Source organism: Agrobacterium vitis (assembly GCF_013337045.2).
Lineage (GTDB): Bacteria > Pseudomonadota > Alphaproteobacteria > Rhizobiales > Rhizobiaceae > Allorhizobium > Allorhizobium vitis_B.
In genome coordinates this window covers 229,996-287,666 of the sequence record NZ_CP118260.1, presented here as the reverse complement: position 1 = coordinate 287,666, position 57,671 = coordinate 229,996, and the positions used below count along the sequence as shown (strand labels likewise).

The following is a 57,671-nucleotide window of genomic DNA, read 5'->3' as shown; positions in this document are numbered from 1 at the left end:
TCCTCTTGTTGACCGTCGACGGGCCGCCTCCACAGCCCGCCTACAGCTCAAATCCGTCGCGGGCTAAGCAGCGCGATCAGGCAATCCACCTGCAAACATCGAGAATGGAGCAAGGCCCATCATCCGCCGACCGAAAATCTCGGCCGTTGGCTCCAGCCTGACCGCCCCATGCAGCATTGCCACCCGGATATCGCGCACGAACCGTTGGAATGGATTGCTCTCATGAGCGGTTGCCGAGCCGATATTGAGCTGCAGGATGCTGACGGCATTGTCCAAGGTGTGCGCGGCGTAGACGTTTTCCATCATCGTCGCCTGTTCCAGCTCCTCTGAGACCTCGCGCCCTTCCGTTGCGTGGCGATCCAGAAGATCAGCAGCGCAAAGAGCGGTGGTTTCCGCCATCTTGATCATCGCATAGGCTTTTGCAGCACAGACCTGCGTCGATGCCATTTCGGCCACCCGGGGATAAGGCAGATTGAAGGGTTGCTGCTTTCTCGCCATATCGATGTAGGATTCCAGCGCACCACGAGCCATCCCCAGCACAATCGCCATATGGGTGAGATTGGTCATGATCATCAGACCACGGCCATCGAACTTGCTGGCAAAGCCCTGGAACCGCTTGCGTGTCCCATCCATGCGAACGGGGAAATCGGCCATGTCCATAAAACGGTGATCGGGAACGAACTGCTCTTCGGTCACTGTCAGGCTGTTGGAGGACGTGGCCTTCATGCCCATGACATGCCAGTTGTCGATGATTTTGACCTGCTCGGCCTTCAAAACCGCCATAGCACGGCCCATATGGCCTGGAGCAACCTCATAATCGACACCAACGGCAATCCATTTGGCATGTTTGCAGCCGCTGCCGAAATGCCAGGAACCGCTGACCATCCAGCCGCCCTCGGCCCGGCGCGCCGAACCAACCTTGGTGGCAAAAATCGACGCTCCGGCGGCCAGTGGGCCAACCCAGTCACGCCCATCCGCAAAGATTTCATTCACAGCCTGATCGGGAAACGCCAGGATATTGCGAAGGCCACCGGCGACAAATGCCATCCAGCCCGCCGCACCATCGCCTCTACCAAATTCCGTGACGATTTCAACCACGTCGCGCGCTCCGAGCGCATGTCCGCCAAAATCCGTTGGCAATGTAAGCTTGAACGCACCGATATCGCTGAGGGCTTTCAAGCTTTCAGGCGCCAGGGCACCCAATTCCTCGCCTTCCTGGGCGTGTTTGCGCAAGAGTGGCACCAATGCCGCAGCCTTGGCACGGATCTCGCGACCAACCTCGGTGCTATAAGGAGAGATGGGGGGATTGGGCAGTACATAGTCAAACTGCTTTGCGTTCATTTCCATGGGATTTCCTCACTTTAAAACTGGAATTTTCGAGTGCGCACGACCATGGCGCTGACGCAAGCACGCCATCCATACCATCGTGTACCTGATGTTTTTGAGCGAATGTCTCCAAGCACGGCGACGGCCGGGTTCGGATTGATGCACTAAAGTCTGTTGTTTTCGTTTGTCTTTTCAAGAAAAAGTAGCTGCACTTTTCCTGAAGAAAATCTGGGCGACAAATTTAGGCGCCAAAACTAAGCAACTGGCCGTGGCTCGCAGATGTGAAAACGCCGATTAAACCAGGCGACGGGCGTTGTGTCCCGCTCTACTGTCGATACATCGACAATTCGGCCGATCAGCAATTGATGATCCCCTTCCGACTGGGCCCGCTCAAGGGCACAGTGAAAACACGTGTCGAATTCACTCAGAATCGGCACGCCGGAGGGTGATAATTTAAAATCGATATCGCTGAACTTGTCTGCACGGCTGGACGCAAAGCGCATAGCAATATCCTGCTGCGGCTCGGCGACGACATGGACCGCGAAATGCCCATGGTCCAGGATGGCGGACAGCGTTGTGGAACTTTGCGCCAAACCAAGCATGACGAGAGGGGGCGTGAATGACAAAGAGGTGAAACTGCTCACAGTTGCACCGACCATTTCACCGCCACAACCCTGGCTCGTCACAATGACAACGCCTGATGGAAGCTGGCCAAACGCGGTCTTCAAATTATCAATATCAGGAAAATTTGCTGCTGATCCCTCCTCCAGATCATGCAGCTTCGCCGAACTCGAAACCATCGAATATCTCCTCCATATTCCTTAGAAGTATCTTAGCACTAAGATAACTTTCGTCAATTGAAAATGTTTGGAGGGGTCGCGTTCTTATGGCGCATTGCGTGAAGCGCCCGAAAACATTAAGAAGTTTAGGACGTCAGAAAATGACGTGTTTTCGTCATGAGATAAAAGTGAAGCGCAATGCCACAAGCCGAAGGATTGTTTTCGGACCTCATCAGCCAATGGGAAAAGGACTTCCCGGGAGAAGACAGCAGTCCCATCGCGATTGCCATGAGGCTTCGGCATCTCTACCTCCTGGACCAGGCCTCCCTGGAAGAGGTGCTGGTGGCATTCGATATCGGCATAGGGGAAGTCGATGTTCTCACCCATCTTCGGCATCAGTCCCCACCCTACCGTTTGCGGCCAAGCGATCTTGCCGAGCTTTGCATGGTCACAACAGGGGCTATAACAGGCCGCATCACCAGATTGGAAGACAAAGGGTTCGTCGAGCGCGTCCCGTCTCTGTCAGATAAACGGACGGTCTATGTGCAAATGACCGAAAGCGGTGAAAAGCTGTTGCGAGAGACCCGGGTTCAGGTGGCCAGGTCCTCGCATTTTCTGGACGGCATTCGCAGCCTTTCTGCGCCTGAACGCGTCCGCTTGGACCGGCTTCTTGCCAAATTGATCCAGGTTCTGTGACGCCCATCCTGTAAGAATGGACATCAGTGCAGACGGAAATCCGATCAGGATGGCAGGATCCTGAAGTCGGCTCCTTCCGGCAAAAGTTGCCCCCCATCGACAACGATGGTCGTGCCGGTCACGTAGCTCGCGTCATCAGAGGCGAGGAACAGAAATGCATTGGCAACATCCCGAGGTGACCCAAGACGCGCGAGCGGGATTGCATCCTCCATATTCTTGATGAAGGCGGCGCTTCGATGCAGTTGAATAGCCTCTGTCATGATGTTGCCCGGTTCGACACCGTTGACATTGATGCCATAGGACGAGAACTCAAGTGCGGCCGAGCGAATGAACCCGTTGATACCAGCCTTGCTTGCCGCATAATGGCCATGGCCGGGACTTGTGACATGCGGACCGGTGATCGATGAGGTAAAGAGGATGCGCCCTGACCCTTGCGCCTTCATCGGCGTGAGCGCCGCCCGCGCGGCATTGAAACAGCCCCGCAGGTTGACGGCCATGACCTGATCCCAATCATCCGGACTGGTATGTTCGATCAATTGCCAGGGATAGATGCCAGCATTCTGCACGATGATATCGATCCGCCCATGGCGTTCAACGGTGAACTCCACGGCGGCAATTGCGTCTTCCATCCTGGCGATATCGGTGCGGATAAAATCGATGCCGAGTTCGTCAGCTGCGGCCTTGCCTTCCTCCCCGTTGAAATCGGCCAGCACGAGTTTCGCGCCCTCCTCTTTGAAACGCACGGCAATCGCCTTGCCGATACCACGTGATGCACCAATCACCAGTGCAACCTTGTCTTTCAATCTGTCTGTCATGCGAGCCTCTGGCGGAGCCTTTGTTTGAACGTATCGAGAAGAACGGCTGCCAGCACCAGGAAACCATGAATGACCTGGGTGTAATTCGCTGGCAGCCCCATCAGGTTGATGGCTGTATTGATGGAAGAGAGTAGCAGTACCCCGGCATAGACGCCCGGCAAAGCGCCAACCCCGCCCTTGAGGCTGACACCGCCGATCACCACCGCTGCAAAGGCATTGAACAGCAGGCCGACACCGAGATTGGCCGTGGCGCCCGATGTGCGAACCGCCAGCAGCCAGCCGGCAAGACCGGCAATGGCGCCTGCCATGACGAAGGCGATGATCAGATTGCGGGTGACACGAATGCCAGCCCGAAAGGTAGCCGTCTCATTGCCGCCGATCATCACCAGATGGCGGCCAAACGGCGTCTTTGCCATCATCACCGAAAAGATCAGAAAGCAGGCGATAGCGATCCAGGCTGTCATGGGGATGCCGAGAAAGCGCTCGATGGCGAACCAGCGGATGGCTGGGGCGAGATCCTGGGCCGAACGTCCGCCGGAAACGGCCAGCACGATGCCGCGCACCCAGATGAAGGAGGCGAGCGTGATGATGAAAGCGCTCATCTTCAGTTTGACGACGAGAACGCCGTTGATAAGCCCGATCAATCCGCCGATGGCGCAGGCCACCAGCAGCGAGACAGGCACCATCAACCACTCGGGCGAAAGCTTGATGCCAAGCCCGATGCCTGCCGAGCAGAACAGAATGCCGACCGCCATGGCCGACAGTGCTGCGACCGACTCGACGGACAGATCCATATGGCCGGTGATGATCACCAGGGCGAGACCAATCGACATCACACCCAATACGCTCGATGCTTCAATGATATTGGTGAAGATACCGATCTGGAAATAGTTCGGGATCAGCGCCGAGAACATGGCCAGCACGAGGATGAGCATGAACCAGACGAGATTGTCGAGGACGAATTCGAGAGTTTTTCGTGTATGAGGCGTCATGCGGCAAATCCGGATTGGAGAAGGGGAATCCGGGGCCATCAGGCCCCGGAATGAAGGCCGTTCACTCGACGGATTTGATCGCAGCTGTCGGCGGCTTCAGATTTCCCCAGAAGGATGGGTTATCGACATTCTCCTTGGTGATGGCAGAGCCAGGGATCTTGATGTTCGGTCCCCAGGTTTCCATGGTCACGACGCTCTTCAGCCCAAGCACATCATAGTCTCCAGCCTTGATCGGCTTTTTGCCGACGACCTTGTCCATGAACATCGCAATCGCCGCTGCCTGTGCATAGAGCGGTTGCTCGACTTCGACATTCAGCCAGCCCTTACGGATCAGGTCGAGGCCAACGGGCGCACCATTGGAACTCATCAACATCACGTCGCCCGGCTTCTTGCCGGCAGCCTCAAGCGAGGCAACGGCAGCGACCGAGAGATGGGCGGCATGCAGGAAGATCAGATCGATGTCAGGATTGGCAAGCATCTGGTCGGAAACGATTGTTCCGGCGGCACTGGCTTCCCACTGCACGGCGGGTACCGAGATGATTTTGACGCCGGGGAAGGCCTTCATTTTTTCCTCGAAACCCTTCTGGATATCGAGCGTGTAGGGATCGCCGGGATCACCGAGAACCTGAAGGATCTTCCCCTTCACATCGCCATTTTTGCCCTTGAGCAAAGTGATCGCGTGGTCACCGGCGATATGGCCAATCTCGACCGTCCCCGCAACCGAGGTGAAATCCGAGGGTGTCGATGTGATCTGCCGGTCGAATTCAACGACGGGAATGCCTGCTGCGCGCGCAGCCTCAATCGACGGCTTGAGCGCATTGAAGTCTACCGCGGCAAGGATGATGGCTGCGGGTTTCAGCGCAATCACGTCATTCATCTGCGATTGCTGGGCATCTGTCTTGTTGTCAGCATTGAGTGTTTTCATCTCATAGCCGACCTGCCCCAGGAACATGCTCAGCGCGTTCACCGAGCCTGTCTGGAATTCATCCAGCAAGGTCGGAACGAGGTAATAAACCATCCCTTTCGTTTGGGCGGCAGCCGATGTCCACGCCGCAAGACTGAGCATCAGAATGCCCAGCAAGACTGTCAATAGTCGTTTCATTGGTTTCTCTCCAGTTCACCGGACCCCTTTTCATTTTTATTTGCTCACCGGTCCGGCTCCGGCGAGGGTTTGCCCTGTGATCATTTCGATCACTGCATCCGGGCTTGTCTGGCTTCGCTCCACATCTCCGGCAACAACACCGTGGCGGATAACGACAATGCGATCTGCGACCTGAAAGGCCTGCTGCATGATATGGGTGATGATGACGACACCGATGCCCTGGCTGGCGACATGACGGATCATGTCCAGCCCACGCCGGGTCTGTTCAACACCAAGCGCTGCAAAAGGTTCATCGAGCAAGACCAGCTTGCCACCCCAATGCACGAAGCGGTTGAGCTCGATGGCCTGGCGTTGGCCGCCGGACAGATGTTCGACCTTGGTGCGCATGGAGGGAATACGGGTGCCGGCGCTGGCCAGCGCCTTGGCAGTAATGTCCTCCATGGCGCGTTCATCCAGAAAGGGAATGCCCGCCACCTTGCGGGTCAGCTCGCGGCCCATGAAGAAATTGCCGACCACATCGACATTGGTGCAGAGCGACAGGTCCTGGTAGACGGTTTCGATACCGGCACCCTTGGCCTCGGCGGGCGTCTTTGCCTGAAAAGGCTCGCCTTCAAACAGCATGCGTCCCGAGGTCGGCTGCAAGCCGCCCGAAATGATTTTCACCAGTGTCGATTTTCCCGCACCATTATCCCCGAGCAGGGCCACGACTTCGCCCTTGCCGATGGAGAAACTGATGCCCTTCAGGGCTTCGATTGCGCCGAAATTCATGCGGATATCGTCGAGGACGAGGAGTTTTTCGGTCATACGGCAATCCCTTTCTCTGAGGTTTCAAACATCTGACCGAAGCGCGGCGACAGAACACCGAAGACCGCGAGGGCCGCAGCCCCTCGCAGCGCCGAGCGCTGACAGTCGCTGGCGACAACAACCCGTGGAACGGTGCGATTGGTGCGGGCGGAAATCGAGTTGGTGAGACCGTCGCTCAGCGTTGCCAGCCGTTCAATCAAGGACTGCGGCGCAAGTCCGCCCAGCACGATGGTTTCCGGGTCGAACAGGTTCTCGATCGTGCGGACAGCGCTGCGGAAAATCGGCGCAATCGCATCGACCCAAGCTTCCTCAGACAAACCACTTCTCTTGTATGCATCGAGCGACAGATAGCGCTCCAGGCAGCCACGATTGCCGCAATGACACAGTTCACCATCGGGAATGGCGGCGATATGGCCGATTTCACCGGCATTGCCCCAGGCTCCCCGCATGACGATACCGTCATGCATCATGGCACCACCCAGACCGACGCTGAAGAACAGATAGAAATAATCCGAGAACTGTTGCCCGAGACCATAAAGCTGCTCGCCCAAAGCAGCCGCTGCCATGTCGTTTTCCATGAAGGCTGGCAGACCCGTCGCATCGGCAAGCCGCTGACGGATATCGACATTCTTCCAGCCCGCCATGGTGGTCGGCCCAACGAAGCTCATGGAGTCCACATCGAACGGGCCAGGCAGAGCCAGACCTGCACCCAGCAACCGGCCCTGGCGCGGGCTTGCCTTCAGGTCTGCGACCATCTCGCCGATCAAGGCAAAAGCCTTGTCCGGCATGGCATTCGGCGCCGGGCGCTGGCGGCTTTCGACCACTTCGCCACGAAGATTGACAAGTGCCGCTTCAATGCCGAGCGGTGTCAGGTGAATGCCGACAGCATGGCCGCCTTCCGGGTTGATGGTCAGTGCCGATGGAGGAATGCCACGTCCCTTCGGTTTTTCCCGTACCGAAAGGAGAAGCCCCTGATCCTCAAGTTCGCGCACAATGGTGGACACGGTCTGGACCGTCAGGCCCACCCGTTCGGCCACATCGCCGCGTGTTGTCGGCCCATGCAGCCGGATCGATTCCAAAACGATCCGCCGATTATACGGCCTTCCTGATTCTTGATTGGTGCCACGCAAAGCCATGTCAAAAGCCCCCTGGATGACAGAAGAGTGACACCGCTTTTTTATTTAGTCAAATGGTTTTCAAAAAAGAATCGCGCTCACTCGGTGTCGCTGCGCGCGTCGAGCGCATCGCGCAAGCCATCGCCAATGAAGTTGAAACTGGTGACCGCAAGCGTGATGGCGACACCCGGCACGATGGCAAGCCAGGGCGCGCTACCCAGATATTGCTGCGCGCTGTTGAGCATATTGCCCCAACTCGGCAAGGGCGGCTGGATGCCATAGCCGAGGAAGCTGACATAGGCTTCGAGCAGGATGGCGCGGGCCACCGTCAGCGTGGCGGCAACGATGATTGGACCGACCGCATTGGGCAAAAGCTCGTGGATCATGATATGGGTATTGCGCAGCCCCAGCATTCGGGCAGCCAGCACGAAATCGCGCTCACGCAGCGAACGCACCTCCGCTTCCACAATCCGGGCGACTTCCATCCAGCATGTCACCGCGATGATAACAGTGATCATCAATGGGCTTGGCCTGATAAAGGCGGCAAGTGCCAGCAGCAGAAAGATCGACGGAAACGACAGAAAGGCATCGACGAAGCGCATCAGCACCGTGCCAATCAATCCACCACGATACCCCGCGACCACACCGACGACGGCACCGATAGCGGTGGACATCAGCATGGCGAAGAAGCCGATCAGCAGCGAAATACGCCCGGCATTAAACAGCCGCGCGGCAATGTCACGCCCCAGCGGATCGGTGCCGAAAATGTGGGCGCCGGTCAGGGGCGGCGCAAAGCGGGCGCGCAGATCGATAAACAACTCGTCATAGGGCAAAAGAGAGGGACCGACTGCGCAGGCAAAGATCAACAGCGTGATCATCACTATGCCAACAAGGGCGAGTTTGTGACGAAAGAACCGGCGCGCGACGCGGCTTCGCCACCAGCGCGAAGGCCGCGCGGGCGGGACCGGAGACGGAATAGCAATGGACATGGGCTTCTCCTTCGGTTCGCGACAGGGTTTCGTCAACCGAGCCGGATGCGGGGATCGACGAATGCGACAAGAAGATCGGCGGCAAGGCTGCCGATCAGTGCGAAGACGGCTGTAAACATCAGCAGGCCCATCACGACCGGATAGTCATGATAGCCAAGGCTGTCGAGAAACAGCCGTCCCATACCCGGCCAGGTAAACACCGTCTCGGTGACGAGCGCACCGCCGAGCACGATGGGAAGCTGCATGCCGGCAAGCGTAATCATCGGCAGCAACGCATTGCCCACGACATGTTTCATCAGCACGCGGCGAGGAGACACGCCTTTTGCTCTGGCGGTCCGCACGAAATCCTGGTTGATCACCTCCAGCGTAGCAGACCGCATATAGCGGCTCCACACAGCGATATCGACCAGCGCCAGAACAAGGCTTGGCATGACCAGATGGATGGCATAATCGGACAGGGAGCCATTGCCGATCGTATACATGTTGCCAGCGGGCAACCATTTCAGCTTCAAGGCGAACACATAGATCGCCACAAGACCGAACCAGAACGTCGGGATCGAGAGCGCGACCATGGCGCCGACAGTCGCCGCATAATCAAACATGGAATAGCGACGGGTGGCGCCCTTGATGCCGATCCACACCCCGAGAATGACGGCAATGACGGTCGATGTACCCATCAAAAGCAGGGTGGCGAAGAAATGGCTTGATATGATCGATAGCACCGGCTGCTGATCGCGGTAGGATTTCCCCCAGTCGCCTTGCAGCAACCGCCAGACCCAGTCGAGATACTGGATGGGCAAGGGCCGGTCGAGACCCATCTGATGGGCGATCCGGTCCATCGCCTCACGCGTCATGCCCGGCGTCAGCGCATATTGCGACAGCGGGCCACCGGGCGCGAGATTGAGGATGGCAAAGCCGATGATCGAGACGAGCAGCAGCAGAACGAGGCTCTGCATCAGCCGGTTGAAAAGATAGGAGAGCATAGGCAGGCTCCGCTTCATGGGTGAACGGGCTCAGGCATGCCGGACGCCGAGGCGTCCGGCGCACTACAGCGCCGTGCGCCCTATATGGCGCACAAAGGTTCGCTGTAGCTGCTTATATTCGTTGCATAATTCTCTCTTTAAACCGATTCCGGATAAAGAATTATGCAACATGTCGTCAGGCCCAGCGCCAGGTGGCGACGTTCCAGGTGTCGATGCGCACATTCACATTAGGCGTCACGTTTTCGACGCCCTGCTTGTGGCCGCGCACGGTCGCATACTGGAACATCGGCAGGAGCGGCAGTTCCTTGCGCATGATCTCCTGGATCTTCAGGTAAACGGCCTTGCGCTCCTCCGGAACGAACAATTCGCCACCCTTGGTGAGCAACTCGTCTACTTGCTGGTTGGAAAACTGCCAGGTGTTCTGGCCGGAACCGCCCTTGGCCGGGATTGCCGTAGACCGGAAGAAATTGGAGGTGTCAGGATCGGACCCCGTCAGGAAATCCAGGCCAACGATAACGGCGTCGAACTTCGACAGCGTCCAATAATCGCCCCACATCACCGCTGGCGGCAAGTTGGAAATGGTCATTTCCACGCCGATATCCTTGAAGGATTGTTGCAGGAATTGCTGCACCTGTTCGCGAATATGATTGCCTGCCGTCGTTGAGCAGGTGAAGGACAATTTAACCCCGCCTTTGGCGCGAATGCCGTCGCTGCCGGCCACCCAGCCGGCATCATCCAGCAGCTTCTTGGCTTTGGCGATGTCATATTCATGCTTCGGCAGGTCTGGATTGAAGTAGAAGGACTGCTGCGGAACGTAGCTTTCAGTGGGGGTCGGCAGGCCGTAATAGAGCGCTTCGATAATCGACTGCTTGTCGATAGCAGCATACAGCGCCTCGCGCACCGCCGCTTCCTTGAACTGCGGGCGCTCCATATTGAAGGTGAAGGATTCAACCGTCGAACCCGGCACCACATTGACCACCTTGCCATCCAGCCCCTTGGCTTCCTCGTAGTGATCGGGCGTGATCCATTGCAGGCCGACCACATCGATGTCGCCTGTCTTGAACTGGGTGTACATGACATTCAGGTCGGGAACGTATTTGTAAATCAGCTTTTCGACATAGGGGCCATCGCCAAAATAGTCCGGGTTGGCAGCCAGCAGGATATGATCTCCGGCGACCCGCTCAGCCCATTTGAACGGACCAGTGCCAACCGGCGCGGTGTTGAACAGCGCATTGTTCGGATCGGCGCTGGCCGACAGAAGATGTTTCGGCGTGATGAAGGTCGAGGCCAGAATGGAAGGATAGGGCGCGAAGGGCTTGTCCATCCGCCAGGTGATTTCCGTGGGTGAAACAACGGTCAGGTCGCGGACGAATTCATGGCCGGTCTTACGCCAGCTGCGGAAATTGGCATCGACCAGCAGCTCGAGCGTTGCCTTGACGTCTTCAGCAGTGAACGGCTTGCCGTCATGCCATGTCACGCCATCGCGCAGCTTGACCTTCCACTTCAGGCCATCGGTTGAGATGCCGCCGTTTTCGACGCTCGGCACTTCCACGGCCAGCCCCGGCACGAATTTGCCAGCAGCATCAACGCTGAACAGCGTATCGAATATGCTGAAATGAATGCCTTCATCCACTTCGATATGAGGCATATGCGGATTGAAAACCGTCGGCTCCTGCGAAAAGCCGACAGTCAGCTGTCCCTTGATAGATTTGGTCGCGGCACTGGCCGCGCGAATGCCTGACGGTCCCGAGAAAAGCACGCTGGACGCTCCAAGCGCCATGAGGCCAAGCGTCTGGCGACGCGTGGGATGCGGTATCGAATTGCGTTCCTTATCGGACATTGCATGTTCCCTTTTTTCTGGTGGTTATCGACCTTCATCCTGCTCGCTCTCTGCCGGAGCGATTTAATATGGCAAACCATTGAAAATGGTGCGCCGTATTGCATTTTCGAATATCTCAAGCCTCTGGTGCATTTGAGATATTCGAACTATGAAGGCGAAGACGCCTGAGCATCTTCGAAGCCTTCGCATAAGCCATGCCGCATTCAAAAGCCGCTGATCAGTTCGATTTTCGAGCCATCGCTGAAGCGGCTGAACCGGAAGTCCTTGCGGTCTACGATCGGATTGCGTCCCGTGACGATATCGGCCATCAGCCGACCGGCAGCCGGTCCAATGCCGAAACCATGGCCGGAAAAGCCGGTGGCGACGTGAAAGCCGGGGATGGCGTCGATGGCATCGATGACCGGAATGGCATCGGGCGTCACATCGATCATGCCGGCCCAGCGCTGTGAAATCTCCGCCTTTTCGAAGACGGGGAAGGCCTTCTTGAGTTGGGCCAGCGCACCGTCGGTCATCGCCTTAGACGGCACCGGGTCCAGCACGCGGTTGTATTCAAACGGGGATGCCTCATCGAGCGACCAGCGGCGCGGAATGCGCCACTCATCAAAGAACCGGCCCGTCAACCGCAGATCGAGAGAGCGCCATTCGTGGCGCAGCGCGGGCAGGAAATTGCGGGCATACCGGAAAGAGGCTGGCACGATATCCACGATATTCTGAAAGCCATTTGCAATCGTGTAGCCGCCATCCGACCGCTTGCGAATGGCGAAGCCGTTTGACCAGATCGCCTCCTCCGGGCCCCCCTCCAGCGGTTTGGTGCGCAGCACGGAATTCATCACCTTCAACTGCGGGAGGTCGAGGCCGTTATTGCCGCAGAACAGGTTGGACCATGCACCGCCCGCCAGGACGACGGACTGGCAGGCGATCTCACCGCGCTCCGTTACCACACCCGACACCTTGCCACCGGAAAGCTGAAGACCGCGTACCGCGCATTCGGTGAGGATGAAAGCGCCCCGGTCGCGGGCTGCCTCGGCAATAGCGGGTGCGGCCTTCTGCGGTTCAGCGCGGCAGTCACCCGCTGTGTAAAGCGCACCGGCAATGTTCATGTCGGAGCCTGGATATTTCTCCCGGAACTCCTTGGCGCTCAGCATCCGGCTTTCGATCTGGTAGCCGTCCAGATTGCTGTTCCAGCGCTCGTGTTCGGCAAATTCCTTCTCGGTGACGCAGGTAAAAACGATGCCCGAACGCTTGAAGCCGGTTTCCCGGCCCGTGCGGCGGTTGAGATCGGCCCAGATGCGCAGCGACTCGGCCATCAGCGGCACTTCGCGCGGATCGCGCCTGGAAATCCGAACCCAACCCCAGTTACGACTGGACTGTTCGTGGCCGATGCCGCCTTTTTCGCAGAGCGCCACTCTCAATCCCTGATCGGCAAGTTCGAGCGCCGTGGATGTACCGATAATGCCGCCGCCGATAACAACGACATCCACGTGGCTCGGTAGTTCCGCATCCCCGTGGACGGGAACGACATAGGGACCTGGCATGTCAGAAAAACTCCTTAAGCTGGCAGTTGTTGTTTGTTGTTTCGGGAAAACCGGGTTCCAATTCTCCCTGACAAACTTTAGGGCAAGCCCTAAAGCCCCACGATCCGCCGATAGGTACGCCCGAGTACCGAGATCAGCATCTGATGTTCTTCGTCGGTAATATCGGGAAAAAAATCCCGCGATTGTTTCACGACAAGGGGACGAACACGTTTTGCCAGCGCAGCACCCTTGGGTGTGATGAACAGGCCCTGAGCGCGGTTGTCGTCATCATCCGCCTCACGGCGCAGCAGTTCCTGCTCTTCCATCTGATCGACCAGCCGCACCATGGCTGACCTGTCCTTGAAGATCAGTTGCGCGATGACAGAAGACCGGATGCCTGGATGGCTATCGACCAGCAACAACGTGGTGATCTTGCCGGTCCCCTTGGCAACTTCGAGCTTACCAAGTTTCTGATCGAGATCCCGGGAAACCGCCATGTTGATCGTGCGGATGTAATAGCTAAGGACATTTTCCAGAACATCCAGTTCCACCGCCGCCATCTGGCCACCCCCTGCCCCACCGTCATCAACAAAAAACACTCCGCCGCAGAGCTATTCAAGCGAAAGACACAATTAACTGATTTTCGGTTTACGCCCGAAAGCACAATTTTTTCAGTTTGTTGAACCCATGACATTGACGAAAGGACGCGGGACCATTCTATCGCCTACTCTTTTCTTGACGGGATTGAACGCCCATTAATGGACATTTGCAACTATTTTTTTGACATTGAAGATGCAAATTTACGCATCCCGCAATACCGCCCAAAATATAGCCGGTCAGCCAGAAGACATGCCCATTCCTGCACGATTGGCAGGCAGGCGGACCTCGAGTGAAGACAAGACCCAAGGTCATTTTGAGCTGAGGCTGGGCCAGGCCAATATGGGCATTATGCCATCACGGCAGGCTCCCATTCGCTGCCGGGAATAGCCGAAACGAGTTGGCGGGTATAGTCATGGGTAGGATTGCGGAAAATCTGCGAGGGTGGTCCATATTCGACAATACGGCCCTTATACATCACCGCGATCTCATCGCAGATCTGACTGGCGACGCGCAGATCATGGGTGATAAAGGCCATGGCCAGTTTCATTTCCTGCTGCACTTCCGTCAGCAGTTGAAGGATCTGCGCCTGGATCGAAACATCGAGCGCCGAAACGGCTTCATCCGCAACGATCAGCATGGGATTGAACATCAATGCGCGTGCTATGCCGATACGCTGCCGCTGGCCGCCTGAAAATTCATGCGGATACCGGTCATAGGCGCCTGCATCGAGGCCGACCCGCTCCAGAAGCCGCATTGCCCGTGTTCGCGCCTCGTGGATGGGCGTCGCCTGCGCCACTGGTCCGACGGTCAAGATGCGACCGATGGTCTGGCGCGGATTGAGGGAGGCGAAAGGGTCCTGAAAAATCATCTGGATATAGGGCCGCATCGGGCGGAAGGCCTCTTCCGACAGGGGTGCAATATCACGGCCACCGAAGAGGATTTCGCCGGAATCGCTATTCATCAGCTTAACGAGAAGACGCCCAAGCGATGATTTCCCCGATCCGGATTCCCCAACAATACCCAGCGTCCGGCCCTTGGCGATCGTGAACGAGACATCATCGACCGCCTTGATCACGCGTCCTTTCGACAGGAAGCCTGCACTTGTGCCATAGGTCTTGCAGAGATTGCGGGCCTCCAGAACAACAGGCGTATCTCCCTCGTTGTCGCGGTCGGTGGCGCGCATTCGCGGCACGGCGGCAAGTAGCCTTTGCGTATAGGGATGATCAGGGCATTTCAGCACCACGGATGCCGGCCCTTGTTCAACGACATGCCCCTTTTCCATGACAATCACACGGTCAGCAATCTCGGCCACCACCCCGAAATCATGGGTGATGAACATCACACTCATCTGCTTGCGGCGTTGGATAGACGCGATCAGTTCAAGGATCTGCGCCTGTGTCGTCACGTCGAGGGCGGTGGTCGGCTCATCAGCGATCAACACCTTCGGTTCAAGCGCCAACGCCATGGCAATCATCACGCGCTGTCGTTGGCCGCCGGACAATCGGAAGGGATATTGATGCTGCATCAGTTCCGGGTCCGGCAGCCCCACTTCGGTGATCAGCTCGAGAACGCGGACCCGGCGCTCCTGCTGCGTGCCAATGCCATGGGCTTCCATGACCTCGGCGATCTGATCGCCCACGGTCATCAGGGGATTGAGTGCCGACAAAGGGTCTTGGAAAATCATCGAAACGACACGGCCACGCAACGCGCGCAAGGTGGCGTCATCTGCCCCCACCAGCTCCTGGCCCTCCAGCATAATGCTGCCGGATACAATGTGGAGAGACTGTGCGAGAAGTCCCATCGTGGCATTGGCCGTCACGGATTTACCCGAGCCGGACTCACCGATAATGCAGAGAATTTCTCCAGCCTTCAGGTCGAAGGACATATCTTCCACCGCATATCGGCGGTCCATGCCCGGCGGCAAGCCGACAGTCAATCCTTGCACGGACAGCAGCTTACCTGCCTCGCTTGCATCGTCTTGAACAGATTTCGGCATGAGTTACCCCTTATTGTTGCGCGTCACGTTCTTTTGAAAAGACAGATGCAAGAAAGATGCCGTAACGCCGCAGGGTCCCGCAGTCCGTTACAGATGACTATGCGCCAAGACCCAATGGCCGGGCGCAACCGCCTCATAGGGATCGTCGTCGCCATGAGTAGGCAGCGCGACTGGCACATGTCGCTCACCGCTGCGGCGGCGGCCAAGGCGCGGAACGGCTTCCAATAAGCTCTTTGTATAAGGATGCCGGGCATGTTCAACGATCGCTTCGACCGGGCCATATTCCACGATGCGACCATGATGCATCACGGCAACCCGGTCGCACAAATGCGCGACGACGGCCATGTCATGGGAGATGAACAGGTAGGATAGAAAATTCTCTTTCTGCAAATCAGCCAGCAGATCGAGAATCTGGGCCTGAATACTGACATCGAGGGCAGAAACGGGTTCATCGGCAATCACCACCTGCGGCCCTGGCGCAAGCGCACGGGCAATGGCGATACGTTGACGCTGGCCACCGGAAAACTCATGCGGATAGCGATCCGCATAGTCCCGCTTGAGCCCGACTTTCTCCAGAAGATCCGCGACGCTCTCGCCGATCTCTTTCCAATTGGCGACACCGGTGGCGTAGATCCCCTCTCCGATCTGGCGACCGATCGTCAGTCTGGGATTGAGGGAGGAATACGGGTCCTGGAAAATCATCTGACAATGGCGAAATGCCTCACGGCGCAATGGCACGGAAAGACCGGCAATATCGGTCCCGCCGATGCGGATCGTGCCTTTATCAGCGGTCTCAAGCCCCACGGCGATACGGCCCAGCGTCGATTTTCCGGAACCGCTTTCGCCGATCACCCCGAGCGTTTCGCCGCGCCCAAGACTGAGAGAAACGCCGTTGAGCGCCCTCACCTCTCGACCGTTCGCGGAAAATACCTTGCGGATATTCTCAAGGGCCAGGATTGGTTCTGTCGTCATCTGGCACCAGCCTTTGTCTTGTCGCGGCGCTGCCGCATGGCCCGTTCGACGGTCAGATGCGAGGCCAGCAATGCTTTGGTATAGTCATGCTGCGGTGCAGATAGGATTTGCTCGACCGGGCCGGTTTCAACGATGCGCCCGCCTCGCATGACCGCGACACGATCCGCCGTTTCGGCAACCACACCAATGTCATGGGTGATCAGCAGAATGCCTGACCCATGGCGCAGTTTGAGATCGACAAGCAGATCCAGCACCTGCGCCTGGACTGTCACATCAAGCGCCGTAGTCGGCTCATCGGCAATCAACACGCCGGGTTTCAGGGTCAGGGCAGCGGCAATCATCACGCGCTGGCGCATTCCGCCGGACAGTTGATGCGGATACTGGCCGAGAATACGCCGGGGTTCGGGAATGCGGACATCCTCAAGGGCGGCAATGGCGTGCTCCAGCGCCAGACGACGCGCCATGCCCTTATGACGGATCAATCCTTCGCTCATCTGGCGGCCAATGGTCAGGACCGGATTGAGCGACGTCATCGGCTCCTGGAAGATCATGCCGATTTTCGCGCCGCGCACATCTTCCATGTCCCGGCGCTGAAGCCCGGCAATATTCTGCCCATCGATCTCGATTGTGCCTGACATTGTCCCCGCCTCAGGCAGAAAACGCATGATCGATAGCGACGTCATGCTCTTGCCGCTGCCGGATTCGCCGACAAGGGCGAGGATTTCTCCCCGGGCGAGGTCGAACCCGACACCATCGACAGCGGCGAACGGCCCTTGTCTGGTGGGGAAGGCAACCGTCAGATCGCGGACTCGCAGATAAGGTTGCGTCATGGCCTTGCCTTTCGGCGGGGATCGATGAGGTCCCTGAGACTGTCACCGATCAGATTGAAGGAAAGGACGGTGAGGCAGATCGCCAATCCCGGAAAGATCAATATCCACGGGGCTTTGGTGATATAATTGCGCCCCGAGGCGAGGATAGCACCCCATTCCGGCGATGGCGGCTGGACCCCAAGCCCCAGAAACGAAAGCCCGGCGGCGGACAGGATGGCGGACGAAAATCCGAGTGTTGCCATAACGATCAGGCTTTGCACAATATTCGGCATGACATGGACGCGGACCAGTCGCGCGGACCGGGTGCCTGCAAGTCTGGCGGCCTCGATATAGGGTTTTGCCCGCTCGGCAGCCGCAAGGCCGTAGGCCACCCGCGCATAAAAGGGAACGAGACTGATAGCGATTGCCAGCGTTGCGTTCTCTATTCCTGGCCCGAGGAAAGCCACCAGCGCAAGGGCGATCAACGTATCGGGAAACGAATAGAGGACATCGATAAGCCGCAACAGCAAAGCCTCGACAATTCGGCCACCGAAAGCGGCGATCAGACCAATGAGACCGCCGATCACCAGACCGCTGACGACGGCGCTGAGGCCGATGCCAAGCGACAACCGTCCGCCGAGCAGCACGCGGCTGAAAAGGTCGCGGCCAAATTCGTCGGTTCCGAAAAGATGCGCCGTCGATGGCGCCGACAGCCGTGGGCCAGCCGCCATCCGCATCGGATCAAACGGAGCAATATAGGATGACAGCAGAGAGAGCAGCACGATGATAAGTGCAAGCGCCAGCCCTATCGTCACACTGACAGGCAATCTGAGAGAGAACATCCTGCGTTTTGCGATGCTGGTCATCTTTGCCTCATGCGGGGGTCCAGAAAGCCGTAGAGAATGTCGATCAGCATCGAGACGATGACAACCGAACTGGCGAAGACGACAATGAAGCCCTGGATCATCGGATAGTCACGCTCCAGCATGGCCTGGACAGCCAGGCGACCGATGCCATTCCACGAAAACACGTTCTCGATGATCACCTGACCGCCGAGAAGATAGGCAAAGACCAGCCCGACCACCGTGACAATACTGATCAGCGCCGGCTTCAGCGCATGAACCAAAAGCACCTGATATTCACGAAGCCCGCGCGCGCGGGCCGTGCGGATATAGTCTTCGGCCAGGACCTCGACGAGGGCCGAGCGCGTCATGCGCGCCACCAGAGCGCAGTAGGTCAGACCCAGAGTGAGGGCTGGCAGGATGATGTTGCGCAAACCCGAGCCTGCGACTGGCAACCAGCCGAGCTTGAGCGAGAAGACCTGAATCATGATCAGCCCCAACCAGAAACCGGGGATGGAGACACCCAGCACCGCAATCACCATGACGGCCGTATCGGTCAGCTTTCCGCGGTGGATCGCCGCCAGAAAACCGAGCGGTATACCAATGGCAAGCGCAACGCCGAGCCCTGACACCGCCAGAACAAAGGTGTTTGGCAGCCGCTGGAGAAGCAACCTTGCGACAGGTTCGTTGCCGCGGATCGTCATGCCGAGATCGCCCTGGAAAACGTGCCAAGTATAGAGCCCCACCTGCTGCCAGACTGGCAGATCAAGCCCCAGCTTGGCACGCATTTGCGCCATCGCTTCCGGACTTGCGGTCACGGACTGCGCCATCATCGCGGTAACCGGATCGCCAGGGACGATATGGATGAGAATGCCCGACAGGATAATGACAGACACAACCGTCGCCAGGGCAATGAGCAGCCGTTTGAAAATGAGAACAAGCATTGGAACCCGTCTGTATCGGAAGGCTGCCCCGGCCTACAGCGCCGTGCGCCATATATGGCGCACGGCGCTGTCGCTCTTTATATCTGCTGCATAATTTTCTCTTTAAACCGATTCCGGTTTAAAGAATGATGCAGTAGCCGGAGCAGCTGTTCCCCATTATGGCTTGACGCTTACGTCGTTGAACAGCAGCGACACCATGAAGCCCATCTTGAAGCCATCGACTTTCGATGTCGATGCCATCAGCCAGCCCCAACCGGGTGACAGCAGCGGGATCGCATAGGCATTCTCCATCAGATATTTTTCAATATCATGGATCTTGGCGGCCCGTGCATCACCTGAAAGCTTGCGCTGCTCGTCCAGCATGCCATCGAGGTCGGCATTGATGCCCATATTGACAAAGCCCGGACGTTTCCAAAGGAAAGTAAGGTAGTCCGGATCGACACCCGACATGCCCATGGTCCACACGGCAGGTTCGCCATCGGTGCGTTCGTTAACGCCCTTCATATAGTCGAAATAGGCGGCCACTTCCCGGGTCTCGATCTCGGCCTGGACGCCGATGGCCGCCAGATCCTGCTGCATGATCTGGTGCATCTGGTCCCAGCCCGGCAGCTTGTGAACGAGAAGCTTCACCTTCAGCGGTTTTTCCGGGGTGTAGCCTGCCTTGGCCATCAAAGCCTTAGCGGCTTCGGGGTCATATTTGACGCCCCACGTGGCGCAAAGCGCCTCATCGGTCGAGAACAGGTTCGGTGCCACGGGGCAATTGGCAGTGTTGACGAGGCCTTCAAAGGCAATCGACGCATAGGCGTCGCGGTTCATTGCCATGCCGATCGCCTTGCGGATATCCGGATTGTCGAGCGGCTTGATCTTCCAGGTGAAGGCGGCAAGCATTTGCTGTCCGGACAGCTCGGCTGCGTAGACCTTGAATTTGCTGTCGGCCTTCAGGTCGGCGGCTTCTTCCAGAGACGGCTCGACCATATCGACCTCGCCGGAGCGCAGGGCAGCCATTCTGGCCACCGCTTCCGGGATGACCTTGAAGGTCAGCTTGTCGATATGCGGCTTGCCGGGGTTTTCGATCAGCGGGTTGGCGTTCTGGTAATCGGCATTCGCCTCCAGCTGGATGCTGTCATTGCGGGTCCAGTTGACGAATTTGAACGGGCCGGTGCCGATCGGCTTGAATTCCTTGGCCGATGCGGAGGACGGGCAGATGAAGGCCGCCTGGATGCTGGTGAGGAACGACGTGAAGGGACCATAGGGTTCGGACAGAGTGACTTTCAGCACCTTGCCCTCGACGCTGCTTTTGGTGATCGGACCCCATGCCGAGAGGTTCGGATTGACGGTCGCAGGATCGAGTGCCCGGTCCAGGCTGGCCTTCGCCGCCGCCGCATCAAACGTGGTGCCATCGTGGCACTTGATGCCGTTGCGGATGGTGAAATCATAGGACTTACCATCCGGCGCCATCGTCCAGGCGCTGGCCAGGCCCGGATGGACGGAACCGTCCTTCCCCATCGTCAGCAATGTATCGAAGATCAGGTTGGTGATCTGTAACGACTGGGTCGTGCTTGCCTTTTGCGGATCGAGGCCATCGGCATCGACAGAGCGCGCAACGGTCAGATCGGCAGCGCTGGCTGAGAACCCGGTAAGAGCTGCGGCAACTGCGACCACGGCAGCGGTGCTGCGGGCAAGCGGGGATTTGTCTGGTTTGTGGTTCATTCGTCGTTCCCTTTGTTTTGTATTTTTATGCGTTTCAGTTTCATGCGACCGAAATCTGCGGTCGCCGATTGCTCCATGGACGAGCTGCCTCCAGCTGCGCGGCAAGTCTGAACAACAGACCTTCTCCCGTCGGTGCAGCCGCAAACTGAACGCCGATCGGCAGGCCTTCATCGTTCCAGACGAGCGGCACCGACATGGCCGGTGATCCATTGACGTTGAAGATATGCGTATAAGGCATCCACGACAGATAAAACGCATAGTGTCCGCGCATCGAGGTCGAAGCCGGAAAAGCCTCATGCGGAAGCGGTGGCTGGGCAAGCGTTGGCGACAGGAAGAGATCGAAGGTTTCGAATGTCGAGGAGACGGCTGAGGCCACCTCATGCAGGCGCGTCGTGGCGATATTGACATCGACCGCGCTGATGCGGTTTCCAGCCTCGATCATGTCCCACAGCATCTGCGGAAAATCATCCTGTGTCAGCTTGCGCCCGAGGACACCTTCCTCAAGGCGCATGTCGGTTGCGTATTCAGCAAGAATATATGTCTCAAAAGCATCCCAGCCATCATCAGGCAAGTCGATATCGAAAGGCTCGCAATGATGACCCAGGCTTTCAAGCAGCTTGACGGTCTCGGCGACCGCAGCCTTGCAATCAGCATGGGTTTCTGCGCCGTAGGGCGCCCTGGTCGAAACGGCAATTCTCAGTTTGCCGGGATCGCGTCCCACCTCGGCCGCGAATTGGCCCCCTGCGGGACTGTTGAAGAATTGCCCTCTATGCGGTCCGGCGGTCGCATCGAGAAGGGCGGCGCTATCGCGGACGGAGCGGGTCAGCGCATGTTCCACCAGCATGCCCTGCCAGGTGCTTCCCGCTGGCGCAACCGGATTTCGGCCCCGGCTCGGCTTCATGCCGAAACATCCACAGACGGAGGATGGCACTCGGATCGAACCGCCGCCGTCATTGCCATGTCCCATCGGCACGATGCCCGCGGCAACCGCCGCTGCGGTGCCACCGCTGGACGTCCCCGCCGTGCGACCCGGATTCCATGGATTATTGGTGACGCCATGCGCCCGCGAGCGGGTCGTCCAGTCCATGGCGAGCTCCGGCACAGCCGTCTTGGCAAAAGTGACAAGCCCCGCCTTTTTGTAGCGACGCACCAGTTCGCTGTCTTGCTGCGGTGTTACAGAAGCGCGAGGCGGCCATCCGGCCCCTGTGGGCTGTCCGGCGTAATGCGCGGTCAGGTCCTTCAGAACGAAAGGGACGCCTTTGAACGGGCCATCCTTCAGCTCTTCCTTTATGAAGCGGCGAGCCTCGTCTTCGAATGTCGCGACAATGGCGTTCAATGCGGGATTGGTCGCCGCCACGCCGGCAAGCGCGGTTTCCAGCAGTTCGGTTGGCTGAACCTCACCCTTGGCAACAAGCTCTGCCAATCCAGTTGCATCATAGGTTCGATATTCGCTTAACTGCAATTTTCCGGTCTCCAATGGCGAAGTTGCCTAAAAATACGGCCAGCACTTATTTTTGGCATGATCCCGAAGGGTGAGATGCTAAAATTTTTCAATCTCACCCTAAAGAGTGATAGGCTCGGCGAACTCTACGATTTTCAGGGGGGACCTGTGCAACGTACGCGCCTTTTGAACAGACGATCTGTGCCGCCCAGCGCCTCGACAGGGCTGATCGACCGTCCGCGCCTGACGCGACTGTCGCAGCTTCTCACCAAACACCGGCTGGCGCTCGTCCATGCCCCCGCTGGCTCCGGCAAGACCACGCTTCTGGCCCAATGGCATAGGGGCCTGTCGGATGCCGGGTTTTCGACCGTCTGGTATTCGGCAAGCGAAGACGACAAGGACCCGTTGAGTTTCGCCGAGGGCCTGCTCCAGGCACTTCAGCAATCGCTCAGTGATCATCGCGATCATCTGCCCTCCCTTGATCGCGCCGACGCGCTACAACGCTTGACGGCTCTGCTCACGGATCAATCCATCCGCCAGCCGCTGGCCTTGTTTATCGACGATTACCACCTGGCCGAAGGCGGCGATGGCGGCGAGGCGATCAATACGATCCTCGCCAGCCGCTTGCCGAGCCTGACCGTCGTGCTCGCCAGCCGCAACCGGCCTGCCATACCTGTTGGCCGGTACCGGGCCAATGGCGAGATGATCGACATTGCCGTGGAAGACCTGCATTTCAGTGAGGAGGAAACCGAGGCGTTTTTTCGCACCGCCTCCAATGTCGCCTTGACGGCTGACGAAAGCCGCCAGATGCATGGCCATACAGAAGGTTGGGCGGTCGGCCTGCGGCTGGCGGCCCTGGTCACAGGGCGAGCGACGGGCAATTTCGTCGCCGCTGCGCCATCTGGAAGCCATCGGGCATTTGCCGACTATTTCCTGGAGGAAGTGATTGCCGGACTGCCTGCCGAAGTTTGCGACTTCCTCGCCAAGACCTCCCTCTTGGAAACGCTGAATGCTGACCTCTGCAACGCCGTAACCGGCCGGCGTGACGGGGACCGGATGCTGGCCTTCCTGGAGCAAAGCCAACTTTTTGTCGTTGAGCTTCCGGGAACCCAGCGGTGGTACAAGTATCACCATCTGTTTCAGGAGTTTCTGCAAACCCGCCTTTATGGCGATGATCGCCCTGCTGTCGAAGGCATTCACGCCCGCGCGGCGCAGTGGTTCATCGACAATGGTTCGCCCGTCGATGCCGTCCGGCATGCCTTTCAGGCGCGCCAGTCCAAATGGGCGGCGGAATTGATCGAAACCTATTGCCTGTACGACTATCTCAGCCATGGCCGTTTCGACACCTATTCCCGCTGGATGCAGCAACTGCCCCGAGAGGCCCGCGAGGAAAGGCCGCTGCTGCTTTTCCTGCAAGTGTGGCGATCCATCAACATGCGCCGCTTCTTGCAAGCCGAGCAAACCCTTCAGACGATAGAGGCGGCGGCCAGCGACCCGAATAGCCCTGTATCCCTCATCGCGGCACGAACGGGTCTCGATATCAGCGGACGGCTTCATCTCATGCGGGCGCTTATCGGTGCCTATGGCGGTGATTTCACAGCCGGAAGCTTTCACCTCTCCCAACTGGCCGGAAAAGAGCTTGACCGGCTGGCTTTTGGACAGGTCGATCTCGACTCCATTCACAGCTATTTTGCCTTCAATCTGGGTAAGCTCGATCTGGCGGAACGGCTGACGTGGCGGGCAAACGGCGTCTATGACGACATGGCCTGCCATTGGGGCGGAATTCATTCCCGGTGCATAGCCGCCATGTCATACATCGCCCGTGCGCTGTTTCAGGAAGCCCGGCATGTGATTGTCGAAGCGCTGGCGATTGCCGAACAGAATTTCGGCGAACACTCCTACATGGTAGCACTGCCCTCGGCGCTTTTGGGACTGATTGCCTATGACGACAACGACCTTGAAAAGGCCGAGCGCCTGTGGCGACGGGCGATCCCGGCGGAAAAGGCAACGGATGTGTCCGGGCTTTGCGAACGCATCCTGATTGCCACAACCGGTCTCGTGCGGCTTCTCGATATAACCGGCCGGGTTGAGGAAGCAACGGCGCTTCTCGTTCGCGCCAGCAGGAGAGCCTACGAGGCGGAAGATTTTCGCCTGGAATTCCAGCTTGGTATCGAGCGGGCCGACCGGGCCTTTCGTCTCAACAGCCCCGCAGAGGGCCGCCGCGAATGGGAACGGCTGTCCCTGCAATTGCCCGAGGCGCGCAACCGGTTTCCCTCTTCGGCCTGGCAGATATGGGACCCATTTCGCATCGCCGAGGCCAGAATCCTGGTCAATGCCGGACAGATCGATGCGGCTGCGGAAAAGCTTCGGGCGCTTGCCACAGGGGCACGGCAGGAAGGCCGTATTCTGATGGCGCGACAGGCAGAGGCGCTCGCCACGGTCATCGCACCCGGCCATGAGGCCGAGGGGACCCAACCTGCGGATCTTGAGGATGACACCATGGCGACGCGGCGCATCTTATGTGATTTCGTTTCACCCGTTGCCGCATCGCCGAACCCTGGCGGAGGGCAAAGGCAGGAGGCCCGGCTCAGTCTGCGTGGCTCCCTCACCGAGTTGACACAGCGGGAGGACGACGTCCTGCAATTGATGCGGTGGGGGCTTTCCAATAGCGAAATCGCCACCAAACTCGATATCAATTTGAATACCGTGAAATCGCACGCCAAGAACATTTTCGCCAAGCTGGGTGTGAAAAGCCGAACCCAAGCTGTTCTGAAAACCCTTGAATAGCTGGTGGGACTGAAGGTGTGATTGGGATCTATGCTGGCGGCGGTTGTGCCGTGGCATAGACTCAGGCTCGAAAGTGGAAACGCCAGAGTTACCAAGTCAGCAACTGGCATAGAAAATGCTTTTCATCAAGTTACTCACCGTCAAAGGAGTACGTGCATGTCAGAGCAAGCCTATGCAAATCTCGATATCCGCATGATGCGCACCCTGCGCTTGCTGCTGACGGAATGCAGCGTATCGCGTACAGCCGATCTACTGGGCCAGGCGCAGCCGACCGTCAGCCTGACCCTGAAGCGACTGCGCGATATTTTTCAGGACCCGCTGCTGGTGCGTTCCGGCAGTGCGCTGGTGCCGACCGAGCGCGGGATGGCACTGCGCTCGGCCATGAATGACATTCTCGGTCGGATCGATACCCACCTGATTTCTCCGACCGCTTTCGATCCCGCCGTATCCGTTCGTCATTTTCGCGTGGTTGCCAGCAATTGTCTCGGCACCGTCTTCATGCCGCAATTGATCGGCGCGATCACCGACATGGCCCCCGGCATTTCCATCGACGCCTCCCCGATGCCATCGCAAGACGATCTTCTGTCGGGATTGTCGGAGGGCCGGATCGACGCGGTGATCGGCAATTGGCCCCACCCGCCGGAGCACCTGCGCATCGCACCGATGCTGAAGACGGATATCGTCTGCATGGTCAGATCCACGCATCGTTTTGCCCGACGCGACCGGGATCGCATTCGGCTTGATGAATATCTCGAGGAAAGCCATCTGTCGCCGACGTCAGAACGCGATGCGCAATTCAGCCCCATTGATGGACGGTTGCTCGATCTCGGCGTGAAACGGCATATCCGCGCCACGGTGCCGGAATATTCCATCGCGCCTTACGTGCTGGCCCGCTCAGACCTCGTCTTCACCACCGGACGGCATTTTGCCGAACAGGTGGCGCAAACCTTCCCCTTTGCGGTGCTGGACGCTCCGGTGGAATTGGGGCAGATGCATTTCTATACGCTCTGGCACGACCGCAAACATCATGCGCCCGACCAGGCATGGCTGCGCCGGATGATCAAGAATGCCTGTGCCGAGATACAAGCGCTCGACCGCGTCAGCCCCCTGCCTCTCCCGCCGGTGCGCCACATGCACTCCAGTCGGCAGCCCAGCTGGCAACCAGGCTGACGCCAGCCCCATCGCATCCAAACGCAATAGACACTATTGCCTTTGCCTTATGGCCGTTTGGATCGAAAGTCCGCACACTGTCCTCATCGCAACAAGAACCGGATGGGGCTCCATGAAACGGACAGGTATCACACGGCGTGACGTGCTGGCGGGAATGGCGGCGGGTGCTGCCGCAGGGGTGGTTTCAAACGCGGGCATCGCACGCGCCGCAGTCTCCGACATGGTCTGGGCAACCTGGGACTCCAATGGCCATCCCGAATATGTCGCCGGCTTCGAAAAGGAAACCGGCGTCAAGGTCAAGCTTTCCTATCTCTCCAGTGAAGACGCGCAGTTTGCCGCGTTGAAAACCGGGGCCGCCGCCGATTGGGACATGATCAATCCGTCGCTGAACGGCAGTTGGCGCTATATCAAGGCCGGTCTGCTGAAGGAGCTGGACCTGTCGAAAATTCCCAATGCCAGTCTGATGTATGATGTCTTCAAATCCACGCCGAAGGTGATGGACGATGCCGGCAAGACCTTTGCCATTCCCTACCTCTGGGGCCTGAACCCGATTGTCTACCGCAAGGACAAGTTCGACAAGGAGCCTGATTATACTACGCTCTTTGATGCGAAATATTCCGGCCAGCTCGCCATGCGCGATTACGCCCTGGAATCCATCGCCATCGCCGGATTGGTTGCCGGTGTGCCGCGTGACAAAGTGTTCATGATGGAGGCCAAGGAACTGGCCGAGGCGAAGAAACTGCTGATTACCCAGAAACCGCTGTTGCGCACCTACTGGCAGACCATCGGCGACCTGACCAATCTCTTTGCCACCGGTGAAGTGTCCTGTGCCTTCTCCTGGCGCGTACCTTATGACGAGTTGCAGGCCAAGCTGCCGATGGGCATGGCCAAGCCGAAGGCTGGCGTGATGGGCTGGTGCGACTGCTTCGGCATGCCTGCCAATCTTTCGCCGGAAAAAACCGAGATCGGCTATAAATTCATCAATTATCTGCTTGGACCGAGCTATTCCACCGATGTGGCCCGGATCGGTCATTACGCCACCACCTCCTCCGTCATCCGAGACAAGCTTTCGCATGAGGAACAGGCGACGATCTTCGTAGACGATATGGACGTGATGAAATCCTTCATGTGGCCGGTGGCGCCGCCCAATTATTCCGACTGGCTGAAAATCTGGAACGAAGTCAAGGCGAGTTGAGGCATGACGCAGGCATGGGATACGACAGCACCGGACCAAAACGCGGGAACCGGTTTGCCAATGCTCTTGTCCGCAAGAGGCCTCGTCAAGTCCTATGGCCGCAACCGTGCGGTCGATGGCGTGGATCTGGACATTCCAGAGCGCGCCTTCACCACCTTTCTCGGCCCCTCCGGCTGCGGTAAGACGACGATCCTGCGGATGATCGGCGGTTTCGAGGCCCCGGATGCCGGGTCGCTGGTTCTCGACGGGCGCTCACTGGCGGGCGTGCCGCCGGAGCGGCGACCGGTCAATACGGTGTTCCAGAATTATGCGCTGTTTCCGCATCTGACCGTGTTCGAGAATGTCGCCTTTTCGCTCACCCTGCGCCGTGGCGCGCAGGACCCGGCACCGCGTGTGAAGCGGGCTCTGGACGCCGTCCACATGGGCGAATTCACCAGCCGCTATCCGCATCAGCTGTCCGGTGGCCAGCAGCAGCGCGTGGCGGTGGCCCGCGCCATCATCGCCGAGCCGCATCTGCTGCTTCTCGATGAGCCGCTTTCGGCATTGGACCGCAAGATGCGCGGGCATTTGCAGATCGAGCTGAAAGACCTACAACGGCGCCTCGGCATTGCTTTCGTCTATGTCACCCATGACCAGGAAGAAGCGTTTGCGCTTTCGGATATCGTCGTGGTGATGAACAAGGGCAAGATCGCCCAGAAAGCCGACCCGGTGACGCTGTATGCCCGCCCGTCCGACACGTTCGTGGCGGATTTCATCGGCTCGGCGAGCCTGGTGGAGGGCGAGGTCCTGGCGCTTGATACGGAGACGGCAACCATCGGGACACCGCTTGGAACCATCACCACTTCAGCCATCCATGGTCTTGCGAAAGGCGAACGCGCCGCCCTGGTGATCAGGCCTGAACATTTGCGGCTTGACACGACGGATGGACATTCATCGACAACGCTAGCTCTCACGGGGCTAGCTCTCACAGGGAAAGTGCGGCATGTCGTCTTCAAGGGCGACCGTTACCTGATCGAGGCGGACATATCAGGCGTAACGGTGCGGTTGATGGCCGACCGGCCAGCGGAACCGGGCTCGACAATCACGATGGCGCTCGACACTGCTTCATGCTTCATCACGAGGCTTGCATCATGACGCTCGCCCTCAACCGTGCGCATCTGGCGCTTCCCGTCTCGCTGCTGCTGGTCCTGGGCTGTCTGTTGCCGTTGATGCTGTTGGTGGCCTTCAGTCTGTTCACGGTGGATCTGGATGCTTTCGTCATGGTGCCGGCCCTCTCCCTGCACAGCTGGGGGCAGATGATGTCCAATCCGGTCTTTGCCCTGTTGATCGGCAAGGCGGTTCTATCAGGACTGGTCACCGCTCTTCTGGCGGCAGTGCTCGGTTATCCCATTGCGCTTGCCATGTCCCGGCTGCCTATCGCCTGGAAGGGCATTGCCCAGATCGTATTGCTGACGCCGCTTTATACCGGCGAAATCGTCCGCATCTATGCCTGGCGTGTGGTTCTGGGCTCGGAAGGGCTGGTCAATGCGGTGTTGAAAGGGCTTGGTCTGGTCGATCAACCCGTCAAATTCCTGTTGTTTTCGCCTTTCACCACCCATCTCGTTCTTCTCTACGACACGCTGCCCTTCATGGTGCTGCCAATCTGGATTTCGACCGAATTGATTGATCGACGATTGATCGAAGCCGCCCGCGATCTCGGTGCCAGACCGCTCGATGCCTTCACACGGGTAATCTTCCCGCTGACAACGCCAGGCCTTGCCGTCGGGCTGCTGGCAGTCTTTGCGCTCGCCGCCGGTGACATGCTGACACCAAGCATGCTGGGTGGCACCTCCGGCGCAACCCCGATGGCGATGATCGACAACCTGTTCGGCACGGCTTTCGACTGGCCACTCGCCTCAGCCCTGGCGCTGAGCCTGCTAATCGCGCTGTTTGCAACGGCAAGCGCTATGGCCTGGCTGCTGCTGCGGCTGAAAGGCGCGCGGGCTGTCCTGCAAGGGGGCTTAAAATGAACCGGCGGATCATCCTGACTCTTGGCCTCGGCGTCGGCTTCTTCTATCTCCCGATCATCGTACTGGCGCTGTTTTCCTTCAATGCCTCCAGCCTGATGGCCTTTCCCTTAAGCGGCTTCACGCTGTCGTGGTACAAAGACCTGTTCGGCAATGCGACCTTTCTGAATGGCTTCCTGACCAGTTTCCTGATCTCCCAGCCGGTCGGCATCCTGGCGGCATTGATCGGACTTTGCGCGGCCCTGGCACTGGCCTCGCCCAGGCTGGCCTTTCGCCCGGTCTTCATCTTTCTGATCATCCTGCCGTTTCTGGTGCCAAAAACCGTATTGTCGATTGCCCAGGCCATGTTGATGAACTGGATAGGGCTGGGGCGCGGGGCGGGTGCGCTGATCGCCGCGCAAACATTGATCGCCATCCCCTTTGCCACCACCATCATTGCCGCCACCGTCATCCGTCTTGACAAACGGCTGGAAGATGCCGCCCGCGATCTGGGGGCCACCCCCTGGCAAAGCTTTCGGCGGATCGTGGTGCCGCAGTTGAAGGGTGCCATCGGTGCGGCCTATTCCATCGGTGTCATCCTGTCGCTGGCCGATCTGACCATTTCGATGTTTCTCGCCGGTCGCACCCAGCCGCTGTCGCTGATCGTCGCCTCACAATTCCGGCGCGAGCTGAAGCCCGACCTCAATGCCATGCAGGTCGTGGTGCTTTTGCTGACAGCCGTGATCGTCATTGTCAGCGAGCTTTATCGCCGCAATCGGAACAAACACAGTGTTTCAGGACCCTCAGACCATGCTTGATCCTCTCCCCGACGCCGTGGCCGCACTTGCCCGGTTGAAAGACGCTGCAAGGGCCGATCTTGCCGCCCTCGCCTATCCGGCGGCGCCCTGGCTTGCGCCACTGCCCGTCTCGACCCTATCCGTCTGCGATGTCGCCATCGTTGGCGGGGGACAGTCGGCGATCACCATTGCGGCGGCGCTGAAATGGGATGGGGTCCAGCAGATCCGCCTGTTCGACAGCGCTCCGGCTGGCGCGGAAGGGCCATGGACGACCTTTGCCCGCATGGAAGAATTGCGCACCCCCAAAACGGCGGTGGGCAACGAATTCAACGTCGCCAATCTCTCGGTGCGCCGCTGGTTCGAAACCCGCTATGGGCTCAAAGCCTGGCAGACGCTGGGTCGCATCCCCCGCACCGATTGGAAGGCCTATCTGGACTGGTATGCCGAGGTTTTCGACATTGCCATTACCAATGAGACGAGCGTGACGGATGTGTCGCCCGAAGGCGATCTGATGGCCGTCACCACTCTGCGGCAGGGACATGTCGAGCGCCATCTGGCGCGGGCCGTGGTTCTGGCCACCGGCTTTGATGGCGCAGGCGCCTGGCGGGTACCGCACTTCATTTCAGACGCTTTGCCATCGCAGCGCTACGATCATACCAATGGACCGGTGGATTTCCATCGCTTGAAAGGCAAGCGGATCGGCATTCTCGGTCACGGCGCTTCGGCCTTCGACAATGCCGTCACCGCGCTGAACAGCGGTGCTGCCTCGGTCGATCTCTGCTTTCGCCGGACACGGCTGCCGCGCACCAATCCGCATCGCGCACTGGAAGCACCACCGCTTCTCAGTGGTTTTGGGGCGCTGTCCGACCAAACCCGCTGGCAAATTGCCCGGTTTTTCCGCAGTACCGACCAGCCGCCACCGGTGCGCGCCTTTGAGACGGCAATGGCCCTGCCGGGCTTTACCCTGCGCCCCGCCACACCGTGGCTGGAAGTGTGTGAAAAGGACGGCGCCGTCTCGGTGAAAACGCCCGATGGCATGCTGGTCTTCGATCACCTGTTGCTGGCAACCGGCATGGATGTCGATCTCTCAGCGCGCCCGGAATTGAAAACGCTGGCTCCAAAGGTTGCGCTTTGGGGTGAACACTTCACGCCTCCCGCCGGAGAGGAAGATGCGCGGCTGTCGCAACTGCCCTATCTCGACCCCTATTACGCCTTCCTGCCGAAGGCACCGGAAGACAGCTGGGTCAGCCGGGTTTTTGCCTTCAACAGCGCGAGTTTCGTCAGCCATGGCCCGCATTCCACCTCGATCAGCGGCCATCGCTATGCGCTGCCAAGGGTGGTGCGCGGCATCGAGCGCCGGTTGCTGCTGGATCAAGAACAGGCCATCCTGCCGGGGCTGGAGGCCTATTGCTCGCAGGACCTGCCGGTCAGTGATGATTTCGAAGCTGATATTGCTGCCCGAAATGCAGCACGGATGATGGAAAAAGCATCATGATCAGGTCTTTCTACTGGGTGGATCATTCAACCCAAGCCTTTGGCGAACGGGATCTCTCAAAAACTGTGATGGTACTTCCCATCGCCGCTGTCGAGCAGCACGGTCCGCATCTGCCCGTCGATGTCGATGCGGCCATCAATGCGGAGATCATCCGGCGCACGGTGGAACGCTTGCAGCCCGACACCGACGTCCTGTTCCTGCCGCCTATGACGGTCGGGAAATCCGACGAGCACATCGCCTTCCCCGGCACGCTGGCAATCTCCGGCGAAACCCTGCGCCACGTCTGGCTGGATCTGGCCCGCAGCGTCAAGCGTGCGGGTGCGGCGAAATTGATTCTGTTCAATTCCCATGGCGGCCAGATGGCGCTGATGGACATCATCTGCCGCGATATCCGTATCGAGCTTGGCATGTTGGCGGTTTCCTGTTCCTGGTTCCGCATCGCGCCGGTGGAGGATCTATTTTCGCGCGACGAAATCGACCACGGCATCCATGGCGGCGACATCGAAACCAGCATGATGCTGGCAATCGCGCCGGAGCGGGTGGCCATGGACAAAGCCGAGGATTTCATCCCCCTGACGGTGGCGATTGCTAAGGCCGGTAGCATGTTGACGGCAGAAGGTGCCGTGGGTTTCGGCTGGCAAGCCCAGGACCTGCATCCGGCTGGCGTCTGCGGCAATGCCGCCAATGCAACGGCCCAGAAGGGTCAGATCGTGCTTGATCGCGCCGCCGATGGACTTGTCGGCCTGATTGCCGCGACACAGGCCTTCGATCTTTCGCAACTTACATCGCAGACGCGCTTTTCGAACCCGTGTTGAGCGAGGAGAACATCATGATGGCGCCAGCCAAAGCAGCGGCGGTCGAGGCACTGCTCGCCGAAATGCCCGCCTGGGGATCGGAATTTACCGGCACCTTCGCCAACCACGCCCCGATGGTGCTCTGTGCCCTGGCCGAAATTGGCGGCACACCTGCCCAGATGCGCCGCTTTTTCGACCATTATAAAACCTATAAAAAACTCCTGCCCTTCGGCCAGCCATCCACGCCGCTCGATGCAGAAAGCTGGCGTTCTGTGCTGGGTCAACGGGAGCGGGAGCCGGATCTGCGGCTGTTTTTTTCCGCTGAAGTCTCCCGGCTGGGAATAGAGGCAGCGCTCAAGCACTATCTGCCGGATCTGGCACCGGGCGTGGCGGCAAGCGCCTTCCACGCCCTGATGCGCACGGCCTATGGCGTGTTGCGCCAAAACGAAGATGATATCGCCATTGCGCTTGCCTATTGGGCGGCGACCTATCTGGCGCTGCCACCTGCGACCGGCGCAAGCCCTGTAACCGATGATCCGGCAGAAGTGCTGCGCCGGGTGACGCTGATCGCCCCCATGCACACGCTGACGCTTCATGATCTTCTGTGGCAGAACATGCGTGACGCCGCTGCCCTGCCGGATTTTGTTCCTGTTGTAGACTGGCTAGAGATCGGCTCCGATACGATGGAAAAAATGGCTGATGTCGCCATCCGCTTATTTGCGGCCACCCAGCATTTCGCCGCTCTGCATGTGGTCACGGGCCTGCATTGGATACGCCTGCTCACCCCCATTTGCGACCGACAAACCCAGGGCACCCTGCTGCGGGTGTTCTGGCAGGCGATTGCGGCGCTGATGCGGGAACTGGACTTTCCAACCCTGCCGCCGGAGGAGGAGATCTCGCGCTGGCGTGCGCTGCCCGCCCCGGATTGGCCGGAGATTTTTGCAGCAGCAGCTGCCAGCTATGACGAACACGATATCAGCCTTGCCTATTCGGCAGCGCAGGAAATGACGATCTATGCAGACCCGCTCTATCGCGTTGCCGCGGCGCGGCGTCTCGGCCTGATTGGAGACTATCGGATATGACACAGGCCATTGCGATGCCGGACAATCCCGGCACAGATTGCATCATCGAGGCCGGCACCGTGCTGACCGGCCTTGAGGCCGGCACCGGGCTGACCGGGCTTGGCGCGGATGGCAAAATGACCATGCGCCACGATGTCGGCATCCGCGTCGAGAAGGGCATGATCGCCCAGATCGGGCCGATGGAAGCGGTCGGCTATGGCAACGACCACCTGCCACGCTTTGGCTCGCGCCGGATGATTGCCATGCCGGGCCTCGTCAACGCGCACCACCATTTCGGTGTGACGCCGCTGATGCAAGGCGTGCCTTTTGCGCCGCTGGAATTGTGGCTGCCGCAATTTCGCGCCATGCGCCGCATCAACCAGCGGCTGGATACGCTTTATTCGGCCATCGAAATGCTGGAAAGCGGTACGACGACCGTGCAGCACATCCATAGCGGCTTTTCCGGCACGCCGGATAGCTGGATGCAGACGGCAGAAGCAACCATCTCGGCCTATGGCGAAATCGGCATGCGACTCGGCTATTGTTTCATGATCCGCGACCGCAATATTCTGTCCTACGAGCCGGATGCGGATATCTTGAGCCGCCTGCCCGCCAAGGTGCGAGACTGGATTGCGCCACAGCTGGCCGCTGCCGATATTCCCGTCTCCCGGCTGATGGAATTCTACACCGATCTGCGCGCCCGTTTCATGGAGGGTAGCCCACAACATATCCGCATGAATCTAGCGCCCGCCAATCTGCACTGGTGCAGCGATAATGCCTTGCAGACGATTTTCGAAACGGCCAAGGCGGCTGGTGGCCAGGTTCACATGCATCTACTCGAAACCGAGCGGCAGGCGGAATTTGCCCGGCGCACCTATGGCCGCAGCGCGGTCCAGCATCTGCAAAAACTGCAATGCCTTGATGCCAATGTGACGCTTGGGCACGGCAACTGGATGAGCGGCGAGGATCTCGACATCATCGCCTCCTGCGGCTGTACCATCTGCCACAATGCCTCTTCCGGCCTCAGGCTCGGCAGCGGGATTGCGCCGATCAACGAGATGCGGCGGCGCGGCATTCCAGTGGCCCTCGGCATCGACCAGTCGAATATTGCCGACGACCGCGACATGACGCTGGAAATGAAACTGGTCTGGGCGCTGCACCGGGAAACCGGGCTCTGGAACGACAGGCCGGATGCGGGCGCGGTACTGCAAATGGCCAGCGAACATGGCGCGGCCTCTGCCGGGTTCGGTGGATTTACCGGACGCCTCGAACCCGGCTGGCAGGCCGATATCGTGCTGATGGACAAAGACCGCATCGCCCGCCCAGCTATCAACCCGAAAACGCCGCCCGTGGAAGCCCTGCTGCATCGCGGCGGGCGTCATGCCATAGAACAGGTTTTCGTCGGTGGGCGGCTGGTCGTCGATGGCGGGCGCGTGACAACCGTGGACCGCGATGCGGTCATGGCGGAAATCGAGACCATTCTATCGCGTCCGGAAACATCAGCGGAACGGGACGCCTGGCAGGCGGTTGAGGCGCTGCTGCCGTATCTCGAAACCAGCCTGCGCCAGCTTGGCCTTGGGGCTGATTATCGCCCCTACCGCTACAACTCAATGTCGGATCAGTAAACCGGCACGTAATCGCGCCCACTATCAATCTCCGCAGGGCGACCCTCCAGAAACAGCTCACCGATGCGCGGCGCTGTACGGGAAATTACTTTGCCGCCCTTGACCACGAACAGGCGCGAGGGCTTGAGGCGCAGCGCTTCAAACACGTCAGCGGCCTGCAACACCACGAGATCAGCCTTGCAGCCAACCTCCAGACCATAGCCTTCGAGACCCATGGTTTTCGCCGAATTGACGGTGAGCGCATCAAAAATCTGCCTCTTGTCGTCCAGCCCGCCCATTTGTGCGACGTGGATGGCCATATGGCCCACCTCCAGCATGTCGGCCGATCCCATTGAATACCATGGGTCCATGGTGCAATCCTGACCGAAGGAGACATTCAGGCCTGCTGCCATCAGTTCGCGCACCCGCGTCATGCCACGGCGTTTCGGATAGGTATCGTGGCGGCCTTGCAGCATGATGTTGATGAGCGGGTTGGGGATGACGTTGATCTGCGCTTCCGCCATCAGCGGAATGAGCTTGGAGACGTAATAATTGTCCATGGAATGCATGGAGGTGAGATGAGAGCCCGCCACCCGGCCTTGCAGGCCATGGCGAATGGTTTCCGCCGCCAGCGTCTCGATATGGCGCGACATCGGATCATCGGTTTCGTCGCAATGGATATCAACCGGCAGGCCCCGCTCGGCAGCAATGCGGCAGAGAGCCTCCAGCGACAAACGCCCCTCCTCCATCGTGCGCTCGAAATGCGGGATGCCGCCGACAATGTCGATGCCCATATCCAGTGCGCGGTTGAGCGAATCCACACCATCTTTCGCGCGGTAATATCCGTCCTGCGGGAAGGCAACGAGTTGCAGCTGTATATAAGGTGCCACCCGTTCGCGCACTTCAATCAAGGCCTCTGCCGTCACCAGTCTTGGATCGGATGTATCGACGTGGCTTCGGATAAACAGCAGTCCTTGGGAGACGGCGAGATCGCAGTAGCGTAAGGCGCGTTCAACCAGCGCCTCCTTGGTCAGCAGCGGTCGCAACTCACCCCAGAGCGCAATGCCTTCCAGCAATGTAGCCGACACATTCATGCGCGGCATGCCAAGCGACAGCGTAGCATCCATATGAAAATGCGGATCGCAAAATGGAGGGCTGACGAGACGGCCCGTTGCATCGATCTCCTCGCCGCACACAGCATCCAGCCGCTTTTCGATGGCGGTGATCTTTCCGCCGGAAAGGCCGATATCGAAACCCTGGCGGCCATCTGGCAGGTTGGCATTGCGGATAATGAGATCGAACATGGTGAGTTTCCTTCTCTCAGCGCTCGCCGCGCCGATAGGGTTGCATCAACGCCTGCGGCACGCGGGCACGGCGCGCCATCACCGCAAGCGCGGCGATGGACAGAATATAGGGGGTCATGAGGAACAGTTGGTAGGGCACGGCCCCACCGAGAGCGGTTTGCAGGCGAAGCTGAAAGCCGTCGAAAAACGCAAACAGCAACGCCCCGATCAATGCCCGGCCCGGTCGCCATGAGGAGAACACCACCAAAGCGATACAGATCCAGCCGCGTCCCTGCACCATGGTGGGGAAAAAGCTGTTGAAGGCCGACAGTGTCAGGAAGGCCCCGGCCATGCCCATCAGGGCCGAGCCAGCAATCACGGCACCATAGCGCACCGCCATTGGATTGATCCCTTGCGCTTCCGCCGCATGGGGGTTTTCACCGGTCATGCGGATGGCAAGGCCCAGTGGCGTGCGAAAGATGATATAGGCCAAAATGATAGCGAGCAGAATGGCAAGATAGGTTGGCGGTGTCTGCACGAAAAAGGCAGGTCCGACAAAGGGCAGATCGCTGAGGCCCGGAATGGCAATTGGCTTGAAAGGGACAATGGTTGGCGGAGAGCCTGCAACTGGAACCGCCAGCCGGAAGGTGTAATAGCTGAAGCTGGAGGCAAACAGCGTGATCCCGAGGCCACAGACATGCTGAGATAGTCCGAGCGTGACCGTCAAAAGCGCATGCAAAGCACCAAAAACACCGCCCGCCAGCGCCGCAATCAGCAGGCCGGTCCAAAGATCGGCTCCGTGATAGACCGATAACCAGCCGATCATGGCACCAAAGGTCATGATGCCTTCAATGCCGAGGTTAAGCACCCCTACCCGTTCGCACAGCAGCGCCCCGAGCGTGCCGAAAATCAGGGGCGTGGCAATCCTGAGGACTGCGGCCCACAGACCCGTTGAAGCAAGGATGTCCATCATAGCGCTCATCGGACAATCCTGTATTGGGTGAAAAACAGCGCAGTCAGCATGGTCAGCAGCGATAGCGCCACCGTCACATCAGCAATATAGCTGGGAATGCCCATGGCGCGGCTCATGCCGTCGGCACCGACAAACATGGTGGCCGTAAACAGCGCCGCCAGCACAACGCCGAGCGGATTGAGATTGGCCAGCATGGCCACCACAATCCCGGAATAGCCATAGCCGGGAGAGAGATCCGTCGTCACATAGCCCTTGACGCCCATGACTTCCACAGCACCTGCAAGCCCCGCAAGACCACCGGAAATGCAGGCAACAGTCACCAGCGTCCGGCCAAGCGGCACTCCGGCAAAGACGGCTCCTGCCGGGTTGAGACCCGCCGCTCTTGAGCGAATGCCAAACACCGTGCGCTGTTGAACAAAATGCAGCACAAGCGCCAGCATCACCGCAATAACGAGGCCCAAATGCAGGCGCGAACGTGACAACAGCTTTGGCAGCATGGCGGCATCGGCCACCGATTGCGATTGCGGCCAACCGAAAGCCATCGGGTCTTTCAACACGGTATCAATCAGCATTGAGACAAACAGCACGGCAACGAAATTCAGCAGCAGCGTTGTTACCACTTCGTCCACAGAAAAGCGCAGGCGCAGCCAAAGCGGCACGAGCAACAAAACCATGCCCGCGAGCGCACCGAGGACCAGCAGGGCGGGAATCTGGATGACTGGGGAAAAATCATTCAAAAGATGAGAACTTGCCGCCGCAACGGTGATGGCACCGAGATAAAGCTGGCCCTCGGCCCCGATGTTCCACAGCCGCGCCCGAAACGCCACTGCCGCCGAAAGACCTGTCAGCATCAGGGGCGTCGCGCGGGTCAGCGTTTCCGTGGTCGAAAGCCGCGAGCCGAAAGCACCGATCAGGATACGCCAATAGGCTTCCAGAACTGGCGCACCCGCAATGGCAATGAGAATGCCTGAGATCGCCAGCGCCGCCACAATGGCCATGATGGGCGTGGCGATGACAAGCACAAGGGGTCGATGTTCGCGTCGCTCAAACCGCATGGGACACCTCCGCCTGCCATTCGCCAGCCATCATCAGGCCGAGTGTGCGGGCATTGGCGTCCTCCGCGTTGATCGGCGGCGACAACCTGCCGCCAACAATCGCCTGAATACGGTCGGCAAGCGCCATCACTTCGTCCAGATCCTCGGAAATCAGCAGCACAGCGGTCCCCGCCCGACGGGCTTCGAGAATGCGCTCATGTGCCGCCGCCACAGCACCTTCATCCAGACCCCGCGCGGGTTGGGCGGCCAGAAGAATACGGGGGCGATTGATGAGGTTTCGGCCCAGAATGAGTTTTTGCATGTTGCCGCCGGACAGCAGACGGATGCGGCTGGCTGGTGTGCCGCCGCGCACATCGAATTGCTCGATGATAGTGCGGGCAAATTCCATGCCTGCCTTTCGATTAACAAGGCCGTGCCGTGAAAAGGCCGGGAGCCGCTCAAGGATGGCATTTTCCCAGATCGCCATCTCACCGATCACGCCTTCCTTGTTGCGGTCTTCGGGAATGCGGCCAATGCTAGCCGTCACGGCATCTGCCACCGAGAGACTATCCACCGGGGTGCCGAACACCAGAAGGTCGCCAGCCGTATGCGGCATGGTGCCGGAGAGCACTTGCGCCAAAGCGCCCTGACCATTGCCGGAAACACCAATGATGCCAAGAACCTCGCCAGCCCGCAGCCGGAAATCGATGGCCTTCAGCACATCGACCCCGTCTTCGCGGACGGTGAGATGGGCTGCTTCCAGAACAATGTCACCGGGTTTGGAGGCATCACGCACGGGTCGGGTCACTGTGCGCCCCACCATAAGCTCGGCAAGCTCTGCCTTGCTGGTCTCGGATGCTTTACGCTCCGCCACCCGCCGTCCGCCCCGTAGCACCACAATCCGGTCGGCCGAGGACATCACCTCATCGAGTTTATGGGAAATGAAAATCAGCGACAGGCCCTGTGCCGCCATGTCTTTCAAGGTGGCAAATAGCGTTTCTGCCTCAACTTGAGTAAGAACAGCGGTCGGTTCATCCAGCACCATAATGCGGGCATCATTGTAGAGTGCCTTGAGGATTTCGACACGCTGCTGCTCGCCCACCGACAAATCGCCAAGACGGGCATCTGGATCGACTTTCAGGCCGAAGCGGCTGGAAATGGCCATGAGCTTTTCCCGCGCCTGCGCACGCCGCGACCTCAGGGACCACAGGCTTTCCGTGCCCGTTGTCACGTTTTCCAGAACGGTTAGATTTGGAGCCAGAGAAAAATGCTGATGCACCATGCCAATGCCTGCCCGAATGGCAGCACGCGGCTTGCCGGGTGGCAATTCCTTTCCCTTAACCAGAACCTTGCCGGAATCTGGCATATAATGGCCAAAAAGGATGCTCATCAGGGTGGTTTTTCCGGCACCGTTTTCACCCAGTAGCGCCAGAATTTCGCCCTTCGCCAGTGATAGCGAAATGTCATCATTGGCCCGATTGCTGCCAAACCGTTTGCTGACCCCAATGATGTCGAGCACTGGCACGGTCATGGTGCAAATCCAGCAATCGGAAATCTTTGCTGGAATCGCTCGTCCTGCTCAAGGCGGTCCGCCAGTTGTAAAAGCAGCGGCTCACTGCCCATCGGGGCCAGCATTTGCACCGGAAGTGGCAAGCCGGAAGCATCGCTTCCATATGGCAGGGTGATGGCCGGGCATCCTGATGCATTGGCAAGGGCTGCGAGCGGTGCAAAGCGGGCCATGCGATCGAAATGCAGATCGGTATCGCGATGATCGCTGGGGAAAGAGCCGATTGGCAAGGGTGCTGATGACAGCATCGGGCACAACAGACAATCGACATCATCAAACAACCGCCAAAGATCTCGGCTGACAAGCACCATCGCGTTAAGGCTGCGCCACAGATGGGCTGCGGGCAGTGCCAGTCCGCGCTCAATGGTCGCCTGTGTCAGTGTTTCGGTCTTGGATGCATCAAGGTTGAATTTCGAAAACGTCTCGGCGAGATTAGCACAGACGATATTGACAAAGGCATCGTTGCTTGCCGCCGCTGGCTGGGCGATTTGTGAAAAGGCAATGGGCACAAGCTGATGGCCATCGGCTTCCAATGCTTGCCCTGCCTCATCAATTGCCACCAAGCGGTCACTGTCGGTGGCGTATTGATCACCCGTGTCGGTGAGAATGCCGATGCGCAAGCGGCCAGCCTTTGGCGGCGTGGGCGAAAATGGCGGGAATGGACCTTTCACATTGCCACTGAGCACAGAAAAGCTGGCTGCCGTGTCGCGCACCGATCTGGAAATCACCAGCTCGCTGGCAATGCCGCCCAGATGATTGCCAAAGCTGGGGCCTGAGGGCATGGCACCTCGGCTGGGTTTAAGGCCAACAAGGCCGCAGCAGGCGGCGGGCACGCGGATGGAGCCGCCCGCATCGGTGGCATGGGCAATGGCCACAATGCCAGCAGCAACAGCCGCCGCAGCGCCACCAGAAGACCCGCCAGCCGTGCGGGTGCTATCCAGCGGATTACGGCAGATGGGACCAATCTGCGGCTCGCTTGCCAGCGAAAGGCCAAATTCCGGGCTGGTGGTCAGGCCGAAAACGCAAAAGCCTTTGCTGCGGAACCGCACCGCCAGATCGGAATCAACAAGCCCGCCACGGCGCGCCATGAGCCTTGATCCCGCCACCACCGGAAAACCCGCAAACGGACCACCCAAATCCTTGGCAAGCGTTGGTACGCCCGCAAAGGCCATGGCAGAGCGCGGCTTGGCATCAAGCGGCAGGGCATCGATAGCCCTCGCCGCCTCAAGGCCTTTTTCCGCGTCGATATAGGCAATGGCACCCAGATCGTTGAGAGTTTCAGCGGCAGAAATTGAGGCCTGCATTGCCTCGGTGGCAGACAAGCGACCGCGCGCGATCGCTTGGGCCAGAGCAGTAGCATCAGCTTGCATGGATGGCTTACTTTGGTTCGGTCATGATCTTTGGCACTTCAAACGTTTCGGCCTTGATCTCGGCGCGCTTGGCTTCCATGGCCGCTTCGGCATCAGCGGGAGCCACACCCTTGACGAAAACAATGTCGCTGCCGCCTTCCTTCATCAGGCCATAGGCGGTGTAATCGCGGCCGGTTGGTTTACCGGCTGCAACATCGGCCAGAGCGGCATTGAGGATTGGGCGGAAGTTCCACAGCGCGTTGGCAAACACTGTGTTGGGATAACGGGGAGTGTAATCGATCAACGAGCCAACGGATTTGATGCCGCGTTCTTTGGCTGCATCTGCCGTGCCAATGCGTTCACCAAACAGAATGTCTGCGCCTGCATCAATCTGGGCAAGGCCCGCTTCGCGTGCTTTTGGCGGATCAAAGAACGTGCCGATGAAGGTCACAAGGTGCTTGGCATTGGGGTTGACGGCTTTTACGCCTGCGCCAAATGCGTTGATCAGCATATTCACTTCCGGGATCGGCATGGCACCTACAGAGCCGACGATGTTGGATTTGGTCATCTTGCCAGCCAGCATCCCGGCCAGATAGGCACCGTCAAAATTCCATGTGCCGAAAACACCAAAATTATCGCCGGACAGCTTGCCGCTGGAGCCCATGACAAAGGCTGTCTGCGGATAATCAGCGGCAACTTCGCGTGCCTGCTTTTCGACGGGGAAGGTTTCACCAATGATCAACTTGGCATTCTGCTCGGCATATTCGCGCATCGCGCGCGGATAATCCGTGCCGGACACGCCCTCGGAAAACACATATTCAATCACGCCTTCCTTGGCTGCATCCTGCAAAGCCTTGTGCAGCACCGAGTTCCAGGCATTTTCCACCGGCGAACCATGAATGCCCGCCACCTTGATCGGCGCTGCCGCCCGCAAGGATGGCGCAAAAGCGCTGACACCCAGAGCCATACCCGACGCCAGTATGGACCGACGCGACATCAAAAACTGCTTACCCATTCTGAACCCCTTTTTTTACCATTTGGTAGAAATTGTTAAGGGTGGCCTAAAAATGTGTCAAGCACGCTGAACGATTATAAAATAAGCAGTTTCGCGTTTCTGCAACCTGATAGACATACCATGCAAGACGGCGGGACAACGAAATTTCAGCCAGCTTGTTGCGCAATAGCCCTAATATCCGCCAGGGATAAAGCCTTCTGGCAGCATACATTCCATTATCATTTGGAGCATAGTCCAACTTTGCCATCATCAAGGTGAAGGAAGACGACGCCTCCCCCTTCCAATGCAAGGCTCAACTGCGCTGCGCTGGCACGATGAAGATCGTGACGACAGTTTTCGTAATCCTTGATGGTACTGCGCGAGACACCCGCTCGCTCGGCAAGGTCCTGTTGCGTCCAATCCAGAAGGCCGCGTGCCGCGCGACACAGCGCTGGTGTTAAAAACTTGGACTCGTTTCCTTGACCCATCGCCAAGTATCACCCATATTGATTGATATCCATCATATAGCGCAATAAAGCGCGGATCGCTAGATGCCAATCCATTGAGCTGCGTATGCAATCCGGGCTCGAATCAAAAGGAAATAATGCGTTGGGATAACAGCTGGACCGTCTCTGCTCGTTGTTCTGTTGCTTCTGCCGTTCGTCGGAAGTCTCTTATCTGTATTTTTGCTGAATACGCCATCTCGCCGCCTTCCGGCAGGCTCGGCCGCTATTGTCATGCTCATTTCGCTGGCGCTGACGGCAAGTCTCTATCCGGCGGTCGCCGATGGCGGCGTCGTAAAGTTCAACATGCCATGGCTGCCGCAGCTTGGTCTGGATTTTACGCTGCGGATGGATGGCCTGGCATGGATCTTCACCATGCTGATCGCAGCCATCGGCTTTCTGGTCGTGCTCTATGCCCGCTATTATATGTCTGAAGAAGATCCTGTTCCCCGGTTCTTCTCCTTTCTGCTTGCCTTCATGGGCGCGATGCTTGGCATCGTGCTTTCGGGAAATGTCATCCTCCTGTCGGTGTTCTGGGAACTGACAAGTATCTTTTCATTCCTGCTGATCAGCTATTGGCACAACAACCCCAATGCGCGCGACGGCGCCCGAATGGCGCTGACCATTACCGGGATTGGCGGTTTCTGCCTGTTGATCGGCCTTATTCTGCTCGGCAATATCGTCGGCAGCTATGATCTCGACACCATTCTCGATTCCGGCAATGTCATTCGCGAACATTCTCTTTATGTCCCCGCCTTGGTGTTCATATTGCTTGGCGCGCTGACGAAAAGCGCCCAGTTTCCGTTTCATTTCTGGCTTCCAAACGCCATGGCCGCTCCAACCCCGGTTTCGGCCTTTCTGCATTCGGCAACCATGGTCAAAGCCGGGGTGTTTCTGCTGGTGCGTTTCTGGCCTGTGCTATCAGGCACCGATGAATGGTTCTGGATCGTCGGCGCGGCTGGGATCACAACCTTGTTGCTCGGCGCTTATTTTGCGATGTTCCAGCAGGATCTCAAAGGGCTGCTGGCCTATTCGACCATCAGCCATCTCGGATTGATCACGACATTGCTCAGCCTTGGCAGTCCATTGGCGACGGTGGCAGCCATTTTCCATATGCTGAACCATGCGACCTTCAAGGCGTCGCTCTTCATGGCGGCAGGGATCATCGATCACGAAACGGGAACCCGCGACATGCGGCGGCTGAGCGGCCTGTTCCGTTTCATGCCATTCACCGCAACGCTTGCCATCGTCGCCAGTGCGGCCATGGCTGGCGTTCCGCTTCTCAACGGCTTTCTGTCCAAGGAAATGTTCTTTGCTGAAGCCGTCGAAACCCATGCGGATTCGATCCTGGATACCATCCTGCCGTATGTCGCAACGCTTGCTGGCGCCTTTAGCGTCGCCTATTCCCTGCGGTTCATCCATACCGTGTTCTTTGGCCCGCCGCCTCAGGACTTGCCGGTTGCCCGTCCGCACGAGCCGCCACGTTGGATGCGGTTTCCCGTCGAGTTTCTCGTGCTGGTCTGCCTGATCGTCGGCGTCATCCCGGCAATCTCGATCGGTCCCTTTCTTCATGTCGCCGTCGTCAGTGTTCTCAGGGCCGATACGCCGGAATACAGTCTGGCAATCTGGCATGGCATCAATCTGCCCCTGGTGATGAGCATCATCGCACTTGTCGGTGGCGGACTGATCTATGTCCTGTTGAAGGATTACTTCGCCCGCTGCCACGACGGACCGCCGTTTTTTCACAAATTCAAGGGCCAGCGCATTTTCGAGCGCGTTATCGTTGAAGTCTCCTGGCACTGGGCACGCATGGCCGAACGGCGTCTCGGCACCCGCAAGCTACAGCCGCAACTCCGCTGGCTGGTAACTGTGGGTTTTGCGGCGGGAATGCTGCCTCTTTATCTGAGAGGCTTCGAGGTTCGCCCGCTTGTCTATTCCGGCGCCGATCCCGTGTTTGCCGCCCTTTGGGCCATCGGCATCTGCCTTGCCCTCGGCACCGCCTACCTGGCGAAATATCATCGTCTCGCGGCGTTGGTGATGCTCGGTGGTGTCGGTCTTATCGTCTGCCTCACCTTCGTCTGGCTTTCGGCCCCCGATCTCGCCATCACCCAATTGTTGGTCGAAATCGTCACCACAGTTCTCATCCTTCTCGGCCTGCGCTGGCTGCCCAAGCGGTCCGAAGGACTTGGCGAGACCATGACCTTGAGGGCACGGTTTCGCCGGTTTCGGGATTTCGCCCTCGCGGTTCTCTGCGGCATTGCCATGTCGTTTACCGCCTATGCGGTGATGACCATGCCGGTTCCCGATGCCATCGCCAGCTATTTCCTGGAAAACGCCTATTCGCAGGGCGGTGGCCGCAATGTGGTCAATGTCATACTGGTGGATTTCCGCGGTTTCGATACACTGGGCGAGATCGCCGTTCTCGGGGTCGTGGCGCTGACGGTCTACGGGCTTTTGCGCCGCTTCCGCCCTGCCGAAGACAGTATGGGCATGCCGGAACAGCAGCAGGCGCAAAATCGCTTCGACGAGGAGCGGCCGGAACGATCGGCGGGCGATACGGTTCGGGACTATCTTCTGATCCCCTCGGTCATCATGCAATGGCTGTTTCCGGTCATCGTTACGTTGTCGGTCTACCTGTTCATGCGTGGACATGACCTGCCGGGCGGTGGTTTTTCTGCCGGGTTGACGCTGTCGATTGCGTTTCTGCTGCAATATCTGGCGGGCGGCACACGCTGGGCGGAAGATCGCATCCGCATCCTGCCACTGCGCTGGATGGGTATTGGCCTGTTGACCGCCGTCGCCACCGGCATCGGCGCCTGGTTGCTGGGATATCCGTTCCTCACCTCGCATTCCCGCTATATCGATCTACCGTTGATCGGAAAGATCCCGGCGGCAACGGCGCTGCTGTTTGATCTCGGCGTGTTTGCCCTCGTGGTCGGCTCCACGGTTCTTATTCTCGTCGCTCTCGCGCATCAGTCCTTGCGCATCAATCGTCTGCGCACGATCGACGCCTCGAAATCGGAGGAAGGGTGATGGAGCTTGTTCTATCGATCGCCATTGGCGTCATGACCGGCTGCGGCGTCTGGCTCATCCTGCGTCCTCGAACCTATCAGGTAATCGTCGGACTTTCGCTGCTGTCCTATGCCGTTAACCTGTTCATCTTCGGTGTCGGTGGCGTCAAGGCCAATGTGCCACCCATCCTTGGCGATGACGGGGCTGGCCATCTGGCGGACCCTGTGCCGCAAGCGCTCGTTCTGACGGCAATCGTCATCGGCTTTGCAACGACCGCCCTGTTTCTGGTGGTGCTGCTGGCCTCGCGCGGTCTGACGGGAAGCGACCATGTCGATGGGAGGAACGAACCGAAATGAATGGTTGGGCCCACCATCTGATCATTGCGCCTGTGCTGGTGCCGTTGGTTGCCAGTGCGGTGCTTCTGCTCGTCGATGAGCGCCGAAGGATGGCCAAGTCGATGATCAGCCTTGTCTCCGCGGTCGTGCTGGCAGCCATAGCCATCATTCTGTTTCGCATCGAGAGCGGGCCGAACAGTTTTGAGAATGTCTATCTGGTCGGCAACTGGGCGGCGCCATTCGGCATCGTGCTGGTGCTGGATGGTTTGTCGGCCCTGATGCTGCTGCTGACGGCTTTGCTCGCCATCCCGGCCCTGGTGTTTTCGTTTGCCCGATGGCATGCGGTTGGCGCACATTTTCACAGCATGTTCCAACTGCTGCTGATGGGCGTCAACGGAGCTTTCCTGACCGGCGACCTCTTCAATCTCTTCGTTTTTTTTGAGGTGATGTTGGCCGCGTCCTATGGTCTCCTGCTGCATGGGTCTGGACCGCTTCGGGTCAAGGCGGGGCTGCATTACATTGCAGTCAACCTGGTGGCCGCCCTGCTGTTCCTGATCGGCGTCAGCTTGATTTACGGCACGGCTGGCACCCTCAACATGGCTGATCTTGCGGCCCGCATTCCCGAAATGGAGCCGGACCGTCGCATGTTGATGGAGGCAGGCGCTGGCATATTGGGTGTCGTCTTCCTCATCAAGGCTGGCATGTGGCCGCTCTGCTTCTGGCTACCGACCGCTTATAGTGCGGCATCGGCTCCTGTGGCCGGCATTTTCGCCATCATGAGCAAGCTCGGGATCTATGTCATCCTGCGGCTGACCATGCTGTTATTCGCAGAAGGCCCGTCGGCGGGCTTTGGCGCGGGCGTGCTGCTCTATGGCGGCATGGCAACGCTTATTTTCGGGACGATTGGTGTCCTCGCCTCCCAGGCTCTTGGGCGGCTGGCCGGGTTTTCGGTCCTGGTGTCTTCAGGCACCTTGTTGATGGTTGTCGGCATCAATGACGGGGCCGTCTCATCTGGAGCTCTGCTTTATCTTGTCAGTTCGACACTGACCATCAGCGCATTCTTCATGCTGATCGAGCTTGTCGAACGGGGACAGGATGCCGGCGCCAATGTTCTTGCGGTGACGATGGACGCCTATGGCGATGCGGATGAGCAGGCGCCCTATGAAGAAGAGGGCGTCACGATGCCCGGCACCATGGCCATTCTTGGCATTTGCTTTGCTGCCTGCGGCATATTGCTCTCCGGCCTGCCGCCGCTATCAGGCTTCATCGCCAAATTCGCAATGCTGTCGGCGATGATGGGCACCGGTGCCATCGGTTCGCCGCCAACCATAGCGATCTGGGCGCTGATCGTGCTGGTCATCCTGTCGGGTATCGCCGCGCTGATTTCCATGACACGCGCTGGCATCCGCACATTCTGGAGCTCTATCGAAGGCACTGTTCCGCGTGTCCTCGTCATCGAGATCGTGCCGGTGATGTTTTTGCTGGCGCTCACGCTCGCCCTGACCGTCCAGGCCGGACCGGCGATGTACTATATGGATACGACGATCCGCGCCTTGAGCAAGCCGGCAAATTACATCGATGCAGTCCGCAATGCGACGCAAATTCCCGCCTTTAAAATCGAGCCCAGCGCCGGAAAGGAGAGCGAGTAATGTTGCCCTATCCGGTTCTCACTCTGTCGCTGGTCGGCATGTGGCTGGTGCTCAATGGTTTCACGCTTGGCCATTTGATCCTGGGCATATTCGTCGCTGTCTTCGCAGGCTGGGCCATGGCATCGCTGCGTCCTGAAAAGCCGCACCTGAAAAAGTGGTATCTTCTGCCCAAGCTGTTTCTTGTCGTCCTTTACGATATCGCCAAGTCGAACATTGCCGTGGCCGCCATCATCATCAGGAGCGGATCCCGGCAGCATGATCCGGGATTTGTGATTATTCAGCTGGAAATCAAGAGCCAATTCGCACTGGCCGTGCTGGCGGTGATCCTGACAAGCACACCGGGTTCGGCCTGGCTTGAATATGATTCCAACGACAATTCCGTTCTTCTTCATGTGCTTGATATCAAAAACGAATCCGTCTGGCGCGATACGATCAAGAACCGCTACGAAAAACTGCTATTGGAGATATTCGCATGAGCGCAATCATTCTCTTCAGTGCTGTCTCGCTCGCCCAATTGATGCTCGTGGCCTCCATGGCCATCGTTTCGGTGCGGATGTTCATCGGACCCCGCGCCCAGGACCGGATCATCGGCCTCGACACGTTCTACATCAATGCCATGCTGCTTTTGGTCACTTTTGGCGTCGGCACGGGCCGGGAGATTTATTTTGAAGCCGCGCTGGTGATCGGCATGTTGGGATTTGTCGCCTCCGTTGCCCTGGGTAAATTTCTGATGCGTGGGGAGGTGATCGAATGATCTATTCCGCAACGGATATTCCGGTCTGGGCCGCCATCTGCATTGCCTTTTTCCTGCTGGTCGGCGCAACGCTGGCACTGATTGGCGCGATCGGATTCCTGCGACTGCCAACATTCTATGAGCGCATCCACGCGCCAACGCTTGGAACCAGCTGGGGCGTCGGTGGGATCATGCTTGGATCGATGATCTTTTTTTCCATTGCATCGTCGCGCCTGGCGATCCATGAAATTCTGATCGGCATTCTCGTTACGGTCACAACACCAGTGACGCTGATGATGCTGGCCCGTGCAGCACTTCACCGTGACCGAGTCGAGAGAAATGGAAATGTGCCGCCCAAACAGATCGCAAAGTCTCAAGCGGAGTAATACGAAGATTCATTGGAAATGACCCTTCATATTCTCGTTGAAAATATCTCAAGCCATGCAAACATTTGAGATATTTTCAATGTCTTCAAGTCGAGGATGTCTCAGCATGTAAGACACTTTGGATAAAACGCCGCCCAGCGCTGACGGTACTCCAATAAACTAACAGAACCGCACTGGAACCATTTTCCATGGCCCTTCGAAAAAGAAGGCAATCGTTTATCACCATCAGAGACTCGCAGTCACGCAGCCCGGCTCTGCTCAGGACTTTTTTCTCTGACCATCGTCAAAACTTCCGCGACAATCCGACCTTCGCACCGACTGATTTTTCACCCTCACCTTCAATGTTGAACAGAAGACTGCCTTCGATTGCCCAGGCCTCGGTGGTTTGCAGTGACGCGCCAGCCGTAACCGATCCAAATACACCCGACCCGTCGAGGCCCGCAAAGCCGGTGGTGAGTCCAAGCTTCGGCGTAAGGGTGGAGCCGCTTGCAAGTGTAAAGGAACGGGCGATTTCAGCCCCCAGGCTCACCCTGAACTGCTCCGAGGTAAACCCGTCCAGATCGATCGTGTCGCCGGAGCTGTTTTCCACGGCGTAATCGTCGACGGTTTCGGAAAAATAAACGGCTCTTAGCTTCGGTGTCACCACGGTCGCTTCGTCCAAAGACCATTTTCCCTTGATGGACGTATCCAACATCCAGCGCTGGGTATCGAAATTACCGTCCCAGAACTGAGTATCGATGGTGTTTGAGGACCCGCCATAAAGCAGGCTTGCATCCCAGAACAGGCCTTTGCTTACTTCGAAAGAGGTATAGGGGCCAGCCAGCCAGCCATTGCCGGTCAGCATGGCGTCCTCATCCGTCGGGTCCGTCATCCGGTCGTAGTGAAACGAAAGACCCAGCAGCGCCTTGTCGGTCAGCAGATAGTCGGCCCCCATGTTGATCATGGCGAAGCTCCCCCACTTGCTGCCATTGGTGTCCTTGTCATTATGGGCCAAAAAGACGCCATCAATCCAGATATTGAATGGCGAAGAATAGCCACCGGCAAGACCGTCGGCACTGTCACGGGCCGACTCAATCTGTGCGAGACTGGTGGAAAAGCCGAATGTCATTCCCTGCGCGGAAGGAGACATTCTGGTTGTCACCGGGGTCGTCGCCCTGGCCATTCTGCCTCGTTCCATCAGGCCTGGCACCTTGATCGCGGAGGAGATCATGTTTTGGCGGGTCTCTACGAAGCTGTGTACGAGGTTGTCGATATCCGTCGCGACCTCCTCGGCATTATAGTTGATGTTGTAGGTGACAGTGCCCGTGTTAGAATTTCCAAGCGAACTGGCAAGGCGATAGCTGATACGGGCCTGTCCTGAATAGGCGGGGTTCGGGGTGAATTTCAAATACCAGCCGACAGGCGAAGCTGAAGAGGCGGCTGCAAGCTCACCTTGAATAAGGGTCGCCGTCCCGGCCTCGGGAGGTTCGACGGAGACAATATCGGCCTCGGTAAACGGGCCTCCGGTGGCGTCTTTGTTGAGATAGACGTTATTCGGCGTGGCGCCTGCGGGAACCTCGACCACATGATCCGCCACAGTCACTGCGCGCGTGGTCACTTTGACTGTATAGCTTGCCGAGCCAGTCGCACCATTGCTGTCACGGGCCTGGATGGCAAAGGAATAATCGCCTTCCGTACCCGCATCGAGCGGACCATTGAGCGCACCGGTCGAGATACTCAGCACCATGCCTCTCGGCAGGCTTCCAGAGGCCAGGCTGTAGATCAGCGTGCCCGTTCCCCCTGTTGCCGATATCTGCTGGCTATAAGCCTCGCCCGCCATGGCTTCTTTTAGCGCTCCACCAGCTGGCGAGAAGGCGATGGACGCGGCTGCGTTCACCGTCAGCGTATAATTGCCCGAACCATGATTGGCGGGTGACGCGCTATCGGTAACCGTCACAGCGATAGCATAGCTTCCAGCCGTCGTCGGCGTTCCGCTGATGCTTCCAGTGCTCGTATCAAGGACAAGACCATCCGGCAGACCGGTTCCAGCATAGGTATAAGGAGCGGTACCACTGGTTGTCGTCACGGACTGGCTATAGGAGGTGCCCACTGTTGCTGTAGTGAGAGCCCCTGACGATGGAGAGAGGCTCAGCGTAACCGACGGCTCCGTGACGGTAAGCGAATAGCTTGCCGAGCCTGTGGCACCGTTAGTATCCGTAGCGGTAATGGTGAAGCTGGTATTGGCAGCGGTCGTCGGCGTGCCGGAAATCACGCCGGTCGACGTGTTCAACGTCAGGCCCGTTGGAAGCGTGCCGGCGCTGATGGCATAGCTATAGGGTGACGTACCACCCGAAGCGGTGACTATCTCGCTATAGGCCGTCCCCACCGTTGCTGCTGTCAATGTGCCTGAGGCTGGTGACAGGGTGAAGGTCGGGGCCGTAACCGCTATGGTCACCGTAGCTGGCGAGGATGTTCCCGTGGCATTGGTGGCGGTGTAGGTAAAACTGTCGGAGCCGGAATAACCAGCCGTCGGCGTATAGATAAAGTTGGTGCCGGATACCGTTGCAACCCCATGGCTTGGCGAGGAGGCAATGGCAACCGACGTCGCAGCACCACCCGTGATAGAGGGAGCCAGGACGTTATCCGCAGAGTTTGCCGTCACCGTTGCCGACAGCGCATTGGCGATTGGCGCTGCCGCATTGATGGTAATGGAATAAGATGCCGTGACCGTTGCACCATATGCATCGGTAACTTTAACCGTGAAGTTACTCGTTCCGGCAGCTGACGGCGTGCCGGAGAGAACCCTGGCAGGGGCGCCACCGCTTGACGTTATGGACAGGCCGGCTGGCAGGGATCCCGACAGGAATTCGTAATCATACGGCTCTGCGCCACCGGATACCGCAACGGTTTGGCTATAGGCCGCACCAACCGTGCCTGTTGCAAGGGTGCCAGCCGAGGGCGAGAGGACCAGGGTTGGCGCCGTAACCGTTATGGTCACCGTAGCTGGCGAGGATGTTCCTGTGGCATTGGTGGCAGTGTAGGTAAAACTGTCGGAGCCGGAATATCCCGCTGTGGGCATATAGGTGATCGACGTGCCGGAGGCTGTGGCCGTTCCATGCGATGCCGCTGACGCGACCGCAACGGACGAGGCCGTGCCGCCGGTAATGTTCAGCGTGATCACGTTGGCCGACGAATTGGCAGCAACTGTCTCGGAGACGGCGTTGGCAACCGGGGCCTGGAGAACGGCGGACGGGGTGACCGAGTTCGAAGCGACCGAAGCTGTACCGGTTCCGGCACTGTTGGTCGCGGTGACGGTAAACGTATAGGCGGTGCCATTGGTCAGGCCGGTCACGGTGATCGGGCTCGCCGAGCCGCTTGCCGTCGCCCCACCCGGACTTGCCGTCACGGTATAGCTGGTGATCGCCGCGCCACCATTGCTGGCCGGGGCGGTAAACGAAACGGTCGCCTGGGTATCACCGGCGGACGCCGTCCCAATCGTCGGCGCGTCTGGAAGGTCTGCTGCCACGGCAAGCGAATAGCTCGCTGATCCCGTCGCGCTATTGGCATCGGTGGCCGTGATGGTGAAGCTGGTATTGGCTGCGGCTGTTGGTGTGCCGGAGATCTCGCCGGTCGATGTGTTTAGGCTCATTCCAGCAGGAAGTGTCCCTGATGTGACCGCATAGGTATAGGGCGATGTTCCGCCCGAAGCGGTGACTGTCTCGCTATAGGCTGTCCCCACGGTTGCCGCCGTCATAGCGCCAGAGGCGGGTGACAGGGTGAAGGCTGGGGCCGTAACCGTTATGGTCACCGTAGCTGGAGAGGATGTTCCGGTGGCATTGGTGGCAGTGTAGGTAAAACTGTCGGAACCGGAATAGCCGGCTGTGGGCGTATAAGTGATCGACGTGCCGGAGGCCGAGGCCGTACCATGCGACGCGGGCGTGGCAATGGCAACGGACGAGGCAGCACCGCCGGTCATGTTGAGCGTGATCACGTTGGCCGACGAATTGGCCGCTACTGTCTCGGAGACGGCGTTGGCAACCGGGGCCTGGAGAACGGCAGACGGGGTGACCGAGTTCGAAGCGACCGAAGCTGTACCGGTTCCGGCACTGTTGGTCGCGGTGACGGTAAACGTATAGGCGGTGCCATTGGTCAGGCCGGTCACGGTGATCGGGCTCGCCGAGCCGCTTGCCGTCGCCCCACCCGGACTTGCCGTCACGGTATAGCTGGTGATCGCCGCGCCACCATTGCTGGCCGGGGCGGTAAACGAAACGGTCGCCTGGGTATCACCGGCGGACGCCGTCCCAATCGTCGGCGCGTCTGGAAGGTCTGCTGCCACGGCAAGCGAATAGCTCGCCGATCCCGTCGCGCTATTGGCATCGGTGGCCGTGATGGTGAAGCTGGTATTGGCTGCGGCTGTTGGTGTGCCGGAGATCTCGCCGGTCGATGTGTTTAGGCTCATTCCAACAGGAAGTGTCCCTGATGTGACCGCATAGGTATAGGGCGATGTTCCGCCCGAAGCGGTGACTGTCTCGCTATAGGCTGTCCCCACGGTTGCCGCCGTCAAAGCGCCAGAGGCCGGGGAGAAGGTAAAGGTTGGCGCTGTCGGGGTGACCGCACTCGTTGCTGCCGAAGCCGCACCCGTTCCGGCACTGTTGGTCGCGGTGACCGTAAATGTATAGGCTGTACCATTGGTCAGGCCGGTCACGGTGATCGGGCTTGCCGAGCCGGTTGCCGTCGCGCCACCCGGACTTGCCGTCACGGTATAGCTGGTGATTGCCGCGCCGCCATTGCTGGCCGGGGCGGTGAAGGACACCGTGGCTTGGGCGTTGCCAGCTGTAGCCGTTCCGATTGTCGGCGCACCGGGAAGGCCTGCGGCCACGGCGAGGGAATAGCTTGCCGAGCTCGTCGCGCTATTGGCATCCGTGGCTGAGATGGTGAAGCTGGCGCTTCCGGCGGTCGTCGGTGTGCCGGAAATCTCGCCGGTCGATGTGTTTAGGCTCAAACCGGCAGGAAGTGTCCCTGATGTGACCGCATAGGTGTAGGGGGAGGTTCCGCCTGAAGCGGTGATTGTCTCGCTGTAAGCCGTCCCGACAGTTGCCGCCGTCAAAGCGCCAGAGGCCGGGGAGAAGGTAAAGGTTGGCGCTGTCGGGGTGACCGAGCTCGTTGCTGCCGAAGCCGCACCCGTCCCGACGCTGTTGGTGGCGGTGACGGTAAATGTATAGGCTGTACCATTGGTCAGGCCGGTCACGGTGATCGGGCTCGCCGAGCCGGTTGCCGTGGCCCCACCCGGACTTGCCGTCACGGTATAGCTGGTGATTGCCGCGCCGCCATTGCTGGCCGGGGCGGTGAAGGACACCGTGGCTTGGGCGTTGCCAGGTGTGGCCGTTCCGATTGTCGGCGCACCGGGAACAGTCGGCGCACTAGCGTAACACGCGGCACTGAATGTGAGCGTGTTGTAATCGGAAGGGCTAGCTGATGAATCCTGTGTGACATCAAGGATCATCTGTAGATTGTCTACGGAAGCCGTGGCTGTAAAATTGCCGGATTTATTGATATTTCCACCAAGATTACTCTCATTGACAAGGAGATTGTTATAATTGTCGCTGTATATCACAATTGCCGATGAGGTGCCGCCAGCTGCTGTTCCCGTGGTGGAAAAGCTCCAGGAGATATACTCTCCAGCGGTCAAGCCTTGATAATCAGGGGAAAAGTTGTCGGTATTGGTGAGATAGCGTGGTGAGCTGAAGTCTGAATTGACTTGGCTGCATGACGCTGAAAGTGCGGCATTGGCCGCTGTCGCAAAGCTCAAGCCGGTAATCAGGATGGTGAGGATGCCGATGAAAGCCCGGAGGACGGCGCCAGCTGATCGCTTGAGCCAAGTCCATGCCACCTTTTTTGTACTTGCCAGAAAACGCGTGACACGAAACGATTTGCCGCATTGCATGCTTATCTAAACCCCTGCTTCATTAAGGTAGCGACAATTAATCTTGTCGTCTTCACGAACGAAGATATGCCGCCCCTAAAACGAGCACCCACCACAAAGCGCCCGTCATTCGAGCACTATTCGAGCTTTGGTTGAATGACAATCACATCAAATGCGAAGAATTGATGTCACCCACTGTTTTCCGTCAACTGTTGCTAAAACAACTCGCTATAAACGCCTGGGTAGAGATTTCAGCATAGGCAGGCATGGGATCCGTCTTCGAAATTTACTCTTGCGGGCCTTCTCAAAAAATTGCAATAGTTTGATTTACTAAGTTAAGGTTGATGAATATTCTTGGATCTCATGAGCCCGAATCGGTCGTCGATTCACGGTGTCCCGGCCCCCATGGAGGATTATTATGGATGCGTATCTTGCAACTATTTTGCCGGTTGGCTTCAATTATGCGACCGAAGGCTGGCTCATGTGCTGGGGTCAAAAACTGACGGTAAATCAATACACTGCCGTTTATTCGCTTGTTTCAAATTATTACGGTGGCGACCAGCAAACCTATTTCAACCTACCGGACCTGCGCGGCAAAATGCCCATCGGATATGGACAACGCTTGCCCACCAGCCCCGATTACGGGATTGGTAGCAAAGGCGGAAACGACACCATTTCGTTGAATTCTAGCCAGATTCCAGCCCATACCCATGCAGCTGTCTTTACGCCCACTGGTACCGCCACCGTGAATATACCAGCGCAGACAGGAACGCAGACTGCAACCTTGAAGGCAAGCCCTGCTGCGGGAACGTCTCAGTTGCCAACGACAGGCTCTGCCCTTGCTGGTGGAAATACGGCTGCTACAAGGATCTATGGTGCTGCTTCAAGCGCCCCGGTCACCCTCGATAGTAGCAGCGTTGCGATTTCAGGAAATGCGCCGACGGCGGCTCAGAGCATTGCCACCAATGCGATAACTGGCGGAGCTGTCGCCGTGCAGCCATTTGGCGCCGGTGCTGCTATCGACGCCCGGCCTCCTTACCTGGCGATCAACTTCATTTTCTGCGTTCAAGGCCTCTACCCGGTTCGTCAATGACTGGTCTCATTCTGGATGCAGCAAAATTCACGCCCTATATCGGCGACGATTTCACACTGACCGCGCAGGAGACAGTGATCAACGCGGTGTTGGCCAAGGTTGTCGAATATCCAGCCAGCACCGCACCTGGAGCAGCGCGAACGGCTTTCAGCCTTTTTCTCTGCGTCCAGCAAAACGCGTTTCCTGACATTCAAAGCGGAGACTACGTCATCGAGCATCGCAGTCTGGATAAGATCGGGCTTGCATATATTGAGCGTATCCTCAGCCCGCAGCCCGGCGCTATCCGTTTGGAAGTTGCATTCAATTGATGATCGCATTGAGTTGGACGAGACATATATGAATGGGTTTGCCGGCTCTTTCGCATTTGGAAACGGTTTGAATTTGCGCCTTGTTCGAGCGAGTGATCAGGATCTGATTTTCAAACTGTTTATCGAAACCCGCCCATGGCTCGCATGGGCGGAGGGGAAACCTGATTTCATTCGTGATCTCTATGAGCAGCAATTCAAGACCATGCGGTCTGGTGCTGAAAGCGTCTATCCCGATCATCTCGACTTCATCATCGAGCGGCTTGGTTCCGCAGTCGGACGCACCATCATCGACCTGGGATATGCAGATTGGCGGATTTCCGAGTTGCAGGTTTTAAAGCAAGCCCGAGGTAGCGGAATAGGCTCCAATGTCATCAGAGGATTGCAGGCGGCTGCTTTGAACGGCAACATTCCACTGACGCTTTCAACGCCAATTTTTGGTTCAAACGGCTTTCCTATGTACCAGCGGCTTGGGTTTCAGGTCGTCCAGGCACAGCCGCCGATGATTCACATGGCATGGTTTCCCCCTGGTCACCCTGATCGACAAGAGATGTCCGGCGGCAATGGCCTGGGACGCTAGCGGCTGTCAGGTTCAGAGTGAACACGCCATGTTCTGGCTTGTCTTGTTGACGATGCAATCAATGATCCAGCCAATCATCAAAATGTGTGCAAGCGGCAAATAATTCCAGAAATTTGGTGACCTCTCCGGACAATCCGATCTCAACACGCTCTTGCGAACTGAGATGCTTGGCGAGATCGCGGTAGAACGCCACCCTCTCTGCCGGAATGTCTCCCAAGGCATGTCGTCCAGCAGCCCGCAACAGGTAGTAATCCTCGACCATCTGCCGAAATGGCTGAGACATAACCTCAGAGTGTCTGACAGGAAGGCCTGCCAAACCGGCATCCTCACGGAATAGGCGCCCTATCGGTACGTCGAGGCATGCCAGAAGCTCAGGTGGCCAGTCATCCGGACTATGTTTCGTTTCGATCAGATTTTGCAAATGGACCCGCAGAAACTCTGCATAGGTCTTGCAAGCAAGCACCTTGGCAAAACACGCGCTGTTTATATCGCCGGACTGAACGTCATAGGCCGGGAACGCGGCATCGAAATCCGAGACATCTTCAAGTGAGGCGATCTCTATCTCAATCTGCTCCGCCCCGGCTGTGACGACAACGTAACCACCTGGGTAAGCGACAGGCGAAGGGACGGCGATATTGACGAGACCCTCCAGTTCAACCCGCCCGGCAACATGCATATGGCCACTGAAATGCCATCGAAGCCCGGCACGGGCAAGGCGGCGGCCACTTTCAGGTGATGGCATACGCTTCGACCAGTCCGGCGTACTCGCCGCCCGCACGCTGTTTCCCTCTCTCGTCAATGCCAAGGGCAAAGCCG

Annotated in this window: 48 protein-coding genes (1 of these 48 running past the window's edge); 20 read left to right on the top strand and 28 right to left on the bottom strand. The window is 58.4% G+C overall.

Annotated features, from left to right (window positions below):
- Nucleotides 1–63: 63 nt before the first annotated feature.
- Nucleotides 64–1,347 (bottom strand): acyl-CoA dehydrogenase family protein, encoded by a 1,284-nt coding sequence (locus G6L01_RS19200; protein ID WP_070168020.1) that lies wholly within the window; start codon nt 1,345–1,347, stop codon nt 64–66.
- Nucleotides 1,348–1,580: 233 nt separating this feature from the next.
- On the bottom strand, nt 1,581–2,126 hold the full coding sequence (locus tag G6L01_RS19195; protein WP_070168019.1) for a flavin reductase family protein: 546 nt from the start codon (nt 2,124–2,126) through the stop codon (nt 1,581–1,583).
- 177 nt (nt 2,127–2,303) lie between these two features.
- Here G6L01_RS19195 and G6L01_RS19190 point away from each other — a divergent pair, with 177 nt between their 5' ends.
- Complete coding sequence (locus G6L01_RS19190) at nt 2,304–2,801, top strand: MarR family winged helix-turn-helix transcriptional regulator (RefSeq protein WP_070168018.1); 498 nt, start codon at nt 2,304–2,306, stop codon at nt 2,799–2,801.
- Between the two features lie 44 nt (nt 2,802–2,845).
- On the opposite strand, the gene G6L01_RS19185 is transcribed toward G6L01_RS19190, so the two are convergent.
- The 17 genes from G6L01_RS19185 to G6L01_RS19105 all read right to left on the bottom strand — a co-directional run bounded on the left by G6L01_RS19185 (nt 2,846) and on the right by G6L01_RS19105 (nt 22,290).
- Nucleotides 2,846–3,616 carry an SDR family NAD(P)-dependent oxidoreductase gene (locus G6L01_RS19185; protein ID WP_070168017.1) on the bottom strand — a complete coding sequence of 257 codons (771 nt, stop codon included), beginning with the start codon at nt 3,614–3,616 and terminating at the stop codon, nt 2,846–2,848.
- Nucleotides 3,613–4,608 carry an ABC transporter permease gene (locus tag G6L01_RS19180; RefSeq protein WP_070168016.1) on the bottom strand — a complete coding sequence of 332 codons (996 nt, stop codon included), beginning with the start codon at nt 4,606–4,608 and terminating at the stop codon, nt 3,613–3,615. Before G6L01_RS19180 ends, G6L01_RS19185 begins: the two co-directional genes overlap by 4 nt.
- A 61-nt stretch (nt 4,609–4,669) precedes the next feature.
- Entirely contained in the window at nt 4,670–5,710 is a 1,041-nt protein-coding gene (locus G6L01_RS19175) for a sugar ABC transporter substrate-binding protein (protein WP_071207160.1), read from the bottom strand.
- 36 nt (nt 5,711–5,746) lie between these two features.
- Nucleotides 5,747–6,514: an ATP-binding cassette domain-containing protein gene (locus G6L01_RS19170; RefSeq protein ID WP_070168012.1), complete on the bottom strand. Its 768-nt coding sequence runs from the start codon at nt 6,512–6,514 to the stop codon at nt 5,747–5,749.
- Nucleotides 6,511–7,650, bottom strand: a complete 1,140-nt coding sequence (locus G6L01_RS19165) for an ROK family transcriptional regulator (protein WP_070168011.1) — start codon at nt 7,648–7,650, stop codon at nt 6,511–6,513. Before G6L01_RS19165 ends, G6L01_RS19170 begins: the two co-directional genes overlap by 4 nt.
- A 77-nt stretch (nt 7,651–7,727) precedes the next feature.
- Nucleotides 7,728–8,618 (bottom strand): ABC transporter permease, encoded by an 891-nt coding sequence (locus G6L01_RS19160; protein ID WP_070168010.1) that lies wholly within the window; start codon nt 8,616–8,618, stop codon nt 7,728–7,730.
- 32 nt (nt 8,619–8,650) lie between these two features.
- Nucleotides 8,651–9,601 carry an ABC transporter permease gene (locus G6L01_RS19155; RefSeq protein ID WP_070168009.1) on the bottom strand — a complete coding sequence of 317 codons (951 nt, stop codon included), beginning with the start codon at nt 9,599–9,601 and terminating at the stop codon, nt 8,651–8,653.
- 175 nt (nt 9,602–9,776) lie between these two features.
- On the bottom strand, nt 9,777–11,441 hold the full coding sequence (locus tag G6L01_RS19150) for a peptide ABC transporter substrate-binding protein (protein WP_070168008.1): 1,665 nt from the start codon (nt 11,439–11,441) through the stop codon (nt 9,777–9,779).
- A gap of 203 nt (nt 11,442–11,644) precedes the next feature.
- Nucleotides 11,645–12,976 (bottom strand): NAD(P)/FAD-dependent oxidoreductase, encoded by a 1,332-nt coding sequence (locus G6L01_RS19145; RefSeq protein WP_070168007.1) that lies wholly within the window; start codon nt 12,974–12,976, stop codon nt 11,645–11,647.
- An 89-nt stretch (nt 12,977–13,065) separates the two neighbouring features.
- Nucleotides 13,066–13,515, bottom strand: coding sequence for a MarR family winged helix-turn-helix transcriptional regulator (locus tag G6L01_RS19140; RefSeq protein ID WP_060717212.1), 450 nt, complete (start codon nt 13,513–13,515; stop codon nt 13,066–13,068).
- 386 nt (nt 13,516–13,901) lie between these two features.
- Complete coding sequence (locus G6L01_RS19135) at nt 13,902–15,551, bottom strand: ABC transporter ATP-binding protein (protein WP_070168005.1); 1,650 nt, start codon at nt 15,549–15,551, stop codon at nt 13,902–13,904.
- 87 nt (nt 15,552–15,638) lie between these two features.
- Complete coding sequence (locus G6L01_RS19130) at nt 15,639–16,523, bottom strand: ATP-binding cassette domain-containing protein (RefSeq protein ID WP_070168003.1); 885 nt, start codon at nt 16,521–16,523, stop codon at nt 15,639–15,641.
- Nucleotides 16,520–17,353 (bottom strand): ABC transporter ATP-binding protein, encoded by an 834-nt coding sequence (locus tag G6L01_RS19125; RefSeq protein ID WP_070168001.1) that lies wholly within the window; start codon nt 17,351–17,353, stop codon nt 16,520–16,522. The genes G6L01_RS19130 and G6L01_RS19125 overlap by 4 nt, the downstream gene beginning before the upstream one ends.
- Nucleotides 17,350–18,198, bottom strand: a complete 849-nt coding sequence (locus G6L01_RS19120) for an ABC transporter permease (RefSeq protein ID WP_070167999.1) — start codon at nt 18,196–18,198, stop codon at nt 17,350–17,352. The genes G6L01_RS19125 and G6L01_RS19120 overlap by 4 nt, the downstream gene beginning before the upstream one ends.
- A complete protein-coding gene (locus G6L01_RS19115; protein WP_070167997.1) occupies nt 18,195–19,118 on the bottom strand; it encodes an ABC transporter permease in 924 nt (307 codons plus the stop codon). The genes G6L01_RS19120 and G6L01_RS19115 overlap by 4 nt, the downstream gene beginning before the upstream one ends.
- Before the next feature lie 156 nt (nt 19,119–19,274).
- Nucleotides 19,275–20,828, bottom strand: coding sequence for an ABC transporter substrate-binding protein (locus tag G6L01_RS19110; RefSeq protein WP_070167996.1), 1,554 nt, complete (start codon nt 20,826–20,828; stop codon nt 19,275–19,277).
- 40 nt (nt 20,829–20,868) lie between these two features.
- Nucleotides 20,869–22,290 (bottom strand): amidase, encoded by a 1,422-nt coding sequence (locus tag G6L01_RS19105; RefSeq protein WP_070167993.1) that lies wholly within the window; start codon nt 22,288–22,290, stop codon nt 20,869–20,871.
- A gap of 147 nt (nt 22,291–22,437) precedes the next feature.
- Here G6L01_RS19105 and G6L01_RS19100 point away from each other — a divergent pair, with 147 nt between their 5' ends.
- From G6L01_RS19100 to G6L01_RS19055, 10 genes are all read left to right on the top strand, one after another.
- Nucleotides 22,438–25,056 carry a winged helix-turn-helix domain-containing protein gene (locus tag G6L01_RS19100; protein ID WP_174089288.1) on the top strand — a complete coding sequence of 873 codons (2,619 nt, stop codon included), beginning with the start codon at nt 22,438–22,440 and terminating at the stop codon, nt 25,054–25,056.
- Between the two features lie 156 nt (nt 25,057–25,212).
- Complete coding sequence (locus tag G6L01_RS19095; protein ID WP_070167990.1) at nt 25,213–26,226, top strand: LysR family transcriptional regulator; 1,014 nt, start codon at nt 25,213–25,215, stop codon at nt 26,224–26,226.
- Nucleotides 26,227–26,338: 112 nt separating this feature from the next.
- Nucleotides 26,339–27,421 carry an extracellular solute-binding protein gene (locus tag G6L01_RS19090; protein ID WP_197432324.1) on the top strand — a complete coding sequence of 361 codons (1,083 nt, stop codon included), beginning with the start codon at nt 26,339–26,341 and terminating at the stop codon, nt 27,419–27,421.
- Nucleotides 27,422–27,424: 3 nt separating this feature from the next.
- On the top strand, nt 27,425–28,555 hold the full coding sequence (locus G6L01_RS19085; protein ID WP_070167988.1) for an ABC transporter ATP-binding protein: 1,131 nt from the start codon (nt 27,425–27,427) through the stop codon (nt 28,553–28,555).
- Nucleotides 28,552–29,430: an ABC transporter permease gene (locus G6L01_RS19080; protein ID WP_070167987.1), complete on the top strand. Its 879-nt coding sequence runs from the start codon at nt 28,552–28,554 to the stop codon at nt 29,428–29,430. Before G6L01_RS19085 ends, G6L01_RS19080 begins: the two co-directional genes overlap by 4 nt.
- Complete coding sequence (locus G6L01_RS19075) at nt 29,427–30,224, top strand: ABC transporter permease (RefSeq protein WP_070167985.1); 798 nt, start codon at nt 29,427–29,429, stop codon at nt 30,222–30,224. The genes G6L01_RS19080 and G6L01_RS19075 overlap by 4 nt, the downstream gene beginning before the upstream one ends.
- Nucleotides 30,217–31,698: a SidA/IucD/PvdA family monooxygenase gene (locus G6L01_RS19070; RefSeq protein ID WP_071207159.1), complete on the top strand. Its 1,482-nt coding sequence runs from the start codon at nt 30,217–30,219 to the stop codon at nt 31,696–31,698. Before G6L01_RS19075 ends, G6L01_RS19070 begins: the two co-directional genes overlap by 8 nt.
- Nucleotides 31,695–32,513 (top strand): creatininase family protein, encoded by an 819-nt coding sequence (locus tag G6L01_RS19065; RefSeq protein ID WP_070167982.1) that lies wholly within the window; start codon nt 31,695–31,697, stop codon nt 32,511–32,513. The genes G6L01_RS19070 and G6L01_RS19065 overlap by 4 nt, the downstream gene beginning before the upstream one ends.
- A gap of 14 nt (nt 32,514–32,527) precedes the next feature.
- Nucleotides 32,528–33,574 (top strand): questin oxidase family protein, encoded by a 1,047-nt coding sequence (locus tag G6L01_RS19060; protein WP_081344299.1) that lies wholly within the window; start codon nt 32,528–32,530, stop codon nt 33,572–33,574.
- Nucleotides 33,571–35,178 carry an amidohydrolase family protein gene (locus G6L01_RS19055; protein WP_081344298.1) on the top strand — a complete coding sequence of 536 codons (1,608 nt, stop codon included), beginning with the start codon at nt 33,571–33,573 and terminating at the stop codon, nt 35,176–35,178. The genes G6L01_RS19060 and G6L01_RS19055 overlap by 4 nt, the downstream gene beginning before the upstream one ends.
- Here the strand turns inward: G6L01_RS19055 and G6L01_RS19050 are convergent.
- The 7 genes from G6L01_RS19050 to G6L01_RS19020 form a co-directional block, all read right to left on the bottom strand.
- Nucleotides 35,172–36,461, bottom strand: a complete 1,290-nt coding sequence (locus tag G6L01_RS19050) for an amidohydrolase family protein (protein ID WP_070167980.1) — start codon at nt 36,459–36,461, stop codon at nt 35,172–35,174. The two genes, G6L01_RS19055 and G6L01_RS19050, sit on opposite strands and share 7 nt — an antisense overlap.
- A 16-nt stretch (nt 36,462–36,477) precedes the next feature.
- Nucleotides 36,478–37,422, bottom strand: coding sequence for an ABC transporter permease (locus G6L01_RS19045; RefSeq protein WP_070167979.1), 945 nt, complete (start codon nt 37,420–37,422; stop codon nt 36,478–36,480).
- Nucleotides 37,419–38,468 carry an ABC transporter permease gene (locus tag G6L01_RS19040; RefSeq protein WP_070167977.1) on the bottom strand — a complete coding sequence of 350 codons (1,050 nt, stop codon included), beginning with the start codon at nt 38,466–38,468 and terminating at the stop codon, nt 37,419–37,421. The genes G6L01_RS19045 and G6L01_RS19040 overlap by 4 nt, the downstream gene beginning before the upstream one ends.
- Nucleotides 38,458–39,978 (bottom strand): ABC transporter ATP-binding protein, encoded by a 1,521-nt coding sequence (locus G6L01_RS19035; protein WP_070167976.1) that lies wholly within the window; start codon nt 39,976–39,978, stop codon nt 38,458–38,460. Before G6L01_RS19035 ends, G6L01_RS19040 begins: the two co-directional genes overlap by 11 nt.
- Complete coding sequence (locus tag G6L01_RS19030; RefSeq protein WP_070167974.1) at nt 39,975–41,384, bottom strand: amidase; 1,410 nt, start codon at nt 41,382–41,384, stop codon at nt 39,975–39,977. The genes G6L01_RS19035 and G6L01_RS19030 overlap by 4 nt, the downstream gene beginning before the upstream one ends.
- 7 nt (nt 41,385–41,391) lie before the next feature.
- Entirely contained in the window at nt 41,392–42,378 is a 987-nt protein-coding gene (locus G6L01_RS19025) for a BMP family protein (RefSeq protein WP_070167972.1), read from the bottom strand.
- 218 nt (nt 42,379–42,596) lie between these two features.
- The gene (locus G6L01_RS19020; RefSeq protein ID WP_081344297.1) at nt 42,597–42,845 is read right to left on the bottom strand and encodes a helix-turn-helix transcriptional regulator; all 249 of its coding nucleotides are present in this window, start codon (nt 42,843–42,845) and stop codon (nt 42,597–42,599) included.
- 126 nt (nt 42,846–42,971) lie between these two features.
- Between G6L01_RS19020 and G6L01_RS19015 the strand changes: the two genes are divergently transcribed.
- From G6L01_RS19015 to mnhG, 6 genes are read left to right on the top strand one after another with little or no spacing between them, the layout of a single operon-like run.
- Nucleotides 42,972–45,893: a monovalent cation/H+ antiporter subunit A gene (locus tag G6L01_RS19015; protein WP_070167970.1), complete on the top strand. Its 2,922-nt coding sequence runs from the start codon at nt 42,972–42,974 to the stop codon at nt 45,891–45,893.
- Complete coding sequence (locus G6L01_RS19010; protein WP_012653663.1) at nt 45,893–46,228, top strand: Na+/H+ antiporter subunit C; 336 nt, start codon at nt 45,893–45,895, stop codon at nt 46,226–46,228. The genes G6L01_RS19015 and G6L01_RS19010 overlap by 1 nt, the downstream gene beginning before the upstream one ends.
- On the top strand, nt 46,225–47,856 hold the full coding sequence (locus G6L01_RS19005) for a monovalent cation/H+ antiporter subunit D (RefSeq protein ID WP_070167969.1): 1,632 nt from the start codon (nt 46,225–46,227) through the stop codon (nt 47,854–47,856). The genes G6L01_RS19010 and G6L01_RS19005 overlap by 4 nt, the downstream gene beginning before the upstream one ends.
- The gene (locus G6L01_RS19000) at nt 47,856–48,332 is read left to right on the top strand and encodes a Na+/H+ antiporter subunit E (protein WP_070167967.1); all 477 of its coding nucleotides are present in this window, start codon (nt 47,856–47,858) and stop codon (nt 48,330–48,332) included. Before G6L01_RS19005 ends, G6L01_RS19000 begins: the two co-directional genes overlap by 1 nt.
- Entirely contained in the window at nt 48,329–48,610 is a 282-nt protein-coding gene (locus G6L01_RS18995) for a K+/H+ antiporter subunit F (protein WP_060717187.1), read from the top strand. The genes G6L01_RS19000 and G6L01_RS18995 overlap by 4 nt, the downstream gene beginning before the upstream one ends.
- Nucleotides 48,607–48,975 (top strand): monovalent cation/H(+) antiporter subunit G, encoded by a 369-nt coding sequence (gene mnhG / locus G6L01_RS18990; protein ID WP_081344296.1) that lies wholly within the window; start codon nt 48,607–48,609, stop codon nt 48,973–48,975. The genes G6L01_RS18995 and mnhG overlap by 4 nt, the downstream gene beginning before the upstream one ends.
- Before the next feature lie 283 nt (nt 48,976–49,258).
- On the opposite strand, the gene G6L01_RS18985 is transcribed toward mnhG, so the two are convergent.
- On the bottom strand, nt 49,259–54,844 hold the full coding sequence (locus G6L01_RS18985; RefSeq protein ID WP_174089287.1) for a putative Ig domain-containing protein: 5,586 nt from the start codon (nt 54,842–54,844) through the stop codon (nt 49,259–49,261).
- Nucleotides 54,845–55,295: 451 nt separating this feature from the next.
- On the opposite strand from G6L01_RS18985, the gene G6L01_RS18980 reads away from it, so the two are divergent.
- Genes G6L01_RS18980 through G6L01_RS18970 form a run of 3 tightly spaced genes read left to right on the top strand, consistent with a single transcriptional unit; the run spans nt 55,296 to nt 56,855 of the window.
- A complete protein-coding gene (locus tag G6L01_RS18980; protein WP_070167964.1) occupies nt 55,296–55,970 on the top strand; it encodes a phage tail protein in 675 nt (224 codons plus the stop codon).
- On the top strand, nt 55,967–56,278 hold the full coding sequence (locus tag G6L01_RS18975) for a DUF6916 family protein (protein ID WP_070167963.1): 312 nt from the start codon (nt 55,967–55,969) through the stop codon (nt 56,276–56,278). The genes G6L01_RS18980 and G6L01_RS18975 overlap by 4 nt, the downstream gene beginning before the upstream one ends.
- Entirely contained in the window at nt 56,211–56,855 is a 645-nt protein-coding gene (locus G6L01_RS18970; RefSeq protein ID WP_156762381.1) for a GNAT family N-acetyltransferase, read from the top strand. Before G6L01_RS18975 ends, G6L01_RS18970 begins: the two co-directional genes overlap by 68 nt.
- A gap of 58 nt (nt 56,856–56,913) precedes the next feature.
- On the opposite strand, the gene G6L01_RS18965 is transcribed toward G6L01_RS18970, so the two are convergent.
- Nucleotides 56,914–57,671, bottom strand: partial view of a metallophosphoesterase family protein gene (locus tag G6L01_RS18965; protein WP_081344295.1) — the 3' end only. The gene runs 799 nt beyond the window's last position; 758 of the gene's 1,557 nt are visible here — the last part of the coding sequence; its start codon lies off the right edge, out of view; it ends in the stop codon at nt 56,914–56,916.

Bases quoted from the DNA above. Each gene is read 5' to 3' on its own strand.
- G6L01_RS19145 (WP_070168007.1), bottom strand. From the start codon at position 12,976: ATGCCAGGTCCCTATGTCGTTCCCGTCCACGGGGATGCGGAACTACCG.
- G6L01_RS19030 (WP_070167974.1), bottom strand. From the start codon at position 41,384: ATGCAAGCTGATGCTACTGCTCTGGCCCAAGCGATCGCGCGCGGTCGC.
- G6L01_RS19130 (WP_070168003.1), bottom strand. From the start codon at position 16,523: ATGACGACAGAACCAATCCTGGCCCTTGAGAATATCCGCAAGGTATTT.
- mnhG (WP_081344296.1), top strand. From the start codon at position 48,607: ATGATCTATTCCGCAACGGATATTCCGGTCTGGGCCGCCATCTGCATT.
- G6L01_RS19055 (WP_081344298.1), top strand. From the start codon at position 33,571: ATGACACAGGCCATTGCGATGCCGGACAATCCCGGCACAGATTGCATC.
- G6L01_RS19160 (WP_070168010.1), bottom strand. From the start codon at position 8,618: ATGTCCATTGCTATTCCGTCTCCGGTCCCGCCCGCGCGGCCTTCGCGC.
- G6L01_RS19070 (WP_071207159.1), top strand. From the start codon at position 30,217: ATGCTTGATCCTCTCCCCGACGCCGTGGCCGCACTTGCCCGGTTGAAA.
- G6L01_RS19035 (WP_070167976.1), bottom strand. From the start codon at position 39,978: ATGACCGTGCCAGTGCTCGACATCATTGGGGTCAGCAAACGGTTTGGC.
- G6L01_RS19155 (WP_070168009.1), bottom strand. From the start codon at position 9,601: ATGCTCTCCTATCTTTTCAACCGGCTGATGCAGAGCCTCGTTCTGCTG.
- G6L01_RS19045 (WP_070167979.1), bottom strand. From the start codon at position 37,422: ATGAGCGCTATGATGGACATCCTTGCTTCAACGGGTCTGTGGGCCGCA.
- G6L01_RS19180 (WP_070168016.1), bottom strand. From the start codon at position 4,608: ATGACGCCTCATACACGAAAAACTCTCGAATTCGTCCTCGACAATCTC.
- G6L01_RS18980 (WP_070167964.1), top strand. From the start codon at position 55,296: ATGGATGCGTATCTTGCAACTATTTTGCCGGTTGGCTTCAATTATGCG.
- G6L01_RS19200 (WP_070168020.1), bottom strand. From the start codon at position 1,347: ATGGAAATGAACGCAAAGCAGTTTGACTATGTACTGCCCAATCCCCCC.
- G6L01_RS19140 (WP_060717212.1), bottom strand. From the start codon at position 13,515: ATGGCGGCGGTGGAACTGGATGTTCTGGAAAATGTCCTTAGCTATTAC.
- G6L01_RS19170 (WP_070168012.1), bottom strand. From the start codon at position 6,514: ATGACCGAAAAACTCCTCGTCCTCGACGATATCCGCATGAATTTCGGC.
- G6L01_RS18975 (WP_070167963.1), top strand. From the start codon at position 55,967: ATGACTGGTCTCATTCTGGATGCAGCAAAATTCACGCCCTATATCGGC.
- G6L01_RS19010 (WP_012653663.1), top strand. From the start codon at position 45,893: ATGGAGCTTGTTCTATCGATCGCCATTGGCGTCATGACCGGCTGCGGC.
- G6L01_RS19085 (WP_070167988.1), top strand. From the start codon at position 27,425: ATGACGCAGGCATGGGATACGACAGCACCGGACCAAAACGCGGGAACC.
- G6L01_RS19150 (WP_070168008.1), bottom strand. From the start codon at position 11,441: ATGTCCGATAAGGAACGCAATTCGATACCGCATCCCACGCGTCGCCAG.
- G6L01_RS19095 (WP_070167990.1), top strand. From the start codon at position 25,213: ATGTCAGAGCAAGCCTATGCAAATCTCGATATCCGCATGATGCGCACC.
- G6L01_RS19195 (WP_070168019.1), bottom strand. From the start codon at position 2,126: ATGGTTTCGAGTTCGGCGAAGCTGCATGATCTGGAGGAGGGATCAGCA.
- G6L01_RS19175 (WP_071207160.1), bottom strand. From the start codon at position 5,710: ATGAAACGACTATTGACAGTCTTGCTGGGCATTCTGATGCTCAGTCTT.
- G6L01_RS19065 (WP_070167982.1), top strand. From the start codon at position 31,695: ATGATCAGGTCTTTCTACTGGGTGGATCATTCAACCCAAGCCTTTGGC.
- G6L01_RS19110 (WP_070167996.1), bottom strand. From the start codon at position 20,828: ATGAACCACAAACCAGACAAATCCCCGCTTGCCCGCAGCACCGCTGCC.
- G6L01_RS19080 (WP_070167987.1), top strand. From the start codon at position 28,552: ATGACGCTCGCCCTCAACCGTGCGCATCTGGCGCTTCCCGTCTCGCTG.
- G6L01_RS19190 (WP_070168018.1), top strand. From the start codon at position 2,304: ATGCCACAAGCCGAAGGATTGTTTTCGGACCTCATCAGCCAATGGGAA.
- G6L01_RS19090 (WP_197432324.1), top strand. From the start codon at position 26,339: ATGAAACGGACAGGTATCACACGGCGTGACGTGCTGGCGGGAATGGCG.
- G6L01_RS19040 (WP_070167977.1), bottom strand. From the start codon at position 38,468: ATGCGGTTTGAGCGACGCGAACATCGACCCCTTGTGCTTGTCATCGCC.
- G6L01_RS19005 (WP_070167969.1), top strand. From the start codon at position 46,225: ATGAATGGTTGGGCCCACCATCTGATCATTGCGCCTGTGCTGGTGCCG.
- G6L01_RS19125 (WP_070168001.1), bottom strand. From the start codon at position 17,353: ATGACGCAACCTTATCTGCGAGTCCGCGATCTGACGGTTGCCTTCCCC.
- G6L01_RS19000 (WP_070167967.1), top strand. From the start codon at position 47,856: ATGTTGCCCTATCCGGTTCTCACTCTGTCGCTGGTCGGCATGTGGCTG.
- G6L01_RS19075 (WP_070167985.1), top strand. From the start codon at position 29,427: ATGAACCGGCGGATCATCCTGACTCTTGGCCTCGGCGTCGGCTTCTTC.
- G6L01_RS19115 (WP_070167997.1), bottom strand. From the start codon at position 19,118: ATGCTTGTTCTCATTTTCAAACGGCTGCTCATTGCCCTGGCGACGGTT.
- G6L01_RS19050 (WP_070167980.1), bottom strand. From the start codon at position 36,461: ATGTTCGATCTCATTATCCGCAATGCCAACCTGCCAGATGGCCGCCAG.
- G6L01_RS18995 (WP_060717187.1), top strand. From the start codon at position 48,329: ATGAGCGCAATCATTCTCTTCAGTGCTGTCTCGCTCGCCCAATTGATG.
- G6L01_RS19020 (WP_081344297.1), bottom strand. From the start codon at position 42,845: ATGGGTCAAGGAAACGAGTCCAAGTTTTTAACACCAGCGCTGTGTCGC.
- G6L01_RS19060 (WP_081344299.1), top strand. From the start codon at position 32,528: ATGATGGCGCCAGCCAAAGCAGCGGCGGTCGAGGCACTGCTCGCCGAA.
- G6L01_RS19120 (WP_070167999.1), bottom strand. From the start codon at position 18,198: ATGACCAGCATCGCAAAACGCAGGATGTTCTCTCTCAGATTGCCTGTC.
- G6L01_RS19025 (WP_070167972.1), bottom strand. From the start codon at position 42,378: ATGGGTAAGCAGTTTTTGATGTCGCGTCGGTCCATACTGGCGTCGGGT.
- G6L01_RS19165 (WP_070168011.1), bottom strand. From the start codon at position 7,650: ATGGCTTTGCGTGGCACCAATCAAGAATCAGGAAGGCCGTATAATCGG.
- G6L01_RS19185 (WP_070168017.1), bottom strand. From the start codon at position 3,616: ATGACAGACAGATTGAAAGACAAGGTTGCACTGGTGATTGGTGCATCA.
- G6L01_RS19135 (WP_070168005.1), bottom strand. From the start codon at position 15,551: ATGCCGAAATCTGTTCAAGACGATGCAAGCGAGGCAGGTAAGCTGCTG.